Origin of the sequence: Marinicella meishanensis (assembly GCF_019931145.1) — a bacterium.
Taxonomy (GTDB): domain Bacteria; phylum Pseudomonadota; class Gammaproteobacteria; order Xanthomonadales; family Marinicellaceae; genus Marinicella; species Marinicella meishanensis.
The window spans coordinates 1-54,108 of record NZ_JAIOUV010000010.1; the positions used below are offsets into that span (position 1 = coordinate 1).

68 protein-coding genes and 1 tRNA gene (1 of these 69 only partly in view) are annotated in these 54,108 nt (G+C 50.5%); 36 read left to right on the plus strand and 33 right to left on the minus strand.

What is annotated here, in order from left to right:
* The first annotated feature begins 221 nt into the window (after positions 1–221).
* The 17 genes from K7G70_RS15510 to K7G70_RS15590 all read left to right on the plus strand — a co-directional run bounded on the left by K7G70_RS15510 (position 222) and on the right by K7G70_RS15590 (position 9,236).
* Positions 222–578 (plus strand): DNA-packaging protein, encoded by a 357-nt coding sequence (locus K7G70_RS15510; protein ID WP_223789566.1) that lies wholly within the window; start codon positions 222–224, stop codon positions 576–578.
* A gap of 107 nt (positions 579–685) precedes the next feature.
* The gene (locus K7G70_RS15515) at positions 686–1,255 is read left to right on the plus strand and encodes a hypothetical protein (protein WP_223789567.1); all 570 of its coding nucleotides are present in this window, start codon (positions 686–688) and stop codon (positions 1,253–1,255) included.
* Positions 1,248–1,541: a hypothetical protein gene (locus K7G70_RS15520; protein WP_223789568.1), complete on the plus strand. Its 294-nt coding sequence runs from the start codon at positions 1,248–1,250 to the stop codon at positions 1,539–1,541. The genes K7G70_RS15515 and K7G70_RS15520 overlap by 8 nt, the downstream gene beginning before the upstream one ends.
* The gene (locus K7G70_RS15525; protein ID WP_223789569.1) at positions 1,538–2,056 is read left to right on the plus strand and encodes a hypothetical protein; all 519 of its coding nucleotides are present in this window, start codon (positions 1,538–1,540) and stop codon (positions 2,054–2,056) included. The genes K7G70_RS15520 and K7G70_RS15525 overlap by 4 nt, the downstream gene beginning before the upstream one ends.
* 175 nt (positions 2,057–2,231) lie before the next feature.
* Positions 2,232–2,528 (plus strand): hypothetical protein, encoded by a 297-nt coding sequence (locus K7G70_RS15530; RefSeq protein ID WP_223789570.1) that lies wholly within the window; start codon positions 2,232–2,234, stop codon positions 2,526–2,528.
* A complete protein-coding gene (locus K7G70_RS15535) occupies positions 2,509–2,811 on the plus strand; it encodes a barstar family protein (RefSeq protein WP_223789571.1) in 303 nt (100 codons plus the stop codon). Before K7G70_RS15530 ends, K7G70_RS15535 begins: the two co-directional genes overlap by 20 nt.
* Positions 2,801–3,163 (plus strand): hypothetical protein, encoded by a 363-nt coding sequence (locus K7G70_RS15540; RefSeq protein ID WP_223789572.1) that lies wholly within the window; start codon positions 2,801–2,803, stop codon positions 3,161–3,163. The genes K7G70_RS15535 and K7G70_RS15540 overlap by 11 nt, the downstream gene beginning before the upstream one ends.
* Positions 3,164–3,439: 276 nt before the next feature.
* Entirely contained in the window at positions 3,440–4,267 is an 828-nt protein-coding gene (locus K7G70_RS15545) for a MipA/OmpV family protein (RefSeq protein ID WP_223789573.1), read from the plus strand.
* Between the two features lie 189 nt (positions 4,268–4,456).
* Positions 4,457–4,765 (plus strand): hypothetical protein, encoded by a 309-nt coding sequence (locus K7G70_RS15550; protein WP_223789574.1) that lies wholly within the window; start codon positions 4,457–4,459, stop codon positions 4,763–4,765.
* Positions 4,766–4,789: 24 nt separating this feature from the next.
* The gene (locus K7G70_RS15555; protein ID WP_223789575.1) at positions 4,790–5,056 is read left to right on the plus strand and encodes a hypothetical protein; all 267 of its coding nucleotides are present in this window, start codon (positions 4,790–4,792) and stop codon (positions 5,054–5,056) included.
* Positions 5,053–5,532, plus strand: coding sequence for a hypothetical protein (locus K7G70_RS15560; protein ID WP_223789576.1), 480 nt, complete (start codon positions 5,053–5,055; stop codon positions 5,530–5,532). The genes K7G70_RS15555 and K7G70_RS15560 overlap by 4 nt, the downstream gene beginning before the upstream one ends.
* A 30-nt stretch (positions 5,533–5,562) precedes the next feature.
* Positions 5,563–5,853 carry a hypothetical protein gene (locus K7G70_RS15565; protein WP_223789577.1) on the plus strand — a complete coding sequence of 97 codons (291 nt, stop codon included), beginning with the start codon at positions 5,563–5,565 and terminating at the stop codon, positions 5,851–5,853.
* A 172-nt stretch (positions 5,854–6,025) separates the two neighbouring features.
* Complete coding sequence (locus K7G70_RS15570; RefSeq protein WP_223789578.1) at positions 6,026–7,543, plus strand: tryptophan halogenase family protein; 1,518 nt, start codon at positions 6,026–6,028, stop codon at positions 7,541–7,543.
* Positions 7,544–7,707: 164 nt separating this feature from the next.
* Complete coding sequence (locus K7G70_RS15575; RefSeq protein ID WP_223789579.1) at positions 7,708–8,049, plus strand: hypothetical protein; 342 nt, start codon at positions 7,708–7,710, stop codon at positions 8,047–8,049.
* An 89-nt stretch (positions 8,050–8,138) separates the two neighbouring features.
* Positions 8,139–8,510, plus strand: a complete 372-nt coding sequence (locus K7G70_RS15580) for a hypothetical protein (RefSeq protein WP_223789580.1) — start codon at positions 8,139–8,141, stop codon at positions 8,508–8,510.
* Positions 8,511–8,654 (plus strand): hypothetical protein, encoded by a 144-nt coding sequence (locus K7G70_RS15585; protein ID WP_223789581.1) that lies wholly within the window; start codon positions 8,511–8,513, stop codon positions 8,652–8,654.
* A 279-nt stretch (positions 8,655–8,933) separates the two neighbouring features.
* A complete protein-coding gene (locus K7G70_RS15590) occupies positions 8,934–9,236 on the plus strand; it encodes a hypothetical protein (protein WP_223789582.1) in 303 nt (100 codons plus the stop codon).
* Here the strand turns inward: K7G70_RS15590 and K7G70_RS15595 are convergent.
* The 8 genes from K7G70_RS15595 to K7G70_RS15630 form a co-directional block, all read right to left on the minus strand.
* Positions 9,214–9,786, minus strand: a complete 573-nt coding sequence (locus K7G70_RS15595; RefSeq protein ID WP_223789583.1) for a uracil-DNA glycosylase family protein — start codon at positions 9,784–9,786, stop codon at positions 9,214–9,216. The genes K7G70_RS15590 and K7G70_RS15595 overlap by 23 nt on opposite strands.
* On the minus strand, positions 9,783–10,031 hold the full coding sequence (locus K7G70_RS15600) for a DUF3820 family protein (RefSeq protein WP_223789584.1): 249 nt from the start codon (positions 10,029–10,031) through the stop codon (positions 9,783–9,785). Before K7G70_RS15600 ends, K7G70_RS15595 begins: the two co-directional genes overlap by 4 nt.
* Before the next feature lie 16 nt (positions 10,032–10,047).
* A complete protein-coding gene (locus K7G70_RS15605) occupies positions 10,048–10,947 on the minus strand; it encodes a DMT family transporter (RefSeq protein WP_223789585.1) in 900 nt (299 codons plus the stop codon).
* 64 nt (positions 10,948–11,011) lie between these two features.
* The gene (locus tag K7G70_RS15610; RefSeq protein WP_223789586.1) at positions 11,012–11,500 is read right to left on the minus strand and encodes a GNAT family N-acetyltransferase; all 489 of its coding nucleotides are present in this window, start codon (positions 11,498–11,500) and stop codon (positions 11,012–11,014) included.
* Between the two features lie 2 nt (positions 11,501–11,502).
* Positions 11,503–11,757 carry a hypothetical protein gene (locus tag K7G70_RS15615; RefSeq protein WP_223789587.1) on the minus strand — a complete coding sequence of 85 codons (255 nt, stop codon included), beginning with the start codon at positions 11,755–11,757 and terminating at the stop codon, positions 11,503–11,505.
* Complete coding sequence (locus K7G70_RS15620) at positions 11,750–12,655, minus strand: DMT family transporter (protein ID WP_223789588.1); 906 nt, start codon at positions 12,653–12,655, stop codon at positions 11,750–11,752. The genes K7G70_RS15615 and K7G70_RS15620 overlap by 8 nt, the downstream gene beginning before the upstream one ends.
* A 13-nt stretch (positions 12,656–12,668) precedes the next feature.
* Positions 12,669–13,319: a YceH family protein gene (locus tag K7G70_RS15625; protein WP_223789589.1), complete on the minus strand. Its 651-nt coding sequence runs from the start codon at positions 13,317–13,319 to the stop codon at positions 12,669–12,671.
* Positions 13,320–13,329: 10 nt separating this feature from the next.
* On the minus strand, positions 13,330–15,636 hold the full coding sequence (locus tag K7G70_RS15630; protein ID WP_223789590.1) for a bifunctional serine/threonine-protein kinase/formylglycine-generating enzyme family protein: 2,307 nt from the start codon (positions 15,634–15,636) through the stop codon (positions 13,330–13,332).
* A gap of 138 nt (positions 15,637–15,774) precedes the next feature.
* On the opposite strand from K7G70_RS15630, the gene K7G70_RS15635 reads away from it, so the two are divergent.
* The 4 genes from K7G70_RS15635 to K7G70_RS15650 are packed head-to-tail and all read left to right on the plus strand — an operon-like array spanning position 15,775 to position 19,308.
* Positions 15,775–15,981 carry a hypothetical protein gene (locus K7G70_RS15635; RefSeq protein WP_223789591.1) on the plus strand — a complete coding sequence of 69 codons (207 nt, stop codon included), beginning with the start codon at positions 15,775–15,777 and terminating at the stop codon, positions 15,979–15,981.
* A gap of 28 nt (positions 15,982–16,009) precedes the next feature.
* Positions 16,010–17,947 (plus strand): bifunctional tRNA (5-methylaminomethyl-2-thiouridine)(34)-methyltransferase MnmC2/FAD-dependent 5-carboxymethylaminomethyl-2-thiouridine(34) oxidoreductase MnmC1, encoded by a 1,938-nt coding sequence (gene mnmC, locus K7G70_RS15640; RefSeq protein ID WP_223789592.1) that lies wholly within the window; start codon positions 16,010–16,012, stop codon positions 17,945–17,947.
* 5 nt (positions 17,948–17,952) lie between these two features.
* Positions 17,953–18,720: a class I SAM-dependent methyltransferase gene (locus tag K7G70_RS15645; RefSeq protein ID WP_223789593.1), complete on the plus strand. Its 768-nt coding sequence runs from the start codon at positions 17,953–17,955 to the stop codon at positions 18,718–18,720.
* A gap of 9 nt (positions 18,721–18,729) precedes the next feature.
* Positions 18,730–19,308 (plus strand): LOG family protein, encoded by a 579-nt coding sequence (locus K7G70_RS15650; protein WP_223789594.1) that lies wholly within the window; start codon positions 18,730–18,732, stop codon positions 19,306–19,308.
* Positions 19,309–19,326: 18 nt separating this feature from the next.
* On the opposite strand, the gene K7G70_RS15655 is transcribed toward K7G70_RS15650, so the two are convergent.
* From K7G70_RS15655 to K7G70_RS15680, 6 genes are all read right to left on the minus strand, one after another.
* The gene (locus tag K7G70_RS15655) at positions 19,327–20,061 is read right to left on the minus strand and encodes a ThuA domain-containing protein (RefSeq protein WP_223789595.1); all 735 of its coding nucleotides are present in this window, start codon (positions 20,059–20,061) and stop codon (positions 19,327–19,329) included.
* 190 nt (positions 20,062–20,251) lie between these two features.
* A complete protein-coding gene (locus K7G70_RS15660; protein ID WP_223789596.1) occupies positions 20,252–21,124 on the minus strand; it encodes an FkbM family methyltransferase in 873 nt (290 codons plus the stop codon).
* A gap of 82 nt (positions 21,125–21,206) precedes the next feature.
* Complete coding sequence (gene tpx / locus K7G70_RS15665) at positions 21,207–21,707, minus strand: thiol peroxidase (protein ID WP_223789597.1); 501 nt, start codon at positions 21,705–21,707, stop codon at positions 21,207–21,209.
* Between the two features lie 124 nt (positions 21,708–21,831).
* Positions 21,832–22,458 (minus strand): hypothetical protein, encoded by a 627-nt coding sequence (locus tag K7G70_RS15670; protein ID WP_223789598.1) that lies wholly within the window; start codon positions 22,456–22,458, stop codon positions 21,832–21,834.
* Positions 22,459–22,753: 295 nt separating this feature from the next.
* Positions 22,754–23,251 carry a SixA phosphatase family protein gene (locus K7G70_RS15675; RefSeq protein WP_223789599.1) on the minus strand — a complete coding sequence of 166 codons (498 nt, stop codon included), beginning with the start codon at positions 23,249–23,251 and terminating at the stop codon, positions 22,754–22,756.
* Positions 23,248–24,333 carry an aromatic ring-hydroxylating oxygenase subunit alpha gene (locus tag K7G70_RS15680; protein WP_223789600.1) on the minus strand — a complete coding sequence of 362 codons (1,086 nt, stop codon included), beginning with the start codon at positions 24,331–24,333 and terminating at the stop codon, positions 23,248–23,250. Before K7G70_RS15680 ends, K7G70_RS15675 begins: the two co-directional genes overlap by 4 nt.
* Before the next feature lie 105 nt (positions 24,334–24,438).
* On the opposite strand from K7G70_RS15680, the gene K7G70_RS15685 reads away from it, so the two are divergent.
* The 3 genes from K7G70_RS15685 to K7G70_RS15695 all read left to right on the plus strand — a co-directional run bounded on the left by K7G70_RS15685 (position 24,439) and on the right by K7G70_RS15695 (position 28,651).
* Entirely contained in the window at positions 24,439–26,295 is a 1,857-nt protein-coding gene (locus tag K7G70_RS15685) for a spondin domain-containing protein (RefSeq protein WP_223789601.1), read from the plus strand.
* A 167-nt stretch (positions 26,296–26,462) separates the two neighbouring features.
* Positions 26,463–27,182: a response regulator transcription factor gene (locus K7G70_RS15690; RefSeq protein ID WP_223789602.1), complete on the plus strand. Its 720-nt coding sequence runs from the start codon at positions 26,463–26,465 to the stop codon at positions 27,180–27,182.
* An 11-nt stretch (positions 27,183–27,193) separates the two neighbouring features.
* Positions 27,194–28,651, plus strand: coding sequence for a sensor histidine kinase (locus tag K7G70_RS15695; protein WP_223789603.1), 1,458 nt, complete (start codon positions 27,194–27,196; stop codon positions 28,649–28,651).
* Positions 28,652–28,653: 2 nt separating this feature from the next.
* Here K7G70_RS15695 and K7G70_RS15700 read toward each other — a convergent pair whose 3' ends face one another.
* Entirely contained in the window at positions 28,654–29,199 is a 546-nt protein-coding gene (locus K7G70_RS15700) for a GNAT family N-acetyltransferase (protein ID WP_223789604.1), read from the minus strand.
* A gap of 112 nt (positions 29,200–29,311) precedes the next feature.
* On the opposite strand from K7G70_RS15700, the gene K7G70_RS15705 reads away from it, so the two are divergent.
* Entirely contained in the window at positions 29,312–30,331 is a 1,020-nt protein-coding gene (locus K7G70_RS15705; protein WP_223789605.1) for an alkaline phosphatase D family protein, read from the plus strand.
* Between the two features lie 13 nt (positions 30,332–30,344).
* Here K7G70_RS15705 and K7G70_RS15710 read toward each other — a convergent pair whose 3' ends face one another.
* The 7 genes from K7G70_RS15710 to K7G70_RS15740 form a co-directional block, all read right to left on the minus strand.
* Positions 30,345–30,626 (minus strand): GNAT family N-acetyltransferase, encoded by a 282-nt coding sequence (locus K7G70_RS15710; RefSeq protein WP_223789606.1) that lies wholly within the window; start codon positions 30,624–30,626, stop codon positions 30,345–30,347.
* Positions 30,623–31,822 carry a GNAT family N-acetyltransferase gene (locus K7G70_RS15715; protein ID WP_223789607.1) on the minus strand — a complete coding sequence of 400 codons (1,200 nt, stop codon included), beginning with the start codon at positions 31,820–31,822 and terminating at the stop codon, positions 30,623–30,625. The genes K7G70_RS15710 and K7G70_RS15715 overlap by 4 nt, the downstream gene beginning before the upstream one ends.
* 93 nt (positions 31,823–31,915) lie before the next feature.
* Positions 31,916–32,743, minus strand: a complete 828-nt coding sequence (gene speB, locus K7G70_RS15720; protein ID WP_223789608.1) for an agmatinase — start codon at positions 32,741–32,743, stop codon at positions 31,916–31,918.
* Positions 32,744–32,778: 35 nt separating this feature from the next.
* Positions 32,779–34,326 carry a glutamate synthase-related protein gene (locus K7G70_RS15725; RefSeq protein ID WP_223789609.1) on the minus strand — a complete coding sequence of 516 codons (1,548 nt, stop codon included), beginning with the start codon at positions 34,324–34,326 and terminating at the stop codon, positions 32,779–32,781.
* A 93-nt stretch (positions 34,327–34,419) separates the two neighbouring features.
* The gene (locus K7G70_RS15730) at positions 34,420–35,820 is read right to left on the minus strand and encodes a hypothetical protein (RefSeq protein ID WP_223789610.1); all 1,401 of its coding nucleotides are present in this window, start codon (positions 35,818–35,820) and stop codon (positions 34,420–34,422) included.
* A 10-nt stretch (positions 35,821–35,830) separates the two neighbouring features.
* On the minus strand, positions 35,831–36,319 hold the full coding sequence (locus K7G70_RS15735; protein ID WP_223789611.1) for a GNAT family N-acetyltransferase: 489 nt from the start codon (positions 36,317–36,319) through the stop codon (positions 35,831–35,833).
* 124 nt (positions 36,320–36,443) lie between these two features.
* Positions 36,444–38,618, minus strand: a complete 2,175-nt coding sequence (locus tag K7G70_RS15740) for a response regulator (RefSeq protein ID WP_223789612.1) — start codon at positions 38,616–38,618, stop codon at positions 36,444–36,446.
* Positions 38,619–39,134: 516 nt separating this feature from the next.
* On the opposite strand from K7G70_RS15740, the gene K7G70_RS15745 reads away from it, so the two are divergent.
* Complete coding sequence (locus K7G70_RS15745; protein WP_223789613.1) at positions 39,135–39,395, plus strand: hypothetical protein; 261 nt, start codon at positions 39,135–39,137, stop codon at positions 39,393–39,395.
* A gap of 101 nt (positions 39,396–39,496) precedes the next feature.
* On the opposite strand, the gene K7G70_RS15750 is transcribed toward K7G70_RS15745, so the two are convergent.
* Positions 39,497–40,411: a hypothetical protein gene (locus K7G70_RS15750; protein WP_223789614.1), complete on the minus strand. Its 915-nt coding sequence runs from the start codon at positions 40,409–40,411 to the stop codon at positions 39,497–39,499.
* 286 nt (positions 40,412–40,697) lie between these two features.
* On the opposite strand from K7G70_RS15750, the gene K7G70_RS15755 reads away from it, so the two are divergent.
* The 3 genes from K7G70_RS15755 (at position 40,698) to K7G70_RS15765 (ending at position 43,969) form a co-directional block, all read left to right on the plus strand.
* A complete protein-coding gene (locus K7G70_RS15755; protein ID WP_223789615.1) occupies positions 40,698–41,774 on the plus strand; it encodes a hypothetical protein in 1,077 nt (358 codons plus the stop codon).
* Positions 41,775–41,839: 65 nt separating this feature from the next.
* Positions 41,840–43,237 (plus strand): hypothetical protein, encoded by a 1,398-nt coding sequence (locus tag K7G70_RS15760; RefSeq protein ID WP_223789616.1) that lies wholly within the window; start codon positions 41,840–41,842, stop codon positions 43,235–43,237.
* 120 nt (positions 43,238–43,357) lie between these two features.
* Positions 43,358–43,969 (plus strand): DUF6445 family protein, encoded by a 612-nt coding sequence (locus K7G70_RS15765; RefSeq protein WP_223789617.1) that lies wholly within the window; start codon positions 43,358–43,360, stop codon positions 43,967–43,969.
* A gap of 34 nt (positions 43,970–44,003) precedes the next feature.
* Here the strand turns inward: K7G70_RS15765 and K7G70_RS15770 are convergent, their stop codons facing one another.
* Positions 44,004–44,228 (minus strand): hypothetical protein, encoded by a 225-nt coding sequence (locus tag K7G70_RS15770; protein ID WP_223789618.1) that lies wholly within the window; start codon positions 44,226–44,228, stop codon positions 44,004–44,006.
* A gap of 199 nt (positions 44,229–44,427) precedes the next feature.
* Between K7G70_RS15770 and K7G70_RS15775 the strand changes: the two genes are divergently transcribed.
* Complete coding sequence (locus K7G70_RS15775; protein ID WP_223789619.1) at positions 44,428–45,261, plus strand: SDR family oxidoreductase; 834 nt, start codon at positions 44,428–44,430, stop codon at positions 45,259–45,261.
* A gap of 36 nt (positions 45,262–45,297) precedes the next feature.
* On the opposite strand, the gene K7G70_RS15780 is transcribed toward K7G70_RS15775, so the two are convergent.
* A complete protein-coding gene (locus tag K7G70_RS15780; protein ID WP_223789620.1) occupies positions 45,298–45,927 on the minus strand; it encodes a hypothetical protein in 630 nt (209 codons plus the stop codon).
* Between the two features lie 268 nt (positions 45,928–46,195).
* On the opposite strand from K7G70_RS15780, the gene K7G70_RS15785 reads away from it, so the two are divergent.
* The 6 genes from K7G70_RS15785 (at position 46,196) to K7G70_RS15810 (ending at position 49,788) form a co-directional block, all read left to right on the plus strand.
* Positions 46,196–46,612, plus strand: a complete 417-nt coding sequence (locus K7G70_RS15785) for a hypothetical protein (RefSeq protein WP_223789621.1) — start codon at positions 46,196–46,198, stop codon at positions 46,610–46,612.
* A gap of 99 nt (positions 46,613–46,711) precedes the next feature.
* Positions 46,712–46,942, plus strand: a complete 231-nt coding sequence (locus tag K7G70_RS15790) for a hypothetical protein (protein ID WP_223789622.1) — start codon at positions 46,712–46,714, stop codon at positions 46,940–46,942.
* Between the two features lie 514 nt (positions 46,943–47,456).
* The gene (locus tag K7G70_RS15795) at positions 47,457–47,654 is read left to right on the plus strand and encodes a hypothetical protein (protein WP_223789623.1); all 198 of its coding nucleotides are present in this window, start codon (positions 47,457–47,459) and stop codon (positions 47,652–47,654) included.
* A gap of 213 nt (positions 47,655–47,867) precedes the next feature.
* Complete coding sequence (locus tag K7G70_RS15800) at positions 47,868–48,263, plus strand: hypothetical protein (RefSeq protein ID WP_223789624.1); 396 nt, start codon at positions 47,868–47,870, stop codon at positions 48,261–48,263.
* Between the two features lie 490 nt (positions 48,264–48,753).
* On the plus strand, positions 48,754–49,281 hold the full coding sequence (locus K7G70_RS15805; RefSeq protein ID WP_223789625.1) for a type II toxin-antitoxin system antitoxin SocA domain-containing protein: 528 nt from the start codon (positions 48,754–48,756) through the stop codon (positions 49,279–49,281).
* Between the two features lie 159 nt (positions 49,282–49,440).
* Complete coding sequence (locus tag K7G70_RS15810; RefSeq protein WP_223789626.1) at positions 49,441–49,788, plus strand: hypothetical protein; 348 nt, start codon at positions 49,441–49,443, stop codon at positions 49,786–49,788.
* 249 nt (positions 49,789–50,037) lie between these two features.
* On the opposite strand, the gene K7G70_RS15815 is transcribed toward K7G70_RS15810, so the two are convergent.
* The 8 genes from K7G70_RS15815 to K7G70_RS15850 all read right to left on the minus strand — a co-directional run.
* Complete coding sequence (locus K7G70_RS15815; protein WP_223789627.1) at positions 50,038–50,436, minus strand: hypothetical protein; 399 nt, start codon at positions 50,434–50,436, stop codon at positions 50,038–50,040.
* Positions 50,433–50,663, minus strand: a complete 231-nt coding sequence (locus K7G70_RS15820; RefSeq protein ID WP_223789628.1) for a hypothetical protein — start codon at positions 50,661–50,663, stop codon at positions 50,433–50,435. Before K7G70_RS15820 ends, K7G70_RS15815 begins: the two co-directional genes overlap by 4 nt.
* A gap of 86 nt (positions 50,664–50,749) precedes the next feature.
* Positions 50,750–51,079 carry a hypothetical protein gene (locus tag K7G70_RS15825; RefSeq protein ID WP_223789629.1) on the minus strand — a complete coding sequence of 110 codons (330 nt, stop codon included), beginning with the start codon at positions 51,077–51,079 and terminating at the stop codon, positions 50,750–50,752.
* Positions 51,076–51,273, minus strand: coding sequence for a helix-turn-helix transcriptional regulator (locus tag K7G70_RS18120; protein ID WP_223789630.1), 198 nt, complete (start codon positions 51,271–51,273; stop codon positions 51,076–51,078). The genes K7G70_RS15825 and K7G70_RS18120 overlap by 4 nt, the downstream gene beginning before the upstream one ends.
* A 119-nt stretch (positions 51,274–51,392) precedes the next feature.
* Positions 51,393–52,367 (minus strand): DUF6387 family protein, encoded by a 975-nt coding sequence (locus K7G70_RS15835; protein WP_223789631.1) that lies wholly within the window; start codon positions 52,365–52,367, stop codon positions 51,393–51,395.
* 2 nt (positions 52,368–52,369) lie between these two features.
* Positions 52,370–53,608 carry a tyrosine-type recombinase/integrase gene (locus K7G70_RS15840; protein WP_223789632.1) on the minus strand — a complete coding sequence of 413 codons (1,239 nt, stop codon included), beginning with the start codon at positions 53,606–53,608 and terminating at the stop codon, positions 52,370–52,372.
* 164 nt (positions 53,609–53,772) lie between these two features.
* Positions 53,773–53,848 (minus strand) — tRNA-Phe (locus K7G70_RS15845).
* Between the two features lie 117 nt (positions 53,849–53,965).
* Positions 53,966–54,108, minus strand: partial view of an oxidative damage protection protein gene (locus K7G70_RS15850; protein ID WP_223789633.1) — the 3' portion only. The gene runs 127 nt beyond the window's last position; 143 of the gene's 270 nt are visible here — the last part of the coding sequence; its start codon lies beyond the right edge, outside the window — the gene reads right to left on this strand; it ends in the stop codon at positions 53,966–53,968.

Sequence of the window (54,108 nt, forward strand, 5' to 3'; positions counted from 1 at the left end):
AAAAGAAATGATGTATTATGCATCAACTGGTGAGTCTGCCAATGCGGCATGACTCAAGTAAAAAACTCTCCGGTAAACCCGGGGCGATTCATGCCATGGCAACCAGATTTACCTTTGATTGAATGTGCAGGTAGATATTAAACAGATGACAAAGCACTGGCGGCGGTCGCAGGTCAATCACTCATTGATTTGCGCCGTCGCTTCAAAAACAGGAGCCCACCATGCGACCCACAAAGTACAATGATGATGTTTTGAAACAAGCCAAAGACTATTTGCAAAATTATGAAAAACACGGCCACCCGTTCCCCTCAATTGTCGGGCTGTCTATAGTGCTAGGACTGGCAAAAAGTACCGTTTCAGCCTGGAAAAATGACGATGACAAGCCGGAGTTTTCGGACACGTTAGAGAAAATCAAAGACCAACAGCACGTCACCCTTCTTAACAAAGGTTTGACAGGTGAGTTCAACGCATCAATCACCAAGCTGATGCTGCATAATTTTGGATATTCAGAAAGAAGAAGTTCATCATTAATTGAAAAAGAACCTATAAAGGTAATTCTAAATACAAAATTTGATTAAAAGATTTATTTTGTAGCAAATAACTATATAGATATCAAATTGACAATGTATATTTTTTTTCCAGCACATTATGTACAATTAATCATTAGCAGTCTTGAGTGAAACTTATGTCAATTAATACCGACTTAAAGAATATTGAAAATTTACCCTTGGATAAATTCAATTCCATAATGGAATTATTCATAAAAAAGGATAAGGATAAAATTTTTCACTTGAAAGAATTTTCAGAAGACAACAATGTACAATCTCTGATACGCATGATTGAATTTGCTTCAGTTAATTTTATCGAAAGTGATAATTTTGATAGAGAAGTTAAAAACATGGATGAATTTATTCAGTACGTAACTGGCAAAGAATTAAGTGAAAACAAAGGCTGGTCCTTACTTAGAAACAAATTTAAAAAACTAGTACCATTCATACTGGATGAAAAAGTAACCAAGTTACAAGAGAAGTTAGTTACTTATGAGAGTATAGAAGTTATTACAAATATTAGACCAGTGTTTGATATCAACAAAGAATCTGTGAATACTTTAATTTTTCCAAGCTCTGTATTAATTAAAACAAATGAAGGTACAAGCATTTCATTTGAAATTTATGAAAATCAAATCAAAGAAGTGATTGACAAACTTAACACTTCTTTGAGGAAGATCAAGACTTTGAGAGAAAGCTATGAGTAACGCTGCATCAGCTATAACAGAAGTCGATCAAATTACAAAGTTATTCGAACTTTTGAATAACAATCCACTCTTATTACTATTTGCATATGCTGCTTTAATGTATTTATTCGTAAATTTATTACGGGTTATAATAAAAGATGTATTCGAATTTGCTAAAGGAAATAATACTGAAGAACTAATTACACAGTGCAATAGAACCCTCGGTGGGTGCCAAGAAGTTATGAAAATAGTATTAGATAAATTTGAAAATAACACAAGTAAGAAAAAGAAAAAGAAAAAGAAATGATTTTAGAATTAAAAATTTTGACTGTTGTGATTTTAATTCTCTTTGCTTTCCTATTCGTTTTTAAGGAATTAGCTGAGAGAAAAAAAATTGATACTATTAAGAAAAGTATCGATGATCTTGAGTCATCCATTAATAATTATTTAAATAATTCTGAAAGCAGTAATTCTTTAGATGAATCCAAATATTACGACGATTCTTTGGAAACTCTTGTTGAGCAATTAAGCAGTCAAAACAAATTTAGCGAAGAACTACGACAATACTTAAATTGCGTTGATAGCTTAATTGCAGAAAGTCAGTATAAAAATTTACTTGACGAGTATTATTCTTCAGTAAATTACTTTAGCAGCATAGTAATGTCTTTTAGTGATAGTGAATTAGACGAAAAATACTTAAAGTATCTGCATATTATTAGTGGAAAACCCGAAGGCCAAAAAACACAAAAGAGGCTAAAGCAAAAACCATCCTCACCAAGTTTGTCTTCATTTCAAAAATTCAACAAATTGAAAGTAGCATAGAAAACTGATGGTACAATTGTTGGTATAAATTTACTAGAGTTCGTTTTAGTCATATTTTTCAATGCCTTACATTCTCGTTCCCGTCCGGCCCCGGCACCATCTTTACAAATTCCTCATAATTCAAACACCGCTTTTTTGGTGTTTAATACCAATATAGTTTAAGAGAATCACAGTTATGGAAATTGGCAAGATATATTCAGACGTAATCATTGATGAATTACATGTAAAAAGAACCAATGACTCATACAAGGTATTATTTTCCTTTATTGATTCAGGTAAAAAAGTGACCACTACTTTAATTGGCGTAATCGAGACCTATAACCTGTGTGAAATTTTTGATGCAAATAGAATCTGGATTGAAGGAAGTGATAATCTTCAAGCTGAATTTGGTAAATATAGGCTTGGCATTTCAAACGAATCATACTTTGAAATTGAATTTGATCAAATTAAAAATGAAAACAATAAACATTGATGGCAGCAAAATAACAAATTGGGAGTCATTTCATGACACGTTTTTTGAAAAATTGAATTTTCCTACTTACTACGGGCGAAACATGGACGCCTGGATTGATTGTGTCACTGAAATTGTAGAAAACAATGAACTGCTTCTGTTTAACATCACAGGCATCAAAGGATTGAAACAAAACAACCCTGATATTTATGAAGCCATCAATGAATGCTCTGCTTTTGTGAACTACCGTTTGTTCAAAAATGGTGATCAAACAGCTTTGGCCCTTTCCTACAATGAAATATAAAAACATCTATTCTGCCATTCACAACTTTGGTCAAAGCTTCACCAGCTTGATGAATTATTTTGATGATGATTATGTGATTGATGAATTAAGAAACATCAATCGAAAAGGTTATGACATTGAGATCGATTGGAAGTCTGGAACCTTTAATCCTGAACAAATGCTCACAGAAAGAATTCAAAACTCAATCACATGCTACAAAACACATCTCGAAAAACAATTGTTATCACAGAACATTGATATGAACAGAATTGATTCACTTTTCTTCTACTGGCCTAACAAGAAAAGAAAACACATGATTGCCATTGATGACCGAGGCAAAGAATACAAAACCTTTGTGAATGAAGTAAAGTAAACACGAAAAATCAATGGCGTCAGAGTCACTGATTTTCAATTAAACTGGGTCAGAGCAACAGATTCCCAGCCAGCTCAAAACAGCTGATTCCAACCCCACAAACTCCAAAAAATCCACTTAACACCCCAATCCAATTTCTCACAAATCAAGTGCGCATGTATCGCATGCATGAGACAATCATTGTGGGGCCGTTTTTCGTGAAAAATTAAATGGCTTGGATGCACAGCTTTTTCACTGGAATGGCCAAGTAATGGTCAAAAATTCCGGAGCGTTATCATGAAAAAATACAAACACCACCTGACTGGCTTGTTGTTGGTCATGGCAGGTTGCCAGTTGGCCCATGCCCAAGCAGAGCGAGAGGTGATGGTGCCGCTGCCATCGATCTTTGATTTCACCGACGGTGATGGCTGGGGCTTCGGCTTGGGTCTGGGCGTTGAATATGAGTCGGCCTATGAAGGCTCAGATGAGTTTGAGGTTGAACCTGATCTGGCTGGCGGCATTCAGTACCGCACCGGCAACAACATGTTCTTTTTTGCCGGTGAAGCCATTGGCTGGCGCGGTTTGAGGAATGACACCTGGTTGTTGCAAGCCACCTTGGCCTTCGAAGAAGGTCGCGAAGAGAATGACTCAGATGACGGTCGTTTGGACGGCTTGGGCGACACCGATGAAAGCACCGAATTGGTGTTTGAAGTGCGCAAAGCACTGGATGCCGATTGGCGTTATTGGTTCGATGGCCGCTTGTTGGCTGGCGATGAAGGCAATTTCTTGCTGCTGGGCGGCGGTTGGCGATTCGGCAGTCAAAACGACGGCAGCGGGTCTGAACTGGGCGTGGGCATCACCTTTCATGATGAAGACTATGCCAACCGCGAATTTGGCATCACGGCCGCACAAGCGGTGGCTTCTGGTTTGGCCGCCACCGAACTGGATGGTGGTTTTCGCTCCATCGGCATCAACTACAACCACCGCCACTACTTGAGTGACAACTGGCAAATCTTCGCCGAAGCCGTGTATGAACATTATGGCAGCAGCGAGATCAAAGACAGCCCCATCACGCGCAATGATTACGAAGCCGAGGTCGGCATCGGCTTTATTTATGTGTTTTAACTCAGCTCACTGAGACTGAATCTTTAATAGGCCCTGACATGATTTTCTGGGCCTTTTTTCATTGAGCGACTAACCCCCCGGTGAAATGAAGCCTGCCTGGCCGTCAGCTCACCAACAATGACTTCCCTCACTTCAAAACAATGTCCCCATTTGCTATTTTGGTGTTAATGGATTTTCAGGAGTGAGACCATGACATACAAGGAAAAATGGCAACAAGAAATCAAGGACAACAAGCGGATCAGCATCATTGTGTGGCTCGTTGCTGCGGTGATCATGGTGTTTGAAATCAAAGCCCTGTTCATTTTGATGTACCTTTGTGTGTTGGTGTTTATGGGCATGGCTTTTCAACCATTGAGCATCGCCTGTCCGCAATGTCGAATGACATTGGTCTTTGCCAACATGAAACACGCCCCATTTTCCAGCCACAACATACCCGTTCAATGCCTGGAATGTGGTTTTGATTTTTTGCAGAAAGCACCCGATGATGTGGTAAAGTAACAACAACACCTAAGGAGCTTGACTATGGAAGATCGCAACAACCGCAAAACCTACGGCACCGGCATCTGCGTGCTCTGCGCCCTGTTGGGCATGGGTGGGCTGTTTGCTTTGATTTATGGCATCATGGCTTACCTTCAAAGTGACCCGGTGATGCATTGGATGCAGCTGTTGTTAATCGGCTATTTTTCAATCATCATGATGATCGTTGCTTACACCGGCAAAGCCCCCAAATGGGCTGGTGATCAAGCGGTGTTTGGCAGTCGCAAGTCAGAAGATGATGAAGCACTATGAAGTCCTTATCACTCAAACATACAAAAAGAAATTGGGTATATTTCATTCCTGTGTTGTTTTTTCATGGACACGTTTTGGCTTGTGGTGAAAAAATCCAACCAGAGATCAGCATTGAAGTAGAAAGCGCCTGGACTAAAGATTCAAAACATTGTGTTTTTTATCAAATCACTGTACCAGAAACTTATCAGGATGAAGTCTTTCAAAACGCGGTTTTGAAACATGGAGAGGGCGCTAACACCATCGAGTTTGCAGACAGCGGCTATCCTTTGTTCAGTGAGACTGACAGTGGCGAATCAATCAAAAGTGGCATGATGGGGGTTCACTTTTGTGCCAATCCAGAATGGCTGAAAGACGTTGAGTTGACTCTGATGTACCGAATACCACCAACAGGTGGCTGGTCCACATTGTGTGGTTCATCCTTCAAGTATGAAAATTTAAACCAATTCGTCAAGGTCAAAGCTTCCAATTCACCTTGAATCCTGAACAAGCACACCCAGATCAGTACCATGAAAACCCTCTTCTGCTTACTCTGTTTTTTGTGGTCCAGCTGTTGTTTGTCGATTGAACAAGCGCAGGTCAAGGCCTATGGCCACTGGCCCATTGGCTTTCCCATCAGCCATGTGGCGGTGCTGCCGAAGCTCAACAAAAACCTGGAATCACTGGATTATCCAGAGGCCAATGGTGATCATCCAGACGGGTCTGACGGGTTCAGTCCAGCGTGGGAATTGGGACTGACTGTGGGAACCGGCCTGACGGCCCTGGCTCCTGCCCTGGTGGGCCTGAATTTTTGGTGGTGAATGTACTCGATGGCGTCTCTGGGCTCCCCGCTTACCGGCTTGAAGCCGCATTGTTATAAACCACATCTCAATCCCAACCTTTGATTGACAACCCGATAACCATTACTTTTGACTCATGCCATAGTACTAATATATTCGTACTATGGTTAACATAATTCAATTCGGTGGCCACATGAACACAAATGGAATCAATCACATCTTGATCGTTGGTGGTGGCACGGCCGGTTGGATGACCGCCAGCTTGCTCAATCACCATTGGCGGAAATGGGGCATCCAGGTCAGCTTGGTGGAATCTGCTGAAATTGGCATCATTGGTGTGGGTGAAGGGTCGACACCTAAAATGAAGGACTTGTTTGACACCTTGGAGATTGACGAAGCGGAGTGGATGCCTGCCTGCAATGGCACCTACAAAAATGGCATCACCTTCAAAGACTGGTCCACCATTCCCGGCCACACTGAATACTTTCACCCTTTTGGCTGCACCATTGATTCCATGACCTATCAGTTTTTCCGCGAGCACACCGTGCTCCGGCGCCAAGGCCATGATGTGGATGTGACGCCTGAACGTTACTTTTTGATGTCCCAATTGGCGGCCCATGACATGGCACCCAAAGCGGCGCAAAATTTCCCGTTTCAGTTTGACTATGCCTATCATTTTGATTCTATGTTGGTCGGTCGTTTTCTGCGGGACAAGGCGGTTGAACGCGGGGTGCGGCACATGACCGGCACCGTTGAGCATGTCAGGCGCCATGAAAACGGCGATCTGGCCGCCATTGAATTGGCTGATGGCACTTGTTTGGATGCTGACTTTTTCATTGACTGCACCGGCTTCGCTTCCATCTTGCTGCAAAAAACCCTGCAAGTTCCGTTCGTCAGTTTTGCTGACAACCTGTTCAATGACCGGGCCATTGCCATGCCCTCTGAGATATCTGGACCCATTCCATCGGCCACGGTTTCAACCGCCATGAAACATGGCTGGGCGTGGAAAATCCCCCTGACCAATCGCTATGGCAATGGTTATGTCTACAGTTCTGATTATTGCAGCGAAGATGAAGCCGAGACCGAATTGAGGTCCCATTTGGGCTTGTTGGATGACGACACCGAAGCCAGGCACCTGAATATGCGGGTTGGCTGCACCGAACGAAGCTGGGTGCGCAACTGTTTGGGCATCGGTTTGTCTCAAGGCTTCATCGAACCGTTGGAAGCCACCGCCATCCAATTCATCCAAACCTCGGTTGAAATGTTCATCCAGGCCTTTCAAAACGGTGAGTTCAGCAACTACCACCAACAAAAATACAATGACAAGGTCAACCAGAACTACGCCGGCATCCGGGATTACATTGTGTTGCATTACCAAACCAACAGCCGCACCGACACCGACTATTGGATCAACAACCGCGAGAACCCCAACATATCCGACCAGTTGCGGGACATCATGGACTGCTGGCATCGCGGCGGATATTTAGAAGATGAGCTGCAGCGACTGGGCGTCACCCAATATTATTCCCCCATTTCATGGAATTGCATGTTGGCCGGAACCGGCCAATTTCCACCAGTGTCATCGCGCAACAAGCAGCACCCAGGTCAGGTGAACCAAGACTATTTACAACAGTTTTTTGCCGACTGTTTGCTGAATTTCAAACCGCACCGTGAGCAGCTGAAGTTGGGCCCATTCCCCAAATGTGCATGAAACGATTCAAACTCTGGCCGTATTGAGCTTGCTGAACACCGAGGCCTTATTTTGGAACTGCATTGACTGCATCGCTGATGGCTTGATATGCTTGTTAATGAGATGAGCAACCACCGACGGCTCAAGCGCATTCGTGTCATGGCTGCCGTGAATTAACCAGACCCATGCAAGAACTGAAAAACCACCTTGAACAGAACCCCTACCAAGCCAAGTTGGCCGCGATCAAAGCCCGGCGCCTGGGTTGGCTGCAACGCATTTATTCTTTATTGGCCTGTGTGTGCTTGTTGAGTGGCGGCATCTTTTTGTTACCTGTGACCTTCAGCATCCTGAGCACCTTCATCATTCACGGCTCACTGCACCCACACATGTTGATGGAGCAGCTGGGCATCTATGGCTTGGTCATCACGGTGTTGGCCCTGCCAGCCATGGGTTATTTGGTGTACCACTGTTTTTCCTGGTGCTTGAAACACTTTGTGCGGTTCCTCAGTGGCATCAGAGAATCCTGACCAAGATGCCAACATCAAAGCAAACCACACTTCTGGCAGGCCATAAGGCGGCATAAATCAGTTACAATGATGGTACAGCGAGCCGACGGATGGCTTGTACCACGGCGGCCAAGATGGCCACCCAAGACGAAGCAGGAGGTCTTCATACCCTGCCACTCAGGAACCGCAAAATCCCCCGTGCCAAACGTCAGCCATTGCGCTTCAACGGGGCCTTGTTTGTGGTGTTATTCACCATAATATTACTGCATGACGTGATCCAAATCCTGGGCATCATGGCGGCGGATTATTGTGTGGGACACAAAAACTATTGGCTGGGCTTGAATGCGATCGGCTGGTCGATTTATGACACGCTGTTATTGGCCTATTTGTTGTGTGCTTTGTGGGCCTTGATCGATGTGGTGATGCAGGTCTGGTTCCAAGGATGGCACCAAAAAGTTACGCTGTTTTTGAGCTCGAGTTAAATGGCCTGTGCTTTGGCCAGCGCCTGGGGCACCTTGAAGATGCGGGACATGTGTGACTTCATTGACAGCCACCAGGCTGCGGCTCGGGCAGCACACGTGCATGAATTGACCACCACCTACCCCTGGATCTTGTGTCACCGCTGAGCTGGGTATCAAACACAACTTCTGGCACTCAAAAAAGCAACCCCATTCTGTTATTTTGATATTAATCAATACAGGAGGTATGAAAGCGTATGTGGTTTTTTATCAAATCATTGTTTATGGTCAAGGACCGATCCATCGCGAAGGAAATGGTTGCTGCGTATGGAACTGAGCGGGCGCAACCCCGGTTTAAAATGCACCGCTTGTTGCGGCGCAGGGCCCGGCGCAACCGTTTCAAAGCACACAACAGCACGCAATTGAAAACCAAAGTGAAATGAAGGCATGAACCCCAACCAACCAAACCAAGCCTTGTCCTGGCACCGCCGTGTGTTGCACGCCGTGTTTGCCGGCTTGGCCTTGTTGATGATGCCACTGGCTTTGCTTTACGGCGCCATCATGACCACCAACACCCTGACCCACCTCAGGCACAGCGAAGCCTGGTTTTACGCCTTGGTGTGGGTGGGGTGTGCGGTTTTGCTGGCTGTCTTGTTGTGGTTGTTGTGGCGGGTGTTCAACAAACACCGCCAGCTGGCTGCTGGGGGCCGGTACAAAGCAAGCCAACTCAATTCAACAAAATCCCCTTGACCCGCTGCTGCAGCAACGGCACCACCTCCGTTTGAAACCAAGGGTTGTTGCGTTGCCACATGCGGTTGCGGGGCGAAGGGTGTGGCAGCGGCCAATGGCCGGCTTCGCAGTCGGCCCAATGTTTCACCCGTTCGGTCAAAGTGCGAAAACCATCGGACAAGTAATGGGTCTGGGCGTATAGACCCACCAACAAAGTCAGCTGAATGTCCGGCATCAACGGCAACAACTGCGGGTGCCATTTGGGCGCACATTCTTGGCGCGGCGGCAAATCACCTTGCTTGCCGCTGCCGGGGAAACAAAAGCCCATCGGCATCAAGGCGAATCGATCCGGATCATAGAATGTCGCCGAGTCCACCCCCAACCACAAGCGCAATTGGTCGCCACTGGGGTCATTCCAAGGGATACCGGTCTCATGCACTTTGCGGCCCGGGGCTTGGCCGACAATCAAGATGCGACTGTGCGAACTGGCCTGCACCACCGGACGCACCCCATGCGGCAAATGGGCGGCACACAGCTGACAGCGGCTGATCTCTTGCAACAGGGCTTTCACTCGGTATCTCGGGTGTTGGCTGCTTGCAGGCGCTGACGCAATGCCGGTAACAAGCCATTGTGATCCAACTCAAAAACCAAAGCCAATTGCCGACCCAAGGCATTGTCGGGAAAGCCTTGGCGCTTGAACCAGGCCAGGTAGTGACCCGGTAAATCCATCAACAACCGCCTCTGGTATTTGCCGTATGGCATCTTTTGGGTCAAGGCTTTGAGAAAAGCCTGCTGCTGTGCCTGACTGAATTTCATGGACCCATCCATCGCCTCATGAAGTGATCTTGGCTTGGGTGGCGCGGCGCTTGTTCAGTTGCGCTTCGCGGTGGGCAATGTAGATGCCTGATGCAAACACGATGGCGGCACCGATGACGGTCCATTGATCGACCGACTGATCAAAAAACACCCAGGCCATGACGATGATGAAAGGCAGGCGGGCGAAATCAAACGGCATGACGATGGACACGTCCGACCGTTGCAAAGCGGAGGTGAACATGAGGTGGGCAAAGCTGCCCAGAAAACCCATGACCACCACCCCGAGCCAGATTTCCCAGGACGGCCACTGCCAGACATAAACCGCCACCGGTAAGGACAAGGGGGTCATCAACAACACCATGTACATGACGATGACGTTGGTATCCTCGGTGCGTGACAGGCTTTTGATGATCAGCACCGAAGCGGCCATGAACACCGATGAGGCCACCACCACCAAGGAGGCAAACAAATCGCCATCCAAACTGGGCCGCAAGATGATCAGGGTACCGACGAAGCCGACCAGCACCGCCACCCAGCGGCGGGCGTGGACCTGTTCACGCAACACCACCGCCGCGCCAATGGTGACGAACAAAGGCACGGTAAAACTCAAGGCCACGGCCTTGGCCAAAGGCAGCACGGTGATGCCCCAAAAATAACAATACATGGCGCTGATGCCCAACAAGGCGCGGATGATGAACAATTTGATGCGCCCGGTTTTGAACGAGCGGTAACCATTGCTGATCAACCACGGCAACATGAAGACCAGTCCAAATAAATTGCGGAAAAAGGCGATTTGGAAGGCGTGCAGTTCACTGGCCGACCAGCGGATCAACACATTCATAAAACTGAAGCCCAAGGCCGCCAACAACATCAGGGCGATGGCTTTGAACAATTGGCTGTTGGCTGCTGTGGTCATGAATGGCTTAGGAGGCTCGACAAGGTCAACACAGTTTAATCGCTGGGATCGGCGCTGACCACCCTTATGCGGGTTTTTCTGGGCGGATCATGTAAACACAATTGGGCAGCGGGATGGGTTTGGGATAAGGCCGCTCCACAAAGCCCATGCGTCGGTACAAGCGCATGGCGGGCCGGTTGTCATTGAGCACAAACAAAGAGGCTTCGGCCAAGTTCAGTTGCTGGTGACCTTGCCGCAACAATTGCTCAATCAACTGCTCGCCCAGGCGCTGTCCCCGGTGCTTGGGTGACACCGCCAATCGACCCAAATGACAGCGCTCCAGGCGGTTGTAAAACTGCCCAAAAGCCACCACCTCATGGCCCAATCGCAACACGTGGGAATGGCTTTTGTGGTATTTCGATTGTTGTTTAAACCGATTCAGTTCAGGCGGAAAAGTCAAATCGGGACCACCCCAGTACAACAAGTCTCGGGCCGAAGCAAACCACCCCAGCACCTGTTGCAAATCGGCATTGGTGGCCGCCACAAAAGTCAATGGTGCAGGATCTTTCGACATGCTCAACGTACCGTCAGCACATAATAAACCACCACCAAGCCAATGACACAGCCAAAACGCACCAAGGAATGGGTAAAGCGATGATCGCCAAACTTCTCGGCAAACAAAGCACCGACCGCCAAGCCCAATATCAGCACCACCATGCGACCTGCCCCCCGGACACCCGGCCCGTCACCGAGCAACTGCCACCAGGCGTATAGGTTGACCGCCGTGAGGATCAACACCGTGCCCCACAACAAGGCTGTGAACCTATCCATCAGACCGTCGACGCCGGCGGATGGTGGCCAGGTAAATCCCAGCCAACACCAACATCAAACCCACACCATCCATCCAGGAGGTTGGCCGGGCAAAAAACAGCACATCCCACACCATCGACATGGCCGGTTGCAACAACAACAGCAAGCCGACAATTGAGGTGGGTAAGGTCGGCATGGTTTGGGTGATCAACACCCAACCCACCACCTGACAGAATACCCCCAACAGCAGCACAGAGAGACCGGATTGCCAATCGGGAATGACAAAGGTACCGGCTTCCCAGACCACCACGGCAGCCAGGATCAAAGCACACATCACCGAGAGCAAACCCAGGTTGGCCATCGGTGACAGGGCGCCTGGCATGGCTTGTACGTGCCGCAGTGACAGCATGAAACCGGTGTAAGCCAAGGAGGTGGCCAAGCCATAGAACACCCCCAGTCGGTAATTGGCTGACAATTCACCCCATTGCAAGCCGACCAACAAAAACAAACCGGTGAAGGTCAGCACCAAACCGAGGAAAAACTTCCAGCCGATCTTTTCACTGAGGAACAGGTAACCAAACAGGGTCATGAAAAAGACCTGGACATTGCCCAAAACGGTGGCCAAACCAGGACCCACATATTGGATGGAGCGGTGCCAAAACCACAAATCCGCCGCAAAAAACACCGCCCCCAGGAGCAGCCAGCGGGCTTGTGTGGCGTGGCGCCACAAGGGCTTTTTTTGCCACCAACACAACAACACCATCAACAAGCCGCCGATGGCCATGCGGTAAAAACCAATGGCTGAAGCGCCCATGTTGGCCAGTTTGACCCAGACACTGGAGGTGCTGATGATCAAGGCCGCCACCAGCATGGTGACGATGGCCCATTTGTCGATGGCAGGGCTGTCGGCAGGATTCATGCGTGGCCGTGGATCAATCGCCCAGCAGGGTTTGCATTTGGGCTTCCAACTGGGCCACCCGCGACTCCAACTCGTCCAGGCGAGAGGCTTGCGTGCTGGTGGCTTTGACGGTTTGTACCACGGAGCTGACATCGACTTCGCCGCACAACAGGTGGGTGTAACGGTCTTCGCGACTGCCAGGGCCTTTGGGGATGCGGATGACCAATGGCCAATCCCGCTCTATCAATGAATCAACCACCGCTTTGACCTCATTGATGTCAACGAAGTCTACCATGCGGCCGGTTTTGCTTTTCACGTCATTCAACGTCACCGGTTCGCGCACCATCAACACCGCCAGCACCGCTTGTTGTTGGCGATCGATGTCAAATTCGGTCATCACCCGATGGGTCACGTGGTTGGCCCGGCCGCCATAATCCACCCCCACCAAGTTGCGGCTTTCCAGTTGGCTGACGGTGTGACCCACCTCCCCTTCGGTCAGGTTCATCACCGGCACCCGATTGGTTTTTTGGTTACAAGCCAACAACAATGAATTCATGCTCAAGGGGTAGTTGTTGGGCGTGGTCAGCTGCTTTTCCATCAAACACGCGATCACGCGGGCTTCTTTGGCGGTGAAATAAGCGGCTTGGTCTGCCGCTTCGGCAGCGACCTGATCTGCATCATTCATGGGTTTTCCTTCATTCTTTTCTGAGATCTCGGATCAAACGAAAGCCAATGTGGGTCCAGGCTTCATCAAAATCGACCGACTTGACTGCACCGTCATCATCGGGACCGGACATCCAGGATCGGCCAATCACCGGGTTGCTGTCACAGGGGTCATCGGGATTAAAAATGGCTTTGAACTTGCCCAGGGCTTCACAGCCTGACAGCCATTCACTGACGTTGCCGCCCATGCCATACAAGCCCAGTCCGTCTTTTCCAAAACGCGTGGTGCTGGCCACATACATGACGCCATCATCACAACTCTGCAACGGTGCTTCGATGGCTTTGTCTTGCCATTTGGCTTGCAATTCCTGTCCCGCCAAATTGGCCGCGCCGCAGCCTGATCCGGCTTGCGACAATTTCATCAAGTGGCGCCATTCCCGGGCCGTCGGCAATCGATAGGTGTGTCCGGTTTGTTCACTGAGCCACAAGGCATATTGGTTGGCATCGGGCCAACTGACACAAACCACCGGCATGTCATCGCTCACCTTGAAGCCTGGTTTGGTGTAATTGCGCTGCGAGAAAATCATGTTCGATTTGATTTGGCTTTTGCACCGTTTCAGCGGGTGGTTGGTGGCCCTGACAAAGCGGTCATATTCGGCAAAAGTCACCTCACTGCGGGTCACGGCCAGGCCATAATTCAACAAGCCCTGGCGATTTTTATATTGAGGCGTGATGACCACGGTTTTGATGCCGCGTTGGTCGGTCAACACCTGGCCTGGTCGCAACATGGTTTTCACCGAATCGGTCAACTCATCAACCAACTCTTGGCCTGGCACCACCTGATCAACCAAAGCAATCAATTGATTGACTTTGACGTGATTCAACTGCCCTTTGGCGGTGTTGAATTTTTCCACGATGCTGCCCAACATCAAGGACCGTTCCAATTCTGTGTTCAACTCCAACTGGTGCAGCAACCTTTCATCGACCATAATGATGCGGTGACGCACTTCAGAGACTGAATCGGCAAAGGTTTTGGCCTGTTGCAGATCACCTTTTTGCACCGCTTGATAGAGCAACTCGTAGTAACCCGCCATGACATCAGACAACAAACCCAGGCCTTCGGCATGTTGTGGTATGTTGGTCAACAACTGCAGGATTTGATCCAAGGCGTTGTTGTCTTTGGGGGTGGTCAGTTGTTTCCGTTGGATGTTGCGTTTGGCTTGTTGCAACAGCTGTTCTTCCTGGGCTTCGCTGAGCAAGTTGACCACCGGCGCAGGGGCTTGCTTGACCACATCATCGGCCACATCTGTGACGGCGGAATCCAAAATTCCTGGCGGTGGATCTGCTGGCATTTGGCTGATCAAATCAGTCGGCTGGGGCACCACCGGTGAACCATTGGCTGTTTGCGCCACAGGATCAGGTTGCGCCGGTGTGGGCTGTTCGCGGGTGATTTGCCACACCAGCCCAAGGCTGATACCGGCCAACACCAATGTGGCCAAAATACCCATGCGGCTTAAAGTGAAAAACCTTTGTTTGACGTTGCTGACCTGCAACACCGCGGCTTTCAACTCCTGCATGTTTTGGTAACGCTGATTGGGTGATTTGGCCAAACAGCGCTTGATGACAGGTTGCCAATGTGCCAATTCGGGCGGCAGGTCCGGTACCGGGTTGGACACATGAGCCATCATCAATGACAAATCATTGTCCTCTTCGAACACCGGCTCACCGGTCAGCACTTCATAGAGGATGGCACCCAAGCCATAGATGTCTGAGCGGGCATCCACATGTTTTGACTGGGCTTGTTCCGGGCTCATGTAATAGACACTGCCGATGATGCGGCTGTCTTTGGTGAAACGACGCCGCCCAGTGCTCAATGCGATGCCAAAGTCAGCAATTTGCACGTTGCCAAATTGATCGAACAAAATGTTTTCAGGCTTGATGTCGCGATGCACCACGCCTTGGGTGTGGGCATAGGACAAGCCATCACAAATGCCGGCGATCATCTGCTTCAATTCTTCATCGTCGTGGTACGCAAATGTGGTCAAATCGCCATGCTGCAAGTACGGCATGGAATAAAACAAAATCTCGTCATCGACATGGCCCACTTCATAGATGTTGACGATGTTGGGGTGGTACAACTTGGCAATGATTTCGGCTTCTTGGGTGAAGCGGCGGACGACATTTTCCTCATCGGTGATGATCGGGCGCATGACTTTCAAGGCCACCTCCCGTTTCAGTGACTCTTGATGGGCCAAATAGACCACACTCATGCCACCTTCACCAATCTTGCGGATGATGCGGTAATCAGGAATCGATATTTTGTGATCAATTTTTGTCATCTGTTGGACATTTTAACTGAAGGCACCCCAAATTGATCGGCCAATCTCGGTGAAAAAGTCATTTTTCAAAAAAAATTCACATCCCATCACAGCGCAACACCGATAATGGCAGAATCTACGAATTTGAGTTGACATTAAATGGGCAGCACCGAGCCATCCAACACACCGATCATCAGCATCCAGTGCAGCTCCTGTCACAAGAGCACCATTTACCTGAAAGTCAAAAATCACCAAAACAACCACGCGCCCTTCAAAAACAATGAATTCACCTGCACCGAATGCACACAGCAACTGAAGGCAGCAGGCAACGACCGCAAGCGACCGGGCCAATTATCCATGGCCTGAAGGCCAATCCCGACTTTATAATGGCGGCATGAACCCGCTCACCTATGGTCACCTCAAACCGTTGCAGGTCGCGCTGCGCGATCAGCAACCCTACAGCGAAGACTACCAGGATGTGTATTTTTCCCGGCATGATGGTTTGGCCGAAACCCGCCACGTGTTCCTGCACCACAATCGACTCGAGCAACGCTGGCAACAGGCCGCTGGACAAGCACATTTTTGTGTCGCTGAAACCGGCTTTGGCACCGGCTTGAACTTCTTGGCCACGGTGGCAGCCTGGGAAGCGGCTGAACTGAAACCACAGCAATTGGTTTTCATCAGCGTGGAAAAGCACCCCCTGAGCCTGCACAGCCTGCAACAAGCACAGCAAAACTTTCCCGAATTGGCACCCATGGCCGCGCGCTTACAAAAGTTGTGGGGCTCATTTCGTTGTGGCCTGCACCGCTTGGAATTTGCCCCCGACATCACCCTGTTGTTGGTGCTGGGCGAGGCCCAGGCTGGCTTGGCGCAACTGCAAGCCTCCGTGGATGCCTGGTTCCTCGATGGCTTTGCGCCCAGTAAAAACCCCGACATGTGGCATGACGGCTTGTTTGCCACCATGGCGCGCTTGTCCCAACCCGGCACCACAGTGGCCACCTTCACCGCCGCCTCGGTGGTGCGGAACGGTCTCAGCAAGCACGGTTTTGACGTGGTCAAACAACCGGGGTTTGGTCACAAAAGAGAGATGATCACCGCCACCTATCAGGGCACACACCACAGTGGCAGCCCATTTTGGGCACCGCTGCCGGGGGCCCAAAACTTAACACCAGGCACAACCCCAGCCGTGACCATCCTGGGCGGCGGCATCGCCGGCTTGTGTGTGGCCCACAGCATGCAACGATTGGGTTGGCACACCACCGTGATCGATCAGCAAGCCAAACCGATGCAACAAGCTTCAGGCAATGCCCTGGCCATGATGATGCCCTTGTTGACTGCTGGCAATTCCCCCGAAGCCCTGTTTTATTGGCGCGCCTTCGAGGCCGCTTGCCACTTCTATCAAACCCGTGAGTTTCAGCCCATCGGTGTGCGTCAGGAACTGACCGATGCCAAATCGCAACAATGGGCCCAACGCCTGGCACAGCAGGCATTGCCCGATTCTTTGGTGCAAGTCAACCGCAACCATGTCTGGTATCCCAACGCCGGTTACATCGACACCCAACAGGTGGCCAAACGCTTGTTGGCTGCGGTTGATCAATGGTTGGTGGCTGCGATCAAAGACTGCCAACAAGGCCCCGATGGTCAGTGGCACCTGCGCGATGCAGCGGGCCAAACGGTGCACCGCTGTGAGTTGCTGGTGGTGGCCAATGGCATGGGCGCCAAGACCTTGAACCCAACTTGGTTTGGTCAATTGCAGGCCAGGCATGGGCAAACTTCGGTGCTCCACGCACCGGTCAATGCCGCCTTGGACCATGTGTTGTTGGATCAAGGTTATGTGATCCCTGATCCCCGGCACAAGCGCTGGGTGTGTGGGGCCACTTATGACCATGTGACCGATGCGGCCATCGACCAAACACCCATCTTGGCCGCCGATCATTGGCCTTGCAATTTGGCCTGGTGGCAGGACCATCCTTTGCACGCAACCTTGTCGGCGGCCGCAGTGATCACTGGGCACGCCGCTTTGCGGGCCACCACGCCGGATCACCTGCCCTTGTGCGGTCCGGTGGTCGACCCGGTTGCCTTCAGCCAAAACTGTGCCGACCTGCACCATGGGCGACATTGGCAAACATATGCCACCGCCCCCACCATCAAAAACCTGTACGTGATCAATGGCCTGGGTTCCAGGGGCTTCACCTCGGCCCCTTTGTTGGCCCAATTATTGGCCGCGATGATGACCCAACAACCTTTGCCTCTGGAGACCGATTTGTGTAAGATGATCCACCCCAATCGGTTTTTATACCGATCGCTGAAACAACCACCCAACCACAGGTAACCGCCATGACCCAATCTGCTGCTTTCAAAGACCATTTCTCAGTGCAAGCCGAAGACTACAGCGTCTATCGCCCTGAATACCCCGCTGAGCTGTACGCTTGGTTGAGCAGTTTGTGTTCGGAACGGGCCTTGGCCTGGGATTGCGCCACCGGCAATGGCCAGGCAGCCGTGGCTTTGACCAACCACTTTTCCTATGTGATTGGCACCGACGCCAGTGAATCGCAGATTTACCGGGCCATGATCTACCCACGGGTGGAATATGAGGTGGCCCTGGCCCACCAAAGCCCACTGGCCGATCACAGCGCGGATTTGATCACCGTGGCCCAAGCCTTGCATTGGTTTGATTTTGCGCCGTTCTTTGCCGAAGTCCAACGGGTGGCCAAAGCCAATGGCGTGCTGGCGGTGTGGTGTTATGAGTTGCATCAAATCAGCCCGGCAGTGGATGCGGTGATCCAACGCTATTATGATGACATCATCGGCCGCTGTTGGCCGCCAGAGCGGCGCCACATCGAACAAGCCTACAGCCAAATTGAATTTCCTTTCGAGCCGATCAAAGCCCCCAGTTGCACCATGACCAAACAATGGACTTTCAAACACCTGGTGGGTTATCTGGGCACCTGGTCAGCCACCCAACAATACCAGCAACAACACGGCTCAGACCCGCGCTTGCAGATCCTTGACGAGCTGCAAACCGCTTGGGGCGAGGAAGACACCAAAACCGTGACCTGGCCGGTGACGGTCAAAACCTTTCGCATCAATCCAACTGCTGACTGAGGCATGCCCATGACCATCAAAAAAGTGGCCGTTTACTGTTCCTCTTCGGACCAAATCAAAAAAATCCATTTTGACCAGGCTGAGAACCTGGGCACTTTGATGGCCAACAACGGGCTGGAATTGGTCTACGGTGGCGGCATGGTCGGTCTGATGGGCCAAGTGGCCAAGGCCATCAAACACCACCAGGGACACACCATTGGCGTGGTGCCAGAAGCCTTGCGCATCGATGGCGTGGTCAACACCATTGATGATGAGTTGATCATCACCCCAGACATGCACACCCGCAAAGCCAAAATGATCGAACTGGCCGATGGCTTCATTGGTTTGGGGGGTGGCTTTGGCACCCTGGAAGAAATGCTGGAAGTGATGACCCTGAAACAATTGGGCTACCACGAAAAACCCATCGTGTTTTTGAACACCGACGGCTATTATGACCGCCTGTTTGAGATGTTCGAGCACATCTATGCGGAAAACTTCGCCAAAGCCGAATACCGCCAGTTGTACCACATCAGCGAAAGCCCTGAAGACGTGATTGCCTACCTGGCCAGTTACCAGCCGCCCCTATTACCGGACAAGTGGTTTATTTGAGCCAACTGATTTGCACCATCACTCAAAGCCATTGGCAAACAAATAATCATCCGCAATCACCCCGGAGGCATACAACAAGCCACCCCACAAATGGGCCAAAAAATCCGGCTCAGCATAACTGGCAGTGGTGTGGCCCATGCCAGTGTACCAAGAGCGCCCACCCTGGAATGAATGGTACCAACTGATGGGGTGATCTGCCCCCATGTTGCCGCCGCTGTAACTGGTTTCATCCAAGGTCATCAACACCTGAATCTGCAACGTCGGGTCCAACCTCGGATTGGTTTGGAAGTTGTACCATTCATCGGTGCGCATCCATTCCTGATCCAAATGCACGGTGGCTGGGTGGCTGTTGTCTTCCACCCAAACTCGGGCCACTTGGATGCTGGGATGGCTGTCAAAATAGGTGCCCAACAATTGACCATACCAAGGCCAACTGTATTCGGTGTCACTGGCTGAATGAACCCCCATGAAACCACCACCGTTTTGGATGTAGGCTTCAAAAGCCTGTTGCTCGTTGGCGTTCAACACATCCCCTGATGTCAGCAAAAACACCACCACATCGTATGCAGCCAAGTTTTGGGTATTGAAATCGGCACTGTCTTCGGTGAAGGTGGCGGTGAAGCCTTGCTCAGAAGCCATTTGCTGGAACGCGACTTGGGCCGCCGGGATGGAACCGTGCCTAAAACCGTCTGTTTTGCTGAATATCAAGGCGTTGAAGGTACCGGTTTCATGGGCATTGACTGGGTGACACATCCCAATCAACATCATAAAACATAGGGCATTAAGCCGTTGCATCTTTCCGTATCGAATCATTTGAGTGACCCTTACGATATGACATCCTGCGGCCTATGAACCAGACCCAGGTCGCAAAAAACACCATTCATGCCCGTCCCCTCAGACCAGGCCCGCAAACTGACCTGGCGACCATGGCCAGGTTAATTCATTATCGCCGCTGGATGGCCAGCATCATGTGGTGGGCGGTGCTGGACTGCTTCATGTCCTCGGCTGTGATGGTTTTGTACAATGATTGTTTGTGGCTGAGCTGGGTGACTTGATAGCCCTGCTCGAATATCTGATCAATGAAGGCGTCGACGTTGTGGTAGCGGGCCCGATTGAACTCCAACAAGATCATCATGTTGGGATTCTTGTCCCTGATTTGTTGGCTGCCATACCAAAACTTGTCTTCTGCGCCCTCAATGTCCACTTTGATGAAATCAATGGGTTTGGCGTCTTTCAATAAATCATCGATGGCATTCACTTGCACCTTGATGGTGTTGGGGTAATGCTTTTCCCGGGCCTGTTGACTCATGTTACCGGCCAACATGCCATTCATAGGCGTGTCATCGCTGTAGACAAAATCGATGTCCTCGCCGGCCTGGTCTGAGACGCCTTGGTTGATCACTTTCAGTTTGTTTTCAAAGCCATTGACTTTGCTGCTTTTGATCACCAGGCGACTGAGCATGGGGTTGGCTTCCAAGGCATGAATCTGACCTTCAGGACCAATCAAATCCGCCATCAACATGGAAAAATAACCATAATTGGCACCCACATCCAGCACATTCATGCCCGGTTTGACTTGGCGGGCAATGAATTCGGTGATGTTCATTTCCCAAAATCCATTCATTTGTAATTGCACTCCCAGGCGTTCATCCAAAGTGTTGACGAACATCAAATAGCGGCCCAATACCCGGCACACGGCCTGGTGGTTGCCTAAATAGGTGGAGCGGGACAATGTACGGATGGTGGCGATGTTTTCATCGCGGTTGGTTTCCTCGGTCAGGCGACTGATCGGAAACAGTCCATTGGCAGCAAGCATGGTTGTTTTTCCTCGATTGGATGGATGTGATTGGGCGGCGGGTGACGGGATGTCACCCGGTTAATGTGGAATCGGATTCAACTCAATCCAAGGCCTGCATGGCCGCCGCATAATTGGGCTCATTGACAATGTCATCGACCAATTCACTGTATACCACCTGGTGGTTGGCATCCAACACCAAGGTGGCGCGGGCGTACAAACCAGCCAAGGGACCTGAGGTCATTTTCACCCCACAACTGGCGGCCAGGCTTTGGTGTCTGAAATCAGACCCGGTGACGGCATTCTCAACCCCTTCGGCGGCGCAAAAACGGTTCAAGGCAAAGGGCAAATCCATGGAAGCATACACCATCACCACATCGTCACGGTCGCCGGCTTGTTGGCTGAAAGTTTTTAATTGTAAGGCACACACTGGGGTGTCGATGCTGGGAAAGATGTTCAACACCACTTGCTTGCCGGCAAAATCGGCCAGGGTGGCTTCGCTGAGGTCTGACAGCACCAATTGCATGGCGGGGCCAGCGTCCCCGACTTGGGGAAAGTCGCCATTGGTGTCTACGGGGTTGCCTTTGAAGTTGGTTTGGGCCATGGGTTGTCCTCAAAAAAGCAATCAGTTTAGCCTGATTCATGCCCTGCATCAAGTGTCTGTAGGTCGCCTGCACCTGTTCTGGGTGATTGGGTTGCCATCCATTCGATGACAACCCACAGAAGGCTTAAGTTTCTGGCTCTGGATCAGCGGTTTCCAGGTCTTTCAAGATGACCTCACCCTCATCATAGCGATACTCAAAAATGAACGATTCCATGCGGCGTTTGACCTCATTGGCAAACACCACTTTGCCATTGGGCAATTCGGCCTTCCAGTGCATCGGGATATGGCCTTTGATGCGACTGCCACCAAAGGATTGACTTTTTTTCCACTCAGCACGCTTGGCGATGGCATTTTCAAAATTGTAGGTTTGCTTCAACTCAGCCAACAATTGATCGACCTGGGTCAACTGTTGGGCGTTCAATTGTTGTGGCAGCGTGGCCATCAGGTGGTCGTTGTTGGAAATGCCTTTGCCAGCCAGTCGCAACCAAGCCAACCCGGTGATTTGGTCGTCCTTTTGTAAATGCAACAGGCCAATGAAGTATTGGGCATGCTTGTTGCCATATTCTGCGGCATCAATCAAGCGCCACATGGCGTCGTTTTTGTGTCCCCGCTTATCCGCCTCCAATGCCGTGTAGACCAAATAATCGTCCGGGTTAATCATTTTTCCATGGTCATCAAATTTCACGTTCAAATGGCGGGCTTGGGCCAAACTGAACATGCCCAACATCATCACTAAAATCATTGTTTTCATTATCTTACGCTCCTTATGAATTGATTGGATCTTTATGATAATTGGACAAAAATGAACGGTCCCTGAATTCGCACCACCGCTGCGCCGACCCTTGAAAAGCAATGACCGGTGGCTTGTATTCGGTGTTTTTTGTCCCACCATTGATACTTAGTTTTGCAGGCCGGTGCTTACAATGGGAACCGTTGGTCGCACATGCCAACAAATGGGAAGCCTCTCAGGGATGGGTCATGGACCAATGCCACAGGGATGTGCCCTTTTTTTCAGTTGCCCCTGAATAAGCCTTTGGCAGGATCGCCTATTTAAACATTTTGGGTTTCATGAACGCCGCCAGCTCGGCGGTGCCGGCCACCACTTCTTGCCACTGGGTCGCCTGGGTGAATGACACATGGGCATAGGCACAGGTGGGCACATTGGCCAAGCCCGCGGCACTGGCCTGATTGACAAAATCAGTGAAAGCCGGATTATGCCCCACCAAGAAAACCACCTGCTGATCATCTGTCAATGCCCGCACCAGCGACCAGATGGCCGACGCGGAAAAAGTGTACAAAGATTCGTGCAACTGCCAATCGATGGGGCGCCCCGGCCAATGCTCGGCCACGCCCTGAATGGTCAATTGAGCCCTTTGCGCCACGCTGCACAGCACGTGATCAAAAACCACCCCAGCCTCATGCATGGCATGGGCCATGATGCGGGTGTCGCGGTGTCCGCGTTGGCTCAATGGCCGGGCGCGGTCCGCCAGTCCCGGGTGGTCCCAACTGGACTTGGCATGGCGGATCAAGTGGACTGATTTCATGCGGCCTCCATCAGCTGGCGATAAGCGGCCCGCAGCAGCTCTTGAAAGTGGTGCAAACCCGCTTCCCGTTTCATGCACAATGGGCCACTGGCATAACTGCCTGAATTCAATCCTTTTTGTACCGCTTCACAAATGCCGATGTCTTCCGCTTGGACTTGGTCACTGAATTGTTGGTCTTGGGCGATCAATGATGCCAGATCTGGCACCTCGGCATAACAATAATCAAACAGCACCCGACAGCGGTTGTGACTCAATGGCAGCACTTGGTTGGTCTGTAAGCGGTTGGGCAACACATTGAGCATGGTGTTGGGGTAGATGAAAAAGTAATGGGCCTGACCGGCGCCGTAAATGCCCTCGCTTTGTTCCAGCGGACTGAATTGGTGGGAATGCCACCGGCTTAACTGGGTTTGGTAACTTTTGTAATCCAACAATTGATTCAAGCCCGGATGCACATGGGGTAAATGATAGCCTTCCAGGTAATTCTCCACATAGACCTTCCAGTTACAATCAATGATGAATTCATCGCGGCGGTTGAATGGCATGGTGGTCAGATCGATCGGGGCCAAAATTTGATCGATGCCCGCGGTCACTTCATTCAATGGCGGCACGTCATCTTTCAGCGCCACAAATATCAAGCCTTGCCAAATGGCCGTTTTGATTTTGGGCAAACGATGATCGGCCACTGAAAAACCTGCGGTGGTGTGCATTTCCGGGGCACTTTTCAGCCGCCCATCCAAATGATAATTCCAGCCATGATACCGACACCGCAGGGTTTTGCCATGTCCGGAAGTTGTGGCCAATGGGCCAGCCCGGTGGCGGCACACATTGTGCAAGGCCTGGATGCCAGCCCCGGTGTTGACCACAATGATCGGTTGTTCAGCCACCTCGTGCACCACCCAGTCACCGGTGGTTGGTATCTGCGACTGGTGGCCAACCAACTGCCAACTGCGCTGCAAGACCTCGGTGCGATCCAGCACCGTGAACAAGCCATTGGCATAAACTTCGGCCGGCAGTGAATGGGCTTGATCAGCCCCCTGGGATTGGGCCAGTGTGGCGATGCGTTGGCGGTCATATGCATTCATGCCATCATTTTAGTGCATTTGAATCATTTGTCATCAAGCCGTGAGAATTTCGTGAGAATTGAAGCGCAAAATGGCTCCACGATTTTAATAACAGAGGAGTCAAACATGAAAATGAAACATCTGATGCGCTCGTTGGTATTGCCAGCGGGCTTTTTATTGTCAACCCAAGCCGCGGCTTTTGAAGTGAAGGTCAAAGTGGAAAACCTGAGTCCTGAAGGGGGCCTGTATTTCACCCCATTGTGGGTCGGCTTCCATGACGGCAGCTTTGATTTATACGACCGCGGAGCCGCCGCCTCAGAAGGCGTCGAACGCTTTGCCGAAGACGGTGACTTTGGGGCCTTGATGAGCGAATTTGCCGGCAGTGGTTTGGATGCCGTGATCCTCAACCCCGAAGGCTTTGCCGGCGCCCCGATTTTTGATCCGGGTTTGGCCAGTTACGAGGTGTTTGATTTGGATCCCGCGGCCAACCAGTATTTCAGCTATGGCGCGATGATCCTGCCATCCAATGACGCGTTCATTGCCAATGGCGACCCCATGGCCCACCAACTGTTCAACGACGAAGGTGAGTTCATGGGCCCCATCTCATTTGTGGTTTATGGCAGTGAGGTGCTGGATGCGGGTACCGAAGCCAACACCGAATCCGATGCCGCTTTCCTCAACCAATCCGCACCCAACACCGGTGAAACCACCAGTGACGGGGTGGAGTTGCACCCCGGTTTCAACGGTTCGGCCGGTAACCCGGCAGCCACTCCGGTCAACATCCTGGGCGCCACCGTGCCACCAGGTACCGTGATTGATCCGGTCAAAGGTGATTTCACCCAAGGCATCGTGCCCATCATGCGGGTCACCATTCAAAATGCCCTGACGCCCGTGCGGGTCAGTGTCAAAAACCAAGCCCCGGCTGGCGGCATTTACTTGACCCCCGTGTGGCTGGGTTACCACGACGGCTCCTTTGACAGCTTCAACGTCGGTGAAACGGCTTCTTTGGGCATCGAACGAATGGCTGAAGACGGCGATTTTGGCGCCTTGGCCGATGCGTTTGCCACCAGTGGTGCCGGTACCGGACAAGTGGTGTTGAACCCCGAAGGCTTTGCCGGCGCACCCTTGTTTGATCCTGGCTTCAGCAGCACTGAAATGGTGTACTTGGATGCCGCGCAAAACCGTTACTTGTCGTATGCCGCCATGGTGTTACCATCCAATGATGCCTTCATTGGCAACGACAACCCCATGGCCTACCCCATTTTTGATGACAACGGTGATTTCGCCGGTCCGGTGCGGGTCAAAGTTTATGGCAGCAACGTCTGGGATGCGGGCACCGAAGCCAACACCGAGTCCGATGCCGCTTTCTTCGACCAATCAGCGCCCGATACCGGTGAAGCAACCACTGATTTGATCGCTTTACACCCCGGATTCAATGGTTCTGTGGGTAACCCCAACGGCAGCCCACAAAACTTCCTGGGTGGCACCAATGGCCCAGGCATCAGCTTTGATGCCACCGCCGCAGACTTCAGCATTCCTGGCAGCCCAGTGGCTGAAATCAGGGTCTCGCGGGTGGTCGACGGTGGTCACAGTGGCGCCTGGTTCAATCCTGCACGCGCTGGCCACGGTCTGGTGTTGGAAATCACCAGTGACGGCAATGGTGGCTCACGCGCCATGGTCTCTTGGTACCACTACGCGGCCGACGGCTCAGGCGAGCAAATTTGGCTGACCGGCGTGGGTCCCGTGGTGGATGACACCGCCATTGTCGATGTGATCCAAACCTCCGGAGCGATCTTTGGCGAGTCGTTCAACTCAGCCGATGTGGTCCGCATCAACTGGGGCCAGGTGCGCATCAAGTTCACCTCGTGTAACCAAGCCACTTTGTCCTATGACTCACTGGTGGATGGTTATGGTTCAGGCAGCGAACCGCTGACTCGATTGACCTCAGGTCCGGTTGACTATGCGGGTGCTTGTCAGCTGTAAACAACCTTAATCAACCCACTGGCAGGTTGTGGTCCCATCCCCAAGATTTGACCCGACCACAACCTGTCAGGACCCAAAAGAACAAATAATTGTAAGCAACCATGTCTTTTTCCTTTCATATATTCAATCAAGAACAACAACCGAATGATGCTGGGGAGGCAACAGACATGTCAAACAAACAAATTCTGGTGATTGAGGATGAGTATGACATCGCTCAATTATTGAAAATCCATTTGGCTGATTTGTGTGACCAAGTGACTTTGGTCCACGACGGTGAACAAGGCCTCAAACAAGCCCTGTCTCGCCCCTGGTCCGCCATCGTGCTGGACCTGAAATTACCCAATCTGGACGGCCTGGAAATCTGTCGCCGCATTCGCAGCCAAGCTAATTATGTGCCGATTTTGATGTTGACCGCCAAATCCACTGAACTGGATCGGGTGCTGGGCTTGGAAATGGGTGCCGATGATTACCTCACCAAACCATTCAGCGTGCTGGAGTTGACTGCCCGCGTCAAAGCCTTGATGCGGCGTTTTGATGCCAGTTTGGCCTACCACGAAACCGCTTGTCCGGCTTTGCAATATGATGGTTTGGAAATCAGCAGCGACGAACGCACGGTGAAAGTCGACGGCGAGGAAATCAACTTAACCGCCAAAGAATTCGATTTGTTGCACTTTTTTGCCAGCCACCCAGACAAAGTCTTCAATCGCTCGCAGTTGTTGGATCAGGTGTGGGGCTATGGCCATGACGGTTATGAACACACAGTCAATTCACACATGAACCGCTTGCGCACCAAAATCGAAAGCGACAGCCACAACCCCAAATACATCAAGACCATCTGGGGCGTTGGCTACAAATTCATCGCCGCCCATCACGCGGCCCACCATTGAATCGAATTTCCATGCATTCACTCAGCAAAAAACTGTCCTTCATGCTGATGGCGCTGTTCATCATCATGGGGGTGATCTTGGCCTTCATCATCCGTTACGCCTTGGTGCAATACAACCTGGAAATGACCCAGCGACTGAATGCCTCCATCGCCATGTATGTGGCCGAGGAAGATCAGTTGATCGCCAATGGACAACACAACGAAGCGGCCATCAAACAACTGGCCGAACGGGCCATGGTGATCAACCCCACCGTTGAGGTGTATCTGTTGGACGCCAACGGCCGAGTCCTGAGTCACAACCTGCCGGCTGGAACCGATTTTCAAAGCCAGGTACCACTGGCTCAAATCGAAACCTTTTTACAGCCCGATTCGCACCGCCCGCTGGTCAACCTGGATCCTCGCAGCCCCAACAGCGAAAAAGCCTTTTCAGCCGCCAAAATCACCCACCAAGGGCAACATGAAGGCTATGTCTATGCCATCTTGGGCGGTCAAACTTACGAAGCCTTGGCTCAAGACATCAGCAAGTTTTACGTGTTGAAAATTGCCGTGGCCAGCATCGGCGCCTTGTTGGTGCTGAGTTTGTTGATTGGCGTGTTGGTGGTCAATAAACTGACCCGCCCGTTGGCGGCATTGACCCGACAAGTGCGGGCTTTCCAACAACAAATCACCGGCGAAAAAGCCAGCCCCCAACGACCCGGAGATGAAATCAAGGTCTTGACCTCAGCTTTCCAGCAAATGGGCCGCAAAATCGACCAACAAATGAAACAAATTCAAGCCGCCGATCAAAACCGCCGCGACTTGATCACCAACGTGTCGCATGACTTGCGCACCCCGCTGGCTTCCATCCAGGGTTACCTGGACACCTTGTTGATCAAACACGGGCAGTTGGATGAAGCCAATCGCCAGGAGTACTTGGCCACTGCCAGCAAACACTGTGTGCGTTTGAATGATTTGGTGGGTGACCTGTTTGAACTGTCCAAATTGGACTCCTTGGCGGTGCAACCACAAATCGAAGCCTTTTCATTGGCTGAGCTGATCCAAGACGTGGGCATGGAGTTCAAAATGCAGGCCCAACACAAGAACATCGATCTGAAAGTGGACTTATTGGACGGCCCCACCGAAGTGAAAGCGGACATCGGTTTGATGCAACGGGTGCTGGAAAACCTGATTGGCAACGCCATCAAACACACCCCTGAAAATGGCAAGGTGCTGTTGAAATTGGTGCATCAGGACGGGCAATTCAAAGTGATCATTCGCGACACCGGTCGCGGCATCAGCCAACAGGAGCTGCCGTTCATTTTTGACCGCCTGTACCGCGCCGAGAACACCTCACAACAAAACCGCAGTTCATCAGGATTGGGCTTGGCCATCGTCAAGAAAATTTTGGACTTGCATCAAAGCAAAATCAAAGTGGTCAGCCGCCTGAACCAAGGCACCCAGTTTTCGTTTCAATTGCCGGTGGCTGGATAGGCTTAACAGACCCTTTTGCTGTAATACACCACTTCTTCATCGCCCAAAGGGTCTGAATGAATGCCGGTTTTTTGATAGCGCATGCCAAGTTTTTCCATCACCTTGATGGAGGCGGCGTTGCCGGGCATGGCAATGGCTGAAAAATGGCTCACATCCTGGGTGCTGGCCAGTTCCTGCATCAGGTGTGATGCGGCCTCGGTGGCGTAGCCATGACCCCAGGCTGACCGAAACAGGCGCCAGCCCAACTCCCAATCAGTCCATTGCGGGTCGTCACCGAAGAAACCCATTGGCCGCACCAACAACCAACCGATGTATTGTCCAGTCTCGGTCACCGTGAGCTGCCACAAACCCCAGCCTTTTTCAGGATTGCGGTATTGGGCCAAACGCGGCAAGAAGGTGTTGTGGATGTCTTCTCGGGTGGTGATTTTGCCGCCATTGATGTAACGCATCACCTCGACGTCCTGATCCAGCTGGTACAACAAGTCGGCATCGCCATCGTCCATCAAGGCAAAACTGAGGCGGGTTGAATCGGGGATCTGCATGGTCATCTGACAAAAACCCATCATTTTACTGTAAATCTTGCCAAACAGGGCTGCCATCACACATGGATGAAACAACAACCGTGATAAATTACGGCTTGATTCATTTTATTGGCTTCACATGCATCGATTCAGCTTCACTTTTTGCCTGGTCGGCTGGTTATTGGTCGCCTGTGGTGGCGCGCAAAAACCGGGCCCGGACCCCAGTCAACCACTTCAAGTCATTGCCATGGGCTCTTGTAACAAAGAATACCTGGACCAATCATTTTGGCCAGTGATTGCCGAACAGCAGCCTGATCTGTGGATCTGGCTGGGCGACAACATTTATGCCGACACCGAAGACATGGCTGTGATGGCGGCCAAATACCAACGACAAAAAGAAAACCCACATTACCAATCGTTCATCCATCAGGTGCCGGTGATTGGCATCTGGGACGATCACGACTATGGCCAAAATGACGGCAACCGCACCTACCCAAAGAAACATGAGGCCAAAGAGGCCCTGCTGTCGTTTTTGGATGTATCGGCCCAGGCCACGGTCAGAAACCACCCCGGGGTGTATCAAAGCCACACCTTTGGAACACCACCCAGACAAGTGAAAATCCTGTTGTTGGACACCCGCAGCTTTCAAGATCCACTGCAGCGTTTGCCCAAAGGCGGTCCGCGCAATTACGCGGCACAAGCCGATGGTGACTTGTTGGGTGACGCCCAATGGCAATGGCTGGCGGATGAATTGCAGCAATCCACTGCCAACATCAACCTCATCGCCAGCAGCATTCAAGTGATCGCTGAAGACCACCGCTATGAAATGTGGGCCAACTTCCCCCAAGAACGGGTCCGCTTGTTGAACCTGATTCGCGACAGTGGGGTCAACAACCCCGTGATCATCAGTGGCGACCGCCATTTGTCCGAAGTCTCCAGGGTTCAATGGCAGGGCCAAAACATCATTGAGGTCACCGCCAGTGGCATGACCCATTCGTTTTCAGGCAATCAAGAATTCAATCGCCACCGTTGGGGCCAATTGATCACCGATGAATCGTTTTCGACCTTGACTATAAATTGGGAAAGCAACACCTTGCACATCACACAAATTGACATGGCCGGAAACAAGCAACAACAGTTGACGCTGTCACTGCAATGATTGGGGTGTGGCCTCAGATCGATTCAAGCAAGTCTTGATACACGGGGTTCTTTTCGATCAAGGCCGCCACAAACGGACAAGTTGGCTTGACTTTGAGGTGGTGCACCCGTGCATAAGCCAGGCCATATTTGACCAATTCCGTGCCCAGACCTTGACCACCCAAAGCTTTGGGTACGATGGTGTGGTTGTATTCGAGCACGGCTTGATCCAAGCGGTAACTCATATAAGCTGTCAGACCATTCATGGTGATTTCAAACCGTCGCTGCTTGGGATTGTGTTGGATATTTTGATTCATTGTTTTTGCTTTTTGACTGATCGTTTCGGTGCCTCGTCAAATGGCACATTGCGGAACAGTTTCCTGACCATGTAATTGACCACCGGCACCCGATGGCGAGCCCAGACAAATTCCTCCACCGGCTCGGCCCCCAAATTGGCTTTCGGTTCCAAAGCGGTGCGGCCAAAGGAGATGTGTTGGCACCCCCAGTCCAGCGCCACTTCGATCACCAACTGCAACAAACGGAAGTAGATGGGGTATTGTTCATTGACTTGATAATCCAGTCCCACATAGTACGCGATCGCTTGGTCGCCCTCTTTGATCACCGAGACAAAACCGGCCACCTCGTCCTGGTTGCGGATGCCCACACATCGAAAATCTTCGCCCAATGCCTGCTGCAAGGCCAGGAAATAGCCTGCCGGCAGGGTGGCCAAGCGGGTGGCAGACTTGTTTTCAACCTGCAAATACAAGGCGTGCAATTGGGCATCCAACTGTTCATTCAAGGTCAGCGTTTCGGTGGTCAATGGCCCGGTATCAATGGTTTTGATGATTTTCTTGATGCGTCCTCGGTATTTGGCAGTCAACATGGCCAGGTAATCATCAAAAGTGCGAACTTCGGGGCCCAAATTCAGGACCATGTCCGGATCGGTTTGGATGCGGCGATAGGAATACCTCTCCAGCACTTCAGAAGGTGGTAGGAGCGGTTTCTTCAAGTCTTTGATCATGACAAAATCGATTTTCCCGGCCAATTTCTCTGCTTGTCTGATTTTATACAAGGCCTCAGAGACGATGCGCCAACCCAACGTCGGATCCAAGTCAGGGGCGAATCCCACTCCATGCAAACCACTGGAGACCAGGTTGCCGCAAACCAGCACGCGTTCCTGGTACTTTTGTTTGATGGCATCGGTGAGCTGCCCTGTTTCCTGGGTCAATTGTTCACCGCCGATGACCGCCACCTGGGCCGCCACAATCACCACCGGTTGCTGTTGGTCATCATAAGCCATGGCATAGCGTTGTGCTGTGTTGTTCGGCGCACAGGACTCCAGGGCCCGCAAATAACGGCGACTGAGGAAAATGGAACTGTGCTCAGCCACCTGATCCCAGGCGGCCCCATGCATGAAATCCACACGGTCTGCCAACACAAATCGATGACCGGTTGTGCTGTGTCGTTCCTGGTGGCGTTGTAGTTTGTCCTTGACTTGATCGATGAGGCTCATGTCTTTGATCCGGATGAAACAAAATCTTGATGGTAAACGATGTGGCGGCATTTGTACATGTCCTCACCCACAGCACTGCATGATCCGGCTGTTTCAAAGGGCCATCAGTGCCAGCATCTCACGCAGCAATTTGGCGGCCACCATGGCCGTCATGTCATGGATGTCGCGGGTGGGGTTGTATTCGACAATGTCGGCGCCGACCACTGGCCCTTGGATGCTGTGCAACACTTGGATCAATTCACGGGTGCTCAAGCCGCCTGGTTCATGGTGTGACACCCCGGGGGCAAAAGCCGGATCCAAGGCATCCAAATCCACCGACACATAAACCGGACCGGTCAAACCCAAGGCCACCACTTCGGCGCATTGATTGACACCATATACCTCGACCCCAAAGCGCTTGACTTGATCACGTTGGTGGTCATTCAGGGTGCGGATGCCGACCTGAATCAAACGCTTGGCCAATTGCTTTTCCATAATCCGGGCAAACGGTGAGGCATGCGACAAAGGGTTGTCTTGAAAATCATCATACAAATCGGTGTGGGCATCAAAATGCAGCAAGGTCAAATCCGCATAATGAGGCGCAAATGCCCGCACCAGTGGGAAGGTGACGGCATGATCGCCGCCCAATGACAACACCCGATTGCCGGCTTGTAAACATTGGTCTACCGCTTGGGTCACTTGCGCAAAGCCTGCGGCATCACCGGTGACAGGCAAATCACCCAAATCATGGCAGTTGTCGCCCAACCGCACTTCATGCCCCCGTTCACTCCACAAATTGGCCGAGTCGCTGTGCAAGGCCTGGCGAATGCGTTGGGGCGCTTGGGCACAACCGGTCAGAAAACTGGAGTTTTCATCCGACGGCACGCCGATCAAAGCGGTTGAATGCTGCGGCATGGCACGCCCCCCAAACCAATCACCCATGGGCGACTCTCCTCGATCCCCCAACACGGACTTGTTCAAACACGGGGATCACCGATGCCGACATATTTCACGCCTGACAAACGGGCCATGTCCTGGTGCCAGGTGGCCAAATCTCGCGGTCCGAAACCGGCCAGTGAATGGTGTCCACAAGCCCGCGCCATAACCTGCATGAGTTCGGTGGATGCGTTGAAAAAGTTGTGCAACTGTTGCGCCGATTTGGCCACATGCAAGCGCTGGCGCAAATCGGCATTTTGCGTCGCAATCCCGGCAGGGCACTGGTTGGTGTTGCACATGCGGGCGGCCACACAACCGATGGCTTGCATCGCACTGTTGGACAAGGCCACCCCATCAGCCCCCAAGGCCAGGGCTTTGACAAAATCAATCGGCACCCGCAAGCCGCCGGTGATGATCAAGGTCACCCGACCGCTGGCGCCCACTTGATCCAGGAATCGACGGGCCCGGGCCAAAGCAGGGATGGTGGGCACACTGATGTGGTCCCTGAACATGGCGGGTGCCGCGCCGGTGCCGCCACCGCGTCCATCCAAAATGATGTAATCGGCACTGGCATCCAATGCGAATTGCAGGTCATCTTCAATGTGGTTGGCACTCAGCTTGAAGCCAATGGGGATGCCGCCGGTGAGCTCGCGCACGCGATCGGCAAAGCGTTTGAAATCGGCCGTTGTGTGCAGATCTTTGAACGTGGGTGGTGATATCGCTGGGGTGCCTTCGGGGATGCCCCTGACTTGTGAGATTTTGCCGATGTTCTTGTTCCCGGGCAAGTGTCCACCGGTGCCGGTTTTGGCCCCCTGTCCTCCTTTGAAATGAAAGGCCTGAACCCGGTCCAGCAAGGCTTCTTGGTAACCAAATCCAGCGCTGGCCAGCTCATAAAAATAACGCGAATTGGCCTCTTGCTCTTCGGGCAACATGCCCCCTTCGCCGGAACAAATCCCGGTACCGGCCAGTTCAGCCCCGGTGGCCAGGGCCACTTTGGCTTCTTCGGACAAAGCGCCAAAACTCATGTCAGAAACCAACAAAGGGATCTTCAACACCAGCGGTTTTTTGGCGGCCGGCCCAACCACCAGCTCTGTGGCCACCGGCGCCTCTTCCATCAACGGCTTGCGCGCCATTTGGGCCACCATTAATTGCAAATCATCCCAATGGGGCAGCTGATGGCGCGGCACCCCCATGGACGTCATGGGCCCATGGTGCCCCATGTTGGACAACCCCTCCCGCGCCAACTGATGGATGAATTCAACCGTCGGTTCTTCCGTGGTGGCACGGGCCACCGGCGCAGCCGATTCTTTGGCTTTCGTACCTGGACCTTCCTGGCCCACCATGCCCACGTCAAATTTTTTGTGGGTGCCATCGCAATAGGGGGCGTTTTGGGTGTGCTTGCATTGGCACAAATAGGCCGGGCCATCGGCCTCAGCCACAAAGGGCTTGGGGGTGAATTCCGTACCGGCATGAGAGCCATCACAAAAGGGTTGACTGTTGGAACGGCCACACACACAAAAGTGGTATTCCTGACCTTGCTTCAGTTCAACTTTGGCGGGCTTGTTGTTGGCGATGATCGGGTGACTCATGATTTCCTCCAATGGCTGAATGCGTGGGTGTTCAAGCCCATCACTTTAGCACAGTTCAGCCCACCGTCCGCAGACCGCATACACCTGGCATGCTTATGGTTGGTTGACGGCTCTGATTTGCCCATCGGCCTGGACCACATAATCGGCCGCTTCATCGGTAGCCGCCCATTGCACCCGCTGTCCCAGCTCGACACCGCGGTAACTGGGCACATCGCTGGTCAGGCGGATGAACAACCAGCGTGGTGCGCCCTCGTCGAGGCGCAAACGCAGCGCTTGATCTGCGGGGTGCTGGGCCACGGCCTGGGCCAAAGCCGGAGAAAAAACCGCCTGGATGCGACCGGCATCGCGCAACAGCAAGGCTGTGTTGACCCCATGCCACACACTCAACAGACTCAACAGCATGATCCACACCCGACCCCAGCGCTGGCAGTGTCGCCAGGCAGCGGCCACCAGCAACACCAGACCGGCGGCGAACAAATAGCCATACTGAGCGGCACTGGCCGCCAATGGCAACACCGGCGCCAACAGCGCCAAGCCACCCAACAAAGCTGCCCAAAACAAACGCCGATGGGCCAGCCACAGGATGACAAACAAGCCCAAAACCAAGCTGGCTGCGACCACCGTCGAGCCCCGCAAGCCTTTGGCCAATGTGGTGTGTGGTTCGGTGAGGTGCGGTGAGATCCAATACAGGTGGTATTCCAACCAGCGCCACGGCATCTGCCACAGACTCAGCCCATAATGGGTGTTCTCTGGTTGTGACAACAACACCGGCAGACGCAAAGCCAGGTAAGCCAAGGCCACCAAGCCAGCACCCCAGGTGGCCATAAACCACACTTTTTGACGGCCACCCAACAGCCAAATCACACCCAACACCGCTGGCAAGGACAAGGCAGATTCTTTGCTGATCAATGCCACGGCCGTGAACCCAGCACCCAGCAGCAGGGCCATTAATGGCCGTTGTGTGCGACACAATTGCGACAACATCGACAAGGCAAACGACATGACCAACAGGTCGGCCATGGTGGCCACCCAGCCATGGACATACATGGCATAAGGTGAAGCCACGAACAGCAGGGTCCCAGTCATGGCCGGCCATACCGATAAACCAAACCGACGCGCAGCCAACCACAAGAGGCTGGCATTGAGGCTGCCCCACAGCACCAACACGCCATGGAAAACCATCGGTTGGTCAAAGCACCAATAAGACAACAACCGCCACAAATTGAAGGTCAAGGGCCGGTATTGGTAATCTGAGAATGCCAGCCAATCATTCCAGCGCATGGCCGACAAACCGGCCACATCAGCCCACGCCGCCCATTGCAGTTCATCATGGCTGAAATACCCGGGATTGAAAACCAACGGCAGTTGCAGCAACACCGCCAACAGACCCACCAAGACCAACAACAGCCCGACTGGGCACCGCTGCAACCACCGGGTCAAAGCATGGTTGTTCTGTGGGTTGGCGGCTTCATGGGTGGGCGTGGCTTGGGTCATGGGCTGCTGATCACAATTTCTGACAATACCAAACACTGGGGATGCTGACATCGAAGCCGGCATTTTCATAGGCTTTGCGGGCCGGCGCATGGCTGGGGTCGCCGCCGGTGGCCACCGTCGCCACCTGCACACCGGCTTGGCGCATCAGCTGCAGCACCTCTTGATACATCTTCGTACCAATGCCTTGTCCGGCCATGGTTGGATCGACTGCATTCAAACCAATTTCACCCACTTGGCAGGCCGCATCCCACTGATAGGCGGTAAAGCCCACCAACTGCTGATTGGCCTCAACCGCCAACAAGCGCCATGGGGAATCACTGTGCCACATGGCGGCCAATTCATCGGCTTGGGCCATGTCCTCCTGCTCCTGGGCCAGGCGATAGATGTCATCGCCCAAAATGTGCTTGAACGAGGCAAACACCGGGGCAAAAGCCGCGGCCCTGATGCTCTCGATTTGGTCCGCATCTTGGGCCTCAGCGGGTCTGAACTGGATGTGCATGTCATTGGTCCGTATCAGCAAAGACCACACTTTAAATTGAATGCCACAAAAAAGCCAGCACCGAACGGTGCTGGCTTGCTGGGTCAGATTTAAGCAATACCATTGAGGGCAGATTCACCCAGCATCACTGCTTTTTCAACAACCAGAATTGCAGCATTTGTTGGATCAGGCGGATGTCAATCGGTTTGGTCATGTAGTCATTCATGCCGGCTTCCAGGCAGGCCTCGCGGGCCCCTTCCTGGTCATTGGAGGTCATGGCGATGATGGGGATGTTGGGATTTTTCACTTGGCTTGACAAAGAGCGGATCTTGCGGGTGGTTTGGTAGCCATCCATTTTTGGCATCAAACAATCCATGATCACCAAGTCGTAATCGTGTTGGCGCAACATGTAAATGGCTTCCTGGCCGCTGTTGACCAAATCGATGTCCAGACCAAACACTTCCAAAGTGCCTTTGGCCACCAGCAAACTGGTGCGGTTGTCATCGACCACCAACACTTTGGCCGACAGGGTCTGGATGCCTTTTTGTTTGGCTTGCATGGCCTGGGTGATGTTTTTTATTCCGGCGGCTTTGTACAAGCGCACGGTCAGCCAAAAATGGGCGCCATGGCCTTTGTGTTGGCTGTAACCGACTTGTCCACCCATCAATTGGGCCAAACCCTGGGCCAAACTCAAGCCCAAACCGGTGCCGCCCACTGAGCCGCTGGCTGAACCATCGGCTTGCACAAAGCGGTTGAACAAATGAGCCTGTTGGGATTTTTTCACCCCTGGGCCTGAATCAATCACATCAAACCGCAACATGGCCCCGGCCCGGTTTTTTTTAACCATTTTGGCCAACAGCTTGATCTCACCTTGTTCGGTGTGTTTCAAGGCATTGGAAAACAACTGTTCCAAAATCTGTGACAAGCGGTGGTCATCACCTTTGTAATAGGGGTGCATGTTGGGATCAATGTGGTGTTTCAAGCCCAAGCCTTTGGCCTCGCAGCGCTCCTGAGCGGTGTCGATGAACGACTGCAACAAGGCTTTGAGGTCAAAGTCCCGTTCCACCAATTGCAAGGTGCCGGCATCCAGTTTGGTCACATCCAAGATGTCATTGAACACATTTAACAAGGCATCGGCGCTGCGTTTAATCACCCGGGTGCGCATTTGTTGATCCGGGTTCAAACCTTTGTTCTGCAACAACACATTGGCATGACTCAAGACCCCGTTCAACGGCGTGAACACCGCTTGGGAGATGTGCTCGTAATAAGCCGATTTCGCTTGATTTTCGGCCTCAGCGGAGTTGATTTGCTCGGTTAATTGGGCCACCTGCTGTTGTTGTCCGGTGGCATCGCGCACCACACAATAACACCCCAAACCTGATTTCAATGGCACCGCAGTCAAGGTCAATTCAACTGGAAAGTGACTGCCATCTCGCCGCACCCCAGTACCCAGCACCTGGCAGCTGCCTTGCTGTTCCAAGCTGGCTTTGGCTGCTTTGAAGGCATCTGGCGAGAGGCGGCCTGAAGGGTTTGGCGGCAGCACCAGCTGTTTGGGCTTGACTTTCAACAAGGCCTTAACATCAACATAACCCAACAATTTCGCGGCTGCGGGGTTGGCTTGGTAAATTTTTTCCGGGCTGACCAACAAACTGGCATCGGCCGAATTTTTGAACCAGGTAAGGTGGCGATCATCGCGCTTGCGCCAAGCCATTTCTCGTTGTTTTGAAGCGAATGCCATGGACTGTGAGGTGAAGTAGTCGTGCTGAAATTTTTTGCCGTGGCTGTATGAAATGTAACCCTGAAAAGCCAAATAAGCCAACAGGGGCAATCCCAATAACTGCCCCGTCACCACCACCATGATCAACAACGGACCGATGGCCATGGCGGCATAGATCAGCATCGCATTGAGACTGGGAGACAACAGTTTGATGGCCACCACGCTGACCCCTGAGACCAGCAACAACAAATAATTCTGATGGCTGACGGACTCAGCCACATACAGCAAAGCGCAGGCAGAACCCCAGACCAGGGCCACCAGACCGACCCCCAGCAAAAACTTCTGTTCCCATTCTTGGGTGCTGAAATCCTGTCGATCGCGCACTTGCTGGAATGCCAGGTGTAACCAGCCATGGTAACCGGCTGTGGCCAATGCCAGCACAGTCCACGGCATCAACCGCCACCAAGAAATGTGCGCGGCAAACAAAATCAGGATGATGACCGTGACCACCGTTGAACCAATGATGTGATTGGCCAACATCGGCGCATACAACAGCCGCAACCGTTCCTGTTCTGTCTTTTTACTGAGTGATACACCCTTCATTATTTGCTTGCCCACAACCACCCCTGAGCTGATAGGAGTCGTTATTATTCTACGATTGTTAACCGACAACAAGCGTTGATTGCCATTTAATTATGAGGGCACAAAGGAATGTTTTGAGACAATCAACGCCGTCCGAATGACCCGTCCTGATGTCATCCAGACTCCCCATGATAAGCCAATTTTGTCAACAAAAATGAGACGCAGGCCTCATTTGTGACCAATTTTTCGCATGGGCTTGAATGACTCGGAATCAGTTGCTCGTTGTGTGCAGCGTTTGCCAGTGTTGCTGGCCCGCAACGGCCAAGGCGGCGGCAGCTGGGCAGACCGACAGGAGTTGCGCTTTGTTGACAGCCATTTCACCCTCAACAAATCACCTCGGCCCTGAACGATGCGGTGATGGCCACGGTGTCGGCAGCCAACAGTGTGCATGTGATCAACAACTCCATCTTCCATGAGCCATTGACCAATCAATTGGGCAATTTCATTGGCGGATCGGGCAACAAAGACTGAAACCTGGTGGACAACACCTTCGGCTGGAACAACCACGCCAACACGTTATTGGATGACCCGTCATTCGTCGATGCGGCCAACCATGATTTTCACCTCGAGGCCACCTCGCTGGCCATCGATCGCTGTGCCATGGCAACCCAACCGCCGCTCCCAGCGGCGGGGCAACGGACATCGATGGCCAAACTGCTCCGGTGGACCACCCGGAGATCGCCGATGGCTTCGGTCAATTTGACATCGGTGCCGATGAATACCACCCCAGTGATGTGATCTTCAGCATTGCTTTTGAAAGCAATTGATGATCAGCGAGACTGCCAAACCCAAACCGGCCTTTGCTTGGAGGCCGGTTTGCTGGTTTTTGGTTCAACCCTTTAATACTTCTTGCGGGTGGTCTTTTGGGTTTTTTTGACCTTGGTCTGTTGCCCTTTGTTGTTGGTTTTGGTCTTGACCTGACCTTTCTTCACCGTGGTGGTGCCCTTGCCACGGTTGTTGGTTTTGCTCACCCCTTTTTTCTTGGTGACATGGGTGCCATCGGCGCGGGTGGTGGTTTTTTTCACCCCCACTCGGGTGGTGGATGAACCATTGGCCCGGTTGGTTTTACTCACGTGGAAGCTGCGGCTGACTTTGCTTGAAGTGCGTGGTTTGTATACCACCCTTTGCACGGGTTTGAAGTGGTGGGTTTTGCTCACCACAAAAGTGCTGCGACCGGTGTAGGTCAGCACTTTAGAGCGATACACATTGAAGTGCACAGGACGCCAAGGCTGCCACCATTTGGGGTGGTATCCCCAGTAGTAAACCGAACGGTACGGGCGATACGCCGGTCGATAGATCCAGGCAATGATGGGCCAGGTGTGCACATGCACTTGGGCTGGCACCACATAGTAGTCTGGTCCATAAACCACCTCATGACCATGAATCTGCATTTGGTATTGGTCGTTGGCTTGGGTCACTTCAATGGTGGCGACATCTTGAAATTCATCGGCCCCCAAGGCCGCTTGCAAAATGATCACATGGGTGCTGCCAACCACTTCTGACACCACCCGGATGTAGTCCACATAACCATTGTCATCCAGGTCCAGGTTGTTGATGCCGTTGGCCGGATCATTGATCGCCCGCTCAAAGGCTTCCAGGTTCTCGGTGTCTTTGAACACGGCACTGACCGCCATCAAATCCAAATCATGAGCCACCTCTGAACTGGGGGTGACCACCGCCACTTCGGTGGCTGTGCTCGCGGTGGCAGCCCAACAAGCCAAGCTGAATATGATCAGCTGCACGTTTCGTTTCATTGCTTTCATCTTTGTTCTCCTCAAATCATTTAAATTCTGGTTTCAACCGCCTCTTGGGGATGCTTTTTGTGCATCCGGAATGACCCGGTCTTGCCAGGTAAAACGCCGCTGCAGGCCTGCGGTTGACAAGCCGACAAGTGGTCTTTTCAAGTTGAGACTTGGATCACACATTACCAGCCGGAGGACTCAGTAAGCATTCAGTTTGGCCCGCACATCGCTGCAACATGGCTTTTTTGTGCGGTTTCACTGGCTGTGGCATTGAACACCCCAAACACCGGAATTCATCATGAAAAAAATAATCTTGTTGCTGTCATTATACCTGAGCCCTTGGGCGCAAGCCGACGAGGTGCACTGCGTGGCCACCACCAATGAGTTGATATTGGCCTTGTTCCTGGCCGGCAATTCTGTTGAGAACGATGTGATCAGAATCAAAGCCGGCAGCTACCACACCCCCGCTGGCGGCTTTGTCTACCAATCCACCAATGACGGCGATTTGACCCTTTCGGGTGGTTGGGTGGGCACCACCAATGTGCCTTGCCTGCTCAACAATGGTTTCCCCACGTCAACCCAATTACAAGGCCAAAACACGGACCGCATCCTGGAAATCGTCAGCAACTCCAACCCATTGATCACCATCAACAACCTGACTTTCAGTCAAGGCCAAGCACCCAATGGTGAAGCCGGCGGGGCCATTTTGATCCCTGAACTGCCGGTCTTCACGGGTGGCCTGGTCATCAACCAGAGCCGTTTTATGCACAACCGCGGCACCCAAGGCAGCGCGGTGCGGATCGACCAAGCCAGCTATGTTGAAGTGGCCAACAGTGTGTTCATCGACAACACCACCGACTCCGGTGGCGGCGCAGTGCGGGTGGCCCTGGATGAGCAAGACCTGCTGTATTTTTACAACAACAACGTGATGCACAATGTGCTGGGCGATGAAATCAGGGATGCCGTCACCGGCCTGGTGGTGATCAGTTTCGATGCGGCCCATGCCTTGGTGGCCAACAACGTGTTTTATGCCAACGACTTGTTCGGCTTCGGTCACACCGGCATGGGCCAAATTCATGTTTACCACAATTTATTGAGTCAAGCCGAAGACAACGATGTGTTCAACCTCAACAACCTCACCTTTGCCAACCCACAGTTCACCGATGACACCAATAACCTCACCCCCCTGCTTTCATCACCGCTGATCAACCGGGGGCTGATGCCCACAGACCATGCACTGCCCTTGATTCAGAATTGGCCATTGGGCAGTCAAGACCACAACCGGGGCCCACGCGTGCAAGACCGGCGCATTGAAATTGGCGCCTTTGAAGCCTTACCTGAAGTGCCGATCTTCGCCACTGACTTTGGTGCTTGATGGGCCGCCAGAAACCGACGCTGTGTTATACTCATTGCCGTGTTCAATGAGTGTGTGTGTAAGCCATGAAAAAACTGCTTTTGGGCTGCTGCTTGCCGGTCCTGGCCTGGGCCCAATGGTCGGATGATCCCGCCACCAATTTACTGCTGAGTGACCGCCAGGACGAACAGGTGCAAGCCAAAGTGGTGGCCACCCCGGATGGCGGGGCCTATGTCAGTTGGTTTGACAACGCCGATGGGGGATATGATGTTTATTTGCAGCGTTTGGACGTTGATGGCATCGCCCAGTGGCCAGCCAATGGCGTGCTGGTGGCCGACCGCAGTTACAGCTCAACCCAAGATTATGGCTTGGCCATTGACAGCCAGGGCCAGGCCCTTCTGGCTTTTCGAGATGACCGCGGTGGCAGCGAACACATCACCGCGCAAAAGGTGGCCACCGACGGTACCCTGTTGTGGGGCACTACCGGCATTCAAACCAATGTCGGCAGTGGTTTTCTGGCCAACCCTTTGATCACCGGTACCAGCGATGGACAAGTGGTGGTGGCCTGGACCCAAGATGCCTCCGTGGTGGTGCAAAAGCTGGACAGTGCTGGCCTGCCACAATGGGGCAACGGCACGGTCATGTCCGCCGCCGGCACCACCCTGTTCAGCAGTGATTTACAAGCCAGTGATGCCGGCACCGCCATCGTATCGTTGGTGGAATCGGCCAATTTTCAGTCCCCCAAATACCTGTGGGCGCAAAAATTCGCGGCAGCCGACGGCGCTCCTTTGTGGGGCAATGACCCGCTGCGCGTGTTTGATGAAGCAGGCGGCAGTCTGCAATTCGGCAACTTCCCTGACTTCATCGCCGATGGGGCTGGCGGTGCGGTGTTTTCCTGGTACACCACCGGGCCCAGTTTGGATGTGCGGGTGCAGCGGGTCAACAGCGCTGGGGTTGAACTTTTCGCCCACAACGGTGTGTCCGCCGCCACCAATGTCAACCAATTGCGGGTGTCACCGGTGACCATTTTTCAGCCCAGCACCGAGTCCATTTTTACCTTCTGGGTGGAACTCAGTTTGAGCCAAGCCCAATCAGGTATTTATGCGCAAAAACTGGACGTCAACGGACTCAGACAATGGACCGATGACGGACTGGAACTGGTGGCCTTGGATGACAACAGCCGCTCTTTCATTCAAGCCGCTCTGATCAATGACCGGGCCATGGTCAGTTGGATCAGCAGCGCCGGTTTCAACAACGGTGTGATCGCAGGGACCCAAATTGATGCCGATGGCAACTTCACTTGGTCTCCTGCGGTGGTGACCCTCAACAGCAACACCGCCGGTGATGCGCGCCTGGCCGGGGCCGCTAGCAGCGCCGGATTTGGCCTGTACGCCTGGACCGAAAACACCGATGTCAAAGCACAAAACCTCAACCCCGATGGCACCTTGGGCACCGATCTGATCTATGCCGATGACTTTGAATGAGTCCACCATTGGGGTCTGCATGGCTGTAAACAGCCTGCACAACCACATGCCAAGGCCGGCCATCAATGCTAAAATGTGAGCCACTGAATCCATCCCGAACAACACAGGAGATAACAACCCATGCCAACGTCTTTGATTGTGGTTGATGATTTTTTGGACGACCCCTATCCCCTGCGCCATGCCGCCTTGCAAATGGAGTATCCAGCGAGTCAAAGCAATTTCCCCGGACGCAATTCTGCGCAACAAATCAACATCGAAGGTTTGCACCATGAGGTGTCACGTTTGGTCGGTGAGCCCCTGTTGCCCATGAGCCACAACCAGGCCCATGGCAATTGCCGCATCTCCCTGGGCAGCGATGTGGGCAATGCCAAAGTGCATGTGGATGCGTCACATTGGTCCGGCATCCTGTATTTGACTGAACCTGAATTTTGCCGGGGTGGCACCGAATTTTTCCGCCACATCCCGACCAACACCGAACGCGCGCCGTACAGCGATCAGGAATGCCAGGAAAAATTTGGGGTGGCTTCCGCCCAACAGTGGACCGCCAACATCTTGGACAACGACACCAACGATGCCAGCAAATGGGAAATGACCATGCGCGTGCCGATGCGATTCAACCGCTTGATCCTGCTGCGCCCGTGGTTGTGGCACACCGCCGGTGAAAGCTTCGGCGACAGCTTGGAAAATGGCCGTTTGGTCTACCTGATGTTTTTCCGATCAGCCCACGGCTGAATGTGCATGAGGCGCGTTCGACTGGCGCGTTCGATCAATTCAAACTGAGGATGATTTCGATCTCGCGGATGCTGACTTTTTTCATCAACAATTGATCTTCAATCGACAATCGGTTCATCGACAACTGCAACTGCTCATGAATTTTGCGGGCCACATCGGTGGTCGGCGCATAATACAAACCGGGGTTGTCTTGCATCACCTGTTCCAGCAAAGTGTCGATGATTTTTTGTTTTTCGATTGAGTTGAGTTTTTCTGACATGGTGGTTTGGCCCTGGTGTTGTGGTTAGCAGCGAACATGGCATCAGCTTGGCGCTGACCGGCCATGGTGTACATTGTGCCTGAGTCGCCGTGAATGCACCGACCAGATGGCCCAGGTGATCCATAAAAAGGCGGCTGCGACGCCATTTTATGCCAAAGTGTGCGAGAATCAGAAGCATTTCAACAGCCTAAATCAAAACATGAAGAATCCTTTTGACTACCGCCACAAAACCGTGGTCGTGATCGGTGGCACCAGTGGCATCAATCGCGGCATCGCCGAGAATTTCGCTGAACAAGGGGCCCGGGTGGCAGTCGCCAGCCGTTCTGCAGACAAAGTCAATGACACGGTGGCCGCACTCAAGGCACTGGGGGCCAAGGCCATGGGCTTTTGTGCCGATGTGCGTGATTTGGCAGCAGTGAGCGCTGGTTTGGCCTCGGTGGCTGAGGCTTTTGGACCATTTGATGTGTTGGTTTCAGGCGCTGCTGGCAACTTCCCTGCCACGGTCAATGGCATGTCCGCCAATGCCTTTCGCAGCGTCATAGAAATCGACCTGTTGGGCACCATGCACGTGATGAAGGCCTGTTTTCCGCACCTGAATAAACCCGGCGCCAGCGTCATCAACATCTCGGCCCCACAGGCCTATTTACCGATGGAAGCCCAAGCCCACGTCTGCTCGGCCAAAGCCGGGGTCGACATGATCACCCGCACCTTGGCGCTGGAATGGGGCCGCGAAGGCGTGCGGGTCAACTCGGTGGTGCCAGGACCGATTGATGGCACCGAAGGCATGGCCCGTTTGGCGCCGAGTGAAGCGATCAAACAACGGGTGGTCCAATCCGTGCCATTGGGTCGCCTGGGCCGCACCGCAGACGTCGGTCACGCCTGTTTGTTCTTGGGCTCTGAATTCAGCGATTACATCAGTGGTACGGTGTTGCCCGTGGACGGCGGCTGGTCACAAGCCGGTTGTGGCGAAATGGGTTCATTCCTGGGTCAGTATGCCCGTTCAGTGGAACAACAAAAACAACCCAACGATTGAGCCAGAGCGGTCGTTGAACCATGGCCCAGCCTGGGCTCACAAAGGCTTGCGTTGAGCCAATGGCGCCTGTGCAATCGCCTCCCCTTGGACCCGATCCAGGTGCCCAATGGCCTTGAGGAATTCGTTGTGGGCGGGTTTGTGTTCCAGATAATCCAATAAGCGGTAAATGTTGATTGGCTGCTGCCGCAGCAATGCTTTGACCCGTTCCAGGGCCTCGTCAAAGGGGTGGTGGTCGATGATTTGACAAGCGGTTTGGGTCGGCGTCAGCACCAGGTAATCGTGCGCTTGTCGTTTGAGGTATCGGGCCACATCGAATGGCGAGGCACCCAAGGCCTGAAACTTGGGAAACACAAACCGCACTTGGGTTGTTGGATCCACCACCACCGAACCACTGACTTGCTGCAAGCCCAACCCGCGCAAGGCCGTGATCGCCCGGCGCCGCATGGGGACGGTCAACATGTCCAAATCAGAGCGGTCATATGTGAGGTCATCAAACACCGACAACAACCGCAACTCCGGATCCGCCAAGCACAAATAAGGGTCCTGATGCAAGACCAATAACCGCGCATCAAGCGCCGCCACGGCAGCAGCCTGCGCTGCTGCCGACAAGGGTTGATGGCCGATTGATCGCCGGCCACCACCCCATAATTGGCGCCACCATCCCATCAAGCCACTCCATTGAGTTGGCTGGACAAGGATGGCATGGGGCTGTTGCTCAAGGCTGTTGTTGCATCATTGGTCATGAACACCCCATTATAAATCAACGGCCACAACGTAAAGTGAAACAGGCAACTGGCTTGACGCCGAGCCAGCGCCACTGACCGCACACATGGCGCCACCCAAGTACCGGCATTCGCTACCAAAATTGAAGAAAGTGCGTTTGCCTGGCTCGAATCATACAATGGTCGCCGTCAATCGTTATCAGAGCAAAACCATGAAACCTGTGCTGAAAATTTCCCTGCTGTGCTGGACCGCCTTCATGCTCCCCAGACTGGTCTATCACAGCGCCATGACCGGGGTGGTGGGGCATTGTGACCCCAAATTCGGCTGTCTGGGAACCTGGCAAATTGAACTGTTGATCGCGGCCACTTTCGGTCTGCTCAGCCTCTTGAGCCTGCTGCCCAGCCTGTTGCAATTCAAACCATCCACCGGCAACCGCTACTTGCTCAGCGCCAGCCTGCTGTTGTCAGTCACCTATGGCTGGTTTCTGACCACCTCCTGGTTCGATTCAAGCCTGCACATGGTCATCGCCTGGTTGATCTACGCCTGGCTGGTTTACGCCCTGGCTTGTGGTATTTCAAGACAGACTCGTTGGAACAATTTCACAGTCCCAGGAAATGACAGACACTGAATGATGCATCAGAACGACTTCAGCCCCATTCTGAATCGTTCATGGAACAGGAAAAGAATCTTTATACCGGAATCACAATCAAATCACAGAACAAGCCAAATGAATCAAATCACAAAAAATAAGTTGCTGAAATTACTGCTGAAAACCATGCTTATCATTGCTGGTATGGTAATCGCATTTTTTATCCTGTTGGAACTCTACGGTGGTGAGGGTTTTGCTGGTCTGGGCCTGTTCTACTTGTTCAGTATTGTGCTGATCATCTATCTGGTTTTCATCCTGATTCGGCTGATTAAAATTCTGTCAGAAAGTAAAAACTTTAAAGAATTTTAAGCGAAATGGTTCAATCTTTGTCTGGAATGCCATATTCAAATAAACCGCCCCCCTTGATCAGAGACTGACACTCCAGAGAAACGGCAAACTTCAGCGAGCAAACCGCAACACAGATTCAGCCCTGCCAGATCAATGCACAAAACGATTGATGAAACTGCAATATGGATATACAAATGGTGCCGGAGGCGGAATCACATAGAGACATAAAGCATTGATTAGAAACATTTTATCTGAACTTCATGAAATTATACCCCCTTATATACCCCCAATATTTTCTATACTGACTCAGAAAATATCGTTTTCCTTATTGTGGGAATGTAATTAAATAGCTGCCGCTTCGTTAGCCCAAGTAAGCATTGAAACACTTTTAACAACCCCCGTGGGGGGGCAGTCATTAAATAAATAGGCCATTATTGCAACAAAGTATGATTGGCTAGTACCTATCACATGGTAAATGCAACATCCGGTTTTTATCAATACAATGAAGGGGATCAAAAGCTAAAAATCATCAAGTATGAAAAGCATTGGCATAATATTTGTTCTCTTGGGTGTGATGTCTCCTACAACATTACTTGCGGCTGAAGCAAATCCCATTTTTGTTGTGCTTAGTGTTGTCTTGGCACCGGTCATTATTATCTGCCTAATTTGCTTTGGGATAATATACGCTGGAAAAAGTTTCTCAAACAAAAAATCTAACAGAAATGATGAGTGATTTTGCTCAATGATCCCAACTCTACTAGTTTAAATGTGTGAGTAGCTTCACCACATTGGATTCTTGATGTTATGACTTGATGGTTTTTATGGGTAAGGAAACCCTCTTTTTTATAGTGTCAGAAATTCACACTATGAGAAAAAAAGTTCAACTTTACCTGTACCTCTAATGATAGCATCATGCTAAATAATACATTTCTAATGGAGCAATAAAATGGAAATTATTTCAAAACCATTTGGCAATGAATACAAATGGGCAAGCTATAGTTCAGTTACAGAATTTTCATATGGACAAAGCGGCCTCAGAATTGTAGCTTCCGGGCCAATTGATGATGATTCATACATCGAAATTTATTTTCCAGGCGCATATGCATTTCAATATCTCAATGAAAACGACTGTCTGTCATATTGGGCTGGCAATAACTTCAAGACCAATCACATCATTTATCAAATCGAATCAGGTGGATGGCGCGATCGAGTCAAAAATCATTACATGCATATACTCAATACAGACCAATCAAATCAATCTGAATGGCTGATTGCAACATGTGAAGATTGTATTGGTGTTATTTCATCAAGCCCTCCAATGGTTAGGGAGTTTCTTGAATAGAGTCGAAAATGGCTTTTTTTAAGGACTGAAAAAACAATTTTTCAAGCGCGCCGGAAAACCCTTTTTTATAGTGCAAGAAAATTATTCCTAACGTACTGAAAAATTATTTCCTTAGTACACAGCAATTTACCCTTTTACAGTGCCGAAAAATTCAATTATAAACGTATGGAGAAACCCCTTTTTATAGTGTGAAGAAATTCAATTTGCCTTGATGTTCAAACACTATTTTTATGGTGTCGGAAAACCCTTTTACAGTGTTACGAAATTTAAGCTACTTAACGTACCCAAAAATTCAATTTCCCAACGTGGCCGGAAATGGGCTTTTTTAGGGTGCTTGAAAATTATCGGTCTAAAGCAGTGGAAAACCCCTTTTTTAGTCAAATCACTCAATCAACCACAAATTGTTACTTTCATATAAAAAACCTGAACAAAACACAAAATAATTGGTCTTAGAGTTGTTTTTTTTTGGACAGATTATTATTATCTGGTTATGAGCGCTTTCAAGTATTTCAAATTGAGAAAACCAAATATTGACAAAATTTTTGAGGCATTTTCCTATGTGACAGAACAAATGCCTGCGAAGAAGAAAAATACTTACAATATTCTGAAAGTTTTTTATCTCGCCGATAAGTTGCACATGGAACGTTACGGAAGGTTTATTTTTAACGATGTATATGCAGCTATGAAAAAAGGCCCAGTGCCTTCAAAAACATATAACTTTTGGTGTGACATCAGAGACGGGAAACCTTTGTCTGTTTCAAAATCACCAAAAATCACAATAGTTAATAACTATGCCAAGCAAATAGAAAAGCCAGATTTAAAAGTGTTTAGTAAATCAGACTTAAGCTGCATAGACGAAGTTATTGAGATTAGTAAAAAATCGGACTTAGGCGCACTTAGTCATGATGAAGCATGGAAGAATGCTGAAGTTAATCAGTTAATGGATATGAAAGAAGTAATTAAAACCCTCGAGGATGGTGACTTGTTATTAGACTTGCACAAGAATATCTATGCTTAAACTAAGGGCTAACACTTAATATTGAATTGATACAAGCAAGGAAGCTATGGGTTCAGATGATGTTAAAAAGCTTTTTCAATTAGCATCAAATAACCTTAAGGTTGGAAGCGTTTTATTTCTTCAATGTGATTTCATAGATCCCCCCAAAAAAAATTCATTGTGATTGTTTCAACCAGCCCTCGGTTGCTTGCATTTTTTATCAATTCAAGAATTCATGCAGTTTGGGAAAGAAAAAACCTTGAACATTTGCATGTGGAAATTTCACACAAAACACATACTTTTCTAAGACATGATTCATTCATAAAATGTGTAGAAACAATTCAAACACTAGATTTAGAAGAGATTAAAGAACTTGTGATAAATAACTATAGCAAGATGCATAAAGGATGGCTGACTAAAGAATGTCTTAGTAGGGTATTATTTGCAGTTGAAAATAATGAAATGCTGTCACAATACGAAATTGAAGAAATTTCTCATTCAGTACAAAACAGATTAAATGAAATGTAACATCTGGCTTCCCCAAAGAACCATGCTCAAATAGGCGGCTCTTTGGGGTACTGTAGGATTTAAACTTATGATGGTAGTATCCAGCACCTACGCGCCACGCTGGAAAAGTTTTTACACACACTTTTATATATCTTTTCTTTTCCCATCTAATGTGTTCTTATCTACTCAGTATGCCAACCACAAACAAGCATAAAAAAAGCATTGTTTAACAGGCGTTTGCAGAAAAAAGCATTCATCAATCATTGCAAACTATAGCGGCGCAAGGCTGACAATCTTTGATACCTGTAATGGCTTGGGTATTTCGTTTTGTTCAAAGTCATGCGTTCCTGGTTTTACTTTTGCGTTTAATACCACACCCTCAAGTTTTGACAGTGTAAAACGGTCCATTCTTGAGCAATCATGATCGGGAAACACCGAAAGCCAGAACTTGGGGAACTGCTGTTTTTTGGTGACAGAAAATCCGCCTTTGTTGTTAAACCGTTTGATTGGAAAATATTTGGTTAAAACCGCGTTTTCGTGTTCGGTCAATTCTGCCAGTGTGAACTGTAGAACCAACGTGGGGCGGCCAAACTTGGTTTCAAACCGGTGGCCAAAATAGACCACCGGATAAGTGCCCGGTTTGATGTAAGGCTCATAATCGTACTTCATGATACCAACCTCGCATTGATCGCTTCTAAAGCTGCTGAGTGATCCGCAAAGCGACCATGCGTAACCAAAATGCTGGCAAAACGGCCCACATCATCAGATTGGTAGCTTCGTTTGTATCCAAGCCCAACATTGAAAACCAGCTCAAGCTCTTTTGATTCAAGCCATTGCCAAAGTTGAATGTTCTCTGAAACATCAAGCAATAATGATCGTGTTTGCAATTTACTCATGACACACCCCCACACGGGCCATGCCCATGAAAGTGTGCTTTTGCGTTTCAACATGAATAAACGTAAAATGGGGATTAAGCGTTGCTTTAGTCATCATGTCTAACCTCGCTGATTTGTTTAACCGACGAATCCAAGCCCGAACCGCTCGCCAAAGCTTCGGGCTTTTTACTTTTGTACTGCCTGAACTTGTGTAATGAACAAGACTCAATCCCACATTCGCGAATTTCGCGCCTGATTTCGCTGTCATGTTTGGTGACTTCCAACACGCCACCACAACAATGCCAGCAATGGGCAAAAATAGCGTGTTTTCGGCTGTTGGGATTCTGAAGTGCTACCTTGATAGGGGTTTTTCTTTTTAAACCCAATTTAGCGGCCTTATGTGGCTTTTCTGAAGTGTGAAATGGATGTTTGCTCATTGGTTACACCCCTCTTTACACTTTTCAAAGAATTCTATGATCTGAGCATGGTCATAGCCAACGGCCCGACCCCCAAGCTTGACCTTTCTCGGAAAATTTGGATTTTCTTTTGCCCATCTATCAATGGTTGATAGACTGACTCCGAAAATTCTGGCTACCTCAATAGGTCGATATACTTTTAAAAAATTTTGCATTTAAACCTCGTAAAACGAATGAATGAAGCTTCATGATAAGTGTTGAGGTTTAAAGCGTAAACAAGCGAAAATTGATGGTGATTTGATGTGCAGTAAAAAGCAGGTAGTTTTTACTACACCTACTTAAATTCATCTAACAAAACCCATACTTCCCAATACAGTTTTTGATTATATTCATCTGTCAGTATGTAATCTAAATACCTTCTTGTTGACCCTCTAATTATTGCAGTAACATCCTTTTCATATTCATCTGGGAATAGAATGCATCCCATTTGATAATCAGTAATTTTCTGATCTGTATAAGCAAACCAGAGGGATAAATCAAAGTATTCAAATAATTTAAATTCTATCCATCGACCAAAAGTTATTGGCTTTGACTTTTTACCTTTATCAAAGTCTAAGCCCTCTATTTTTCTTAAGTTTTTCAGCAGGTTCTCAAACTCTTTGATTAATACTGAGTTTGGAGTCCTCATATCAATATTAATTTGAACATTATGCGAATCTTCACCGGCCCAAATCGTGCATATTGGCTCATACATTACATCGAATATTTTTTCTTCTTTGTATGGTTTTGTGCTTTCAAGAAATGAGTCAGTATCTGTTTCAACCTCAAATCTAGAGATATGATTTTTTAAATGTAAATTAAGTAAAGACTTTTCCTTTTCACTAAGGTGATTTTTTGATAATTGCTGAAAATCGAGATCAATTTTTTTGATTTTTCTCCAGTTTAATGGGCTGATAGATTTACTGAATAGTTTATCCCTCTTAACATCTTTTCTGAGGTGTAAATTATCAGTAACTTTTTCATTTGCAAGTTCGTGATAATACTTGCGCATGAGATCGGAAGGTACTCTTTCCAAGGTATGGTTTAACCATTGACTCATGATTTTAGAATCAACATTATCCTGAATTGCTTTTTTATCTATGCTTTTAATATTGGATGAATATCGACCAGCTGAAAAAAGGCTACCAGAAATTAAATACCTCAAATTTAAATTCCAGTAGAAATCGAATAGATTAAAACTTTGAACAAGATCATAATATCTGCCGCTGTCATACCAAGGTGGAAAATCAATGTTTTTTGAAAAGTCCATTCTCAGTCTATTTCTTTTGATTGGCGTAATGAAATTACGTTTGACCCATCGGCACGGTCTACAAAATCGGCCCATTCTTGCATCATGATGGTGCGCTCATGTATGTGTTCGGCTTTGTTGTAGGTGCCACGTATGGTGTTTTTATCTTCATGGCTGAGTTGCTTTTCAATCCAACGGCCATCAAAACCCATTTCATTTAAACTGGTGGATGCGAGGTGTCTGAAACCGTGAACGGTCATGCGGCCATGAAAACCCATGCGGTACAGCGCATAAAGCATGGCGTTGTTGCTCATGGGCTGGCTTTGGGGGCGGTGTGATGATGCAAAAACAAAATCATAGTGTCCGGTTAATGGTTGCAAATCTGTCAAGACTTGCAAGGCTTGCCTTGACAATGGCACCACATGTTCACGCTTCATTTTCATGCGTTCGGCGGGTATGGTCCAAAACTTTTGTTCAAAGTCGATTTCATGCCATTGGGCAAACCTGATTTCATTGGTGCGTTGAAACGTGTATAGGGCGATTAATAAACCGGCTTTGGTGGTCGGCTCTAATGGGTGGCTGTTGATGGCCTCGACCAATTCGGGCAATTCTTTGATTTTGATGTTTTGGTGGTTTTTGGCTTTGTGCTTTTTCAATACTTGTGAAATGCCCTCTGCCGGGTTGCTGTCTATCAGTCCTTTGAATTTGGCATGTACAAAGATCGCATTGCACCTTTGGCGTATTTTTTTCAGCATTTCCAACGACCCACGGCTTTCAATGCGCTTTAAAACATCCAGCAATTGCACCGGGCTGATTTCACTGATGGCCACATGACCCAAATGGGGGTATATGTTTTTTTCAAGCGAAGTGGTCACGCTTTTGATGTGACGTGCGGTCCATTCGTTGGCCCGTGTATCTAGCCAATCAGCGGCTATGGCTTGAAACGTGTAAGCACCGGATGATTGTTTTTTTTCTTGTTGCTTGGCTTGCGATGGATCAAGACCGTCTGCAATTTGCGCTTTGGCTTCCTGGGCTTTGAATCTGGCAGCCTTTAATGATACCTGGCTTGGCTTTGATCCATATACCCCCAAGGACAGGGTTTTTTCTTTACCTTCAATGCGGTACTTCAAACGCCAGTATTTAGACCCATTTGGATGAACCAGAAGAAACAAACCGCCGCCATCAAAGACTTTATAGGCTTTGTCTTTGGGTTTAAGCGCATTTAGCGCATTGATGTTTAATTTGGCCATTTGGGGGTACATCGAACGCATGAAAGCAAAATTGCTTCATTTGCACCCCCAACTGTACCCCCAGATTACGTGGGCTGTCAAGCGACCTTATGAATGCTTATGCAGTAAGAAAACCGCATGATTTAAGGGTTTGATGTCTAAATTAAAGTTTTATGAGATGTGTTGAAAGGGACAAATGGTGCCCGGAGGCGGAATCGAACCACCGACACGGGGATTTTCAATCCCCTGCTCTACCGACTGAGCTATCCGGGCACACCGCTGTGAGACAGGTCGTCTGCACAAGGAACGCGAATTATAATAATGCCATCAGGTGGTGTCAAACCTTAAATGCAAAGTTTGAGACATTTAGGGCTTGATCGCGGCCTGGCCTCAGTCTGCTTCCGGGGCAAAGCCTTGCGGGGTGACGTCTTTGCCTTCGAACAGGAACTCGACCATTTTTTGTTCAATGATTTGGCGGTGCTCGGGATCTATCGGTGAAAAGTGATTTTCATTGATGATCATGGTTTGTTGTG

What these genes read in the sequence shown, in the direction of transcription:
- K7G70_RS15570 (WP_223789578.1), top strand. Translation starts at nt 6,026, where the DNA reads ATGAACACAAATGGAATCAATCACATCTTGATCGTTGGTGGTGGCACG.
- K7G70_RS15805 (WP_223789625.1), top strand. Translation starts at nt 48,754, where the DNA reads ATGAGCGCTTTCAAGTATTTCAAATTGAGAAAACCAAATATTGACAAA.
- K7G70_RS15555 (WP_223789575.1), top strand. Translation starts at nt 4,790, where the DNA reads ATGGAAGATCGCAACAACCGCAAAACCTACGGCACCGGCATCTGCGTG.
- K7G70_RS15545 (WP_223789573.1), top strand. Translation starts at nt 3,440, where the DNA reads ATGAAAAAATACAAACACCACCTGACTGGCTTGTTGTTGGTCATGGCA.
- K7G70_RS15705 (WP_223789605.1), top strand. Translation starts at nt 29,312, where the DNA reads ATGCATCGATTCAGCTTCACTTTTTGCCTGGTCGGCTGGTTATTGGTC.
- K7G70_RS15605 (WP_223789585.1), bottom strand. Translation starts at nt 10,947, where the DNA reads ATGACCACAGCAGCCAACAGCCAATTGTTCAAAGCCATCGCCCTGATG.
- K7G70_RS15700 (WP_223789604.1), bottom strand. Translation starts at nt 29,199, where the DNA reads ATGACCATGCAGATCCCCGATTCAACCCGCCTCAGTTTTGCCTTGATG.
- K7G70_RS15790 (WP_223789622.1), top strand. Translation starts at nt 46,712, where the DNA reads ATGAATCAAATCACAAAAAATAAGTTGCTGAAATTACTGCTGAAAACC.
- K7G70_RS15510 (WP_223789566.1), top strand. Translation starts at nt 222, where the DNA reads ATGCGACCCACAAAGTACAATGATGATGTTTTGAAACAAGCCAAAGAC.
- K7G70_RS15585 (WP_223789581.1), top strand. Translation starts at nt 8,511, where the DNA reads ATGGCCTGTGCTTTGGCCAGCGCCTGGGGCACCTTGAAGATGCGGGAC.
- K7G70_RS15670 (WP_223789598.1), bottom strand. Translation starts at nt 22,458, where the DNA reads ATGAAAACAATGATTTTAGTGATGATGTTGGGCATGTTCAGTTTGGCC.
- K7G70_RS15590 (WP_223789582.1), top strand. Translation starts at nt 8,934, where the DNA reads ATGAACCCCAACCAACCAAACCAAGCCTTGTCCTGGCACCGCCGTGTG.
- K7G70_RS15680 (WP_223789600.1), bottom strand. Translation starts at nt 24,333, where the DNA reads ATGAATGCATATGACCGCCAACGCATCGCCACACTGGCCCAATCCCAG.
- K7G70_RS15755 (WP_223789615.1), top strand. Translation starts at nt 40,698, where the DNA reads ATGAAAAAAATAATCTTGTTGCTGTCATTATACCTGAGCCCTTGGGCG.
- K7G70_RS15540 (WP_223789572.1), top strand. Translation starts at nt 2,801, where the DNA reads ATGAAATATAAAAACATCTATTCTGCCATTCACAACTTTGGTCAAAGC.
- K7G70_RS15815 (WP_223789627.1), bottom strand. Translation starts at nt 50,436, where the DNA reads ATGAAGTACGATTATGAGCCTTACATCAAACCGGGCACTTATCCGGTG.
- K7G70_RS15775 (WP_223789619.1), top strand. Translation starts at nt 44,428, where the DNA reads ATGAAGAATCCTTTTGACTACCGCCACAAAACCGTGGTCGTGATCGGT.
- K7G70_RS15675 (WP_223789599.1), bottom strand. Translation starts at nt 23,251, where the DNA reads ATGAAATCAGTCCACTTGATCCGCCATGCCAAGTCCAGTTGGGACCAC.
- K7G70_RS15765 (WP_223789617.1), top strand. Translation starts at nt 43,358, where the DNA reads ATGCCAACGTCTTTGATTGTGGTTGATGATTTTTTGGACGACCCCTAT.
- K7G70_RS15735 (WP_223789611.1), bottom strand. Translation starts at nt 36,319, where the DNA reads ATGCACATCCAGTTCAGACCCGCTGAGGCCCAAGATGCGGACCAAATC.
- K7G70_RS15635 (WP_223789591.1), top strand. Translation starts at nt 15,775, where the DNA reads ATGGGCAGCACCGAGCCATCCAACACACCGATCATCAGCATCCAGTGC.
- K7G70_RS15840 (WP_223789632.1), bottom strand. Translation starts at nt 53,608, where the DNA reads ATGTACCCCCAAATGGCCAAATTAAACATCAATGCGCTAAATGCGCTT.
- K7G70_RS15835 (WP_223789631.1), bottom strand. Translation starts at nt 52,367, where the DNA reads ATGGACTTTTCAAAAAACATTGATTTTCCACCTTGGTATGACAGCGGC.
- K7G70_RS15525 (WP_223789569.1), top strand. Translation starts at nt 1,538, where the DNA reads ATGATTTTAGAATTAAAAATTTTGACTGTTGTGATTTTAATTCTCTTT.
- K7G70_RS15750 (WP_223789614.1), bottom strand. Translation starts at nt 40,411, where the DNA reads ATGAAACGAAACGTGCAGCTGATCATATTCAGCTTGGCTTGTTGGGCT.
- K7G70_RS15580 (WP_223789580.1), top strand. Translation starts at nt 8,139, where the DNA reads ATGGCTTGTACCACGGCGGCCAAGATGGCCACCCAAGACGAAGCAGGA.
- K7G70_RS15690 (WP_223789602.1), top strand. Translation starts at nt 26,463, where the DNA reads ATGTCAAACAAACAAATTCTGGTGATTGAGGATGAGTATGACATCGCT.
- K7G70_RS15615 (WP_223789587.1), bottom strand. Translation starts at nt 11,757, where the DNA reads ATGGATAGGTTCACAGCCTTGTTGTGGGGCACGGTGTTGATCCTCACG.
- tpx (WP_223789597.1), bottom strand. Translation starts at nt 21,707, where the DNA reads ATGGCCCAAACCAACTTCAAAGGCAACCCCGTAGACACCAATGGCGAC.
- K7G70_RS15575 (WP_223789579.1), top strand. Translation starts at nt 7,708, where the DNA reads ATGCAAGAACTGAAAAACCACCTTGAACAGAACCCCTACCAAGCCAAG.
- K7G70_RS15655 (WP_223789595.1), bottom strand. Translation starts at nt 20,061, where the DNA reads ATGTGTCACCCAGTCAATGCCCATGAAACCGGTACCTTCAACGCCTTG.
- K7G70_RS15645 (WP_223789593.1), top strand. Translation starts at nt 17,953, where the DNA reads ATGACCCAATCTGCTGCTTTCAAAGACCATTTCTCAGTGCAAGCCGAA.
- K7G70_RS15560 (WP_223789576.1), top strand. Translation starts at nt 5,053, where the DNA reads ATGAAGTCCTTATCACTCAAACATACAAAAAGAAATTGGGTATATTTC.
- K7G70_RS15785 (WP_223789621.1), top strand. Translation starts at nt 46,196, where the DNA reads ATGAAACCTGTGCTGAAAATTTCCCTGCTGTGCTGGACCGCCTTCATG.
- K7G70_RS15740 (WP_223789612.1), bottom strand. Translation starts at nt 38,618, where the DNA reads ATGAAGGGTGTATCACTCAGTAAAAAGACAGAACAGGAACGGTTGCGG.
- K7G70_RS15760 (WP_223789616.1), top strand. Translation starts at nt 41,840, where the DNA reads ATGAAAAAACTGCTTTTGGGCTGCTGCTTGCCGGTCCTGGCCTGGGCC.
- K7G70_RS18120 (WP_223789630.1), bottom strand. Translation starts at nt 51,273, where the DNA reads ATGCAAAATTTTTTAAAAGTATATCGACCTATTGAGGTAGCCAGAATT.
- K7G70_RS15825 (WP_223789629.1), bottom strand. Translation starts at nt 51,079, where the DNA reads ATGAGCAAACATCCATTTCACACTTCAGAAAAGCCACATAAGGCCGCT.
- K7G70_RS15515 (WP_223789567.1), top strand. Translation starts at nt 686, where the DNA reads ATGTCAATTAATACCGACTTAAAGAATATTGAAAATTTACCCTTGGAT.
- K7G70_RS15535 (WP_223789571.1), top strand. Translation starts at nt 2,509, where the DNA reads ATGAAAACAATAAACATTGATGGCAGCAAAATAACAAATTGGGAGTCA.
- K7G70_RS15715 (WP_223789607.1), bottom strand. Translation starts at nt 31,822, where the DNA reads ATGAGCCTCATCGATCAAGTCAAGGACAAACTACAACGCCACCAGGAA.
- K7G70_RS15800 (WP_223789624.1), top strand. Translation starts at nt 47,868, where the DNA reads ATGGAAATTATTTCAAAACCATTTGGCAATGAATACAAATGGGCAAGC.
- K7G70_RS15565 (WP_223789577.1), top strand. Translation starts at nt 5,563, where the DNA reads ATGAAAACCCTCTTCTGCTTACTCTGTTTTTTGTGGTCCAGCTGTTGT.
- K7G70_RS15625 (WP_223789589.1), bottom strand. Translation starts at nt 13,319, where the DNA reads ATGAATGATGCAGATCAGGTCGCTGCCGAAGCGGCAGACCAAGCCGCT.
- K7G70_RS15550 (WP_223789574.1), top strand. Translation starts at nt 4,457, where the DNA reads ATGACATACAAGGAAAAATGGCAACAAGAAATCAAGGACAACAAGCGG.
- K7G70_RS15695 (WP_223789603.1), top strand. Translation starts at nt 27,194, where the DNA reads ATGCATTCACTCAGCAAAAAACTGTCCTTCATGCTGATGGCGCTGTTC.
- K7G70_RS15710 (WP_223789606.1), bottom strand. Translation starts at nt 30,626, where the DNA reads ATGAATCAAAATATCCAACACAATCCCAAGCAGCGACGGTTTGAAATC.
- K7G70_RS15630 (WP_223789590.1), bottom strand. Translation starts at nt 15,636, where the DNA reads ATGACAAAAATTGATCACAAAATATCGATTCCTGATTACCGCATCATC.
- K7G70_RS15520 (WP_223789568.1), top strand. Translation starts at nt 1,248, where the DNA reads ATGAGTAACGCTGCATCAGCTATAACAGAAGTCGATCAAATTACAAAG.
- K7G70_RS15820 (WP_223789628.1), bottom strand. Translation starts at nt 50,663, where the DNA reads ATGAGTAAATTGCAAACACGATCATTATTGCTTGATGTTTCAGAGAAC.
- K7G70_RS15610 (WP_223789586.1), bottom strand. Translation starts at nt 11,500, where the DNA reads ATGTCGAAAGATCCTGCACCATTGACTTTTGTGGCGGCCACCAATGCC.
- K7G70_RS15770 (WP_223789618.1), bottom strand. Translation starts at nt 44,228, where the DNA reads ATGTCAGAAAAACTCAACTCAATCGAAAAACAAAAAATCATCGACACT.
- K7G70_RS15795 (WP_223789623.1), top strand. Translation starts at nt 47,457, where the DNA reads ATGAAAAGCATTGGCATAATATTTGTTCTCTTGGGTGTGATGTCTCCT.
- speB (WP_223789608.1), bottom strand. Translation starts at nt 32,743, where the DNA reads ATGGGTGATTGGTTTGGGGGGCGTGCCATGCCGCAGCATTCAACCGCT.
- K7G70_RS15730 (WP_223789610.1), bottom strand. Translation starts at nt 35,820, where the DNA reads ATGACCCAAGCCACGCCCACCCATGAAGCCGCCAACCCACAGAACAAC.
- mnmC (WP_223789592.1), top strand. Translation starts at nt 16,010, where the DNA reads ATGAACCCGCTCACCTATGGTCACCTCAAACCGTTGCAGGTCGCGCTG.
- K7G70_RS15725 (WP_223789609.1), bottom strand. Translation starts at nt 34,326, where the DNA reads ATGAGTCACCCGATCATCGCCAACAACAAGCCCGCCAAAGTTGAACTG.
- K7G70_RS15660 (WP_223789596.1), bottom strand. Translation starts at nt 21,124, where the DNA reads ATGCTTGCTGCCAATGGACTGTTTCCGATCAGTCGCCTGACCGAGGAA.
- K7G70_RS15530 (WP_223789570.1), top strand. Translation starts at nt 2,232, where the DNA reads ATGGAAATTGGCAAGATATATTCAGACGTAATCATTGATGAATTACAT.
- K7G70_RS15685 (WP_223789601.1), top strand. Translation starts at nt 24,439, where the DNA reads ATGAAAATGAAACATCTGATGCGCTCGTTGGTATTGCCAGCGGGCTTT.
- K7G70_RS15780 (WP_223789620.1), bottom strand. Translation starts at nt 45,927, where the DNA reads ATGGGATGGTGGCGCCAATTATGGGGTGGTGGCCGGCGATCAATCGGC.
- K7G70_RS15620 (WP_223789588.1), bottom strand. Translation starts at nt 12,655, where the DNA reads ATGAATCCTGCCGACAGCCCTGCCATCGACAAATGGGCCATCGTCACC.
- K7G70_RS15600 (WP_223789584.1), bottom strand. Translation starts at nt 10,031, where the DNA reads ATGAAATTCAGTCAGGCACAGCAGCAGGCTTTTCTCAAAGCCTTGACC.
- K7G70_RS15650 (WP_223789594.1), top strand. Translation starts at nt 18,730, where the DNA reads ATGACCATCAAAAAAGTGGCCGTTTACTGTTCCTCTTCGGACCAAATC.